The sequence below is a fragment of the Shewanella sp. SM74 genome (genome assembly GCF_025653725.1).
Taxonomy (GTDB): Bacteria; Pseudomonadota; Gammaproteobacteria; order Enterobacterales; family Shewanellaceae; genus Shewanella; species Shewanella oncorhynchi.
Map to the genome: position 1 here is coordinate 1 of NZ_JAKKRZ010000027.1, position 56,304 is coordinate 56,304.

Sequence of the window (56,304 nt, forward strand, 5' to 3'; positions counted from 1 at the left end):
AATCTGTGTGAACACTCAACAAACATTAAGTTAGTCGTATAGGTAAGGAGGTGATCCAGCCCCAGGTTCCCCTAGGGCTACCTTGTTACGACTTCACCCCAGTCATGAACCACAAAGTGGTGAGCGCCCCCCCGAAGGTTAAGCTACCCACTTCTTTTGCAGCCCACTCCCATGGTGTGACGGGCGGTGTGTACAAGGCCCGGGAACGTATTCACCGTGGCATTCTGATCCACGATTACTAGCGATTCCGACTTCATGGAGTCGAGTTGCAGACTCCAATCCGGACTACGACGAGCTTTGTGAGATTAGCTCCACCTCGCGGCTTTGCAACCCTCTGTACTCGCCATTGTAGCACGTGTGTAGCCCTACTCGTAAGGGCCATGATGACTTGACGTCGTCCCCACCTTCCTCCGGTTTATCACCGGCAGTCTCCCTAGAGTTCCCACCATTACGTGCTGGCAAATAAGGATAGGGGTTGCGCTCGTTGCGGGACTTAACCCAACATTTCACAACACGAGCTGACGACAGCCATGCAGCACCTGTCTCASRGTTCCCGAAGGCACTAAGCTATCTCTAGCGAATTCYSTGGATGTCAAGAGTAGGTAAGGTTCTTCGCGTTGCATCGAATTAAACCACATGCTCCACCGCTTGTGCGGGCCCCCGTCAATTCATTTGAGTTTTAACCTTGCGGCCGTACTCCCCAGGCGGTCTACTTAATGCGTTAGCTTGAGAGCCCAGTGTTCAAGACACCAAACTCCGAGTAGACATCGTTTACGGCGTGGACTACCAGGGTATCTAATCCTGTTTGCTCCCCACGCTTTCGTGCATGAGCGTCAGTCTTTGTCCAGGGGGCCGCCTTCGCCACCGGTATTCCTCCAGATCTCTACGCATTTCACCGCTACACCTGGAATTCTACCCCCCTCTACAAGACTCTAGTTCGCCAGTTCGAAATGCTATTCCTAGGTTGAGCCCAGGGCTTTCACATCTCGCTTAACAAACCGCCTGCGCACGCTTTACGCCCAGTAATTCCGATTAACGCTCGGACCCTCCGTATTACCGCGGCTGCTGGCACGGAGTTAGCCGGTCCTTCTTCTGTAGGTAACGTCACAGATATARCGTATTAARYTACACCCTTTCCTCCCTACTGAAAGTGCTTTACAACCCGAAGGCCTTCTTCACACACGCGGCATGGCTGCATCAGGGTTTCCCCCATTGTGCAATATTCCCCACTGCTGCCTCCCGTAGGAGTCTGGGCCGTGTCTCAGTCCCAGTGTGGCTGATCATCCTCTCAGAACAGCTAGGGATCGTCGCCTTGGTGAGCCATTACCTCACCAACTAGCTAATCCCACCTAGGTTCATCCAATCGCGGAAGGCCCGAAGGTCCCCTCCTTTCCCCCGTAGGGCGTATGCGGTATTAGCAGTCGTTTCCAACTGTTATCCCCCTCGACTGGGCAGATCCCTAGGCATTACTCACCCGTCCGCCGCTCGCCACCTCAGCTAAGAAGCATCGCGTTTCAACTCATACATTACTGTATGTACATATTACTATGAACACTCAGTCACGCTTCTCGTTGAGGAGAATGACTTGAAAACATTGATTTAAATTTTTGACTGCCAACCCGAAGATTAAGCAGTTTCGATTAACTCAACACCTGTGAGTGTCCACACAGATTTCTTGTTTTATCTTGTTAAAGAGCAACTCAATATTCGTAAGGGAACTTGAGTACCACACTGAGCGCCGAACGCTTCCAGTTGGCTAGGGCTGCGTATTCTACGCATTTCCCGTTTCGCGTCAAGGAGTTTTTGCAAACTTTCTCAACACTCATCAATCAGTAAACTCATCGATGAACTGTCACATCAGCATGCTTTCGCTGTCTGCCGTGTCAGTGGATGCGCATTATAGGCAGCAGAGAATTTTGTGCAACCCCTATTTTAAGGAAATTTGCAGTTAATTCTAATTATCTAATCTAGCCACACCATACCCACCACTTACCCCCAAAGTTATCCACAATTCAGTCAAGGCTTCGCCTCTGTTTCGCATTATGTAAAGCCAAAGCCATCAGATGATTTGTTGGTAGTTATGAAAATAGAAGACTTTCGTCTTTTAAAAAGAAGGTTAAACGGGGCTAAGTGCGAGATTGACCGACGGATCGGCTTAATTGGATTTTTAATGACGACAACGCGTGACCATTAGTAAGTAGCGAGTTTGTGATGTAAGAACTGAAGGCATGACTATGATAGGGTTCATTGGTGCATATATGCATATAGATGTAGAAATAAAACAAACCCACAAAAAAGCCAGCTTACGCTGGCTTTTTACATCAAGTTACCTTAACGGCAATCGATTACACGGCAGTCTGGAAGATCACTTCCGATGCTTTTTTTGTGTAAGACTCGATTTGATCGAAATTCAAGTAACGGTATGTGTCAGCTGCAGTTGCATCTAACTCTTTAGCGTATTCTTGATATTCTTCAGGTGACGGCAGACGACCTAACAGTGCAGCAACCGCAGCCAGTTCAGCAGAGGCTAAGTAAACGTTAGCACCTGTACCTAAACGGTTAGGGAAGTTACGGGTAGAAGTCGATACCACAGTTGAACCTTCAGCTACACGTGCTTGGTTACCCATACACAGTGAACAACCTGGGATCTCGATGCGCGCGCCTACACGACCAAAAATCGCGTAGTAGCCTTCTTCAGTCAGCTGATCTCTATCCATCTTAGTCGGTGGTGCAATCCACAGACGTGTTGGCAGGGTTTTAGCAAACTTGTCTAGCATCTTACCGGTTGCGCGGAAGTGACCGATGTTGGTCATACAAGAACCTACGAACACTTCGTCAATCTTAGTTTGCGCAACAGATGACAGTAAAACGGCATCATCAGGATCGTTTGGCGCACACAGGATTGGCTCTTTGATGTCATTTAAGTCGATTTCGATTACTGCAGCGTACTCAGCATCTTTATCAGCACTCATCAGCTCAGGATTGGCTAACCACTCTTGCATGCCTTTGATACGACGTTCAATCGTACGACGATCGCCATAACCTTCAGCGATCATCCACTTGAGCATGATGATGTTTGAGTTCAGGTATTCAATGATAGGTTCTTTGTCTAACTTGATGGTACAACCGGCAGCAGAGCGCTCAGCTGAAGCATCAGACAGTTCGAAAGCTTGTTCAACTTTCAGTGATTCTAAGCCTTCGATTTCCAGTACGCGACCAGAGAAGATGTTTACTTTACCTTTCTTCTCAACGGTCAGCATGCCCAGTTCAATGGCTTTTAATGGGATAGCATGAACCAGATCACGCAGTGTGATACCCGGTTGCATTTTGCCCTTGAAGCGCACTAATACGGATTCAGGCATGTCGAGTGGCATAACGCCAGTCGCAGCAGCAAACGCTACTAAGCCAGAACCCGCTGGGAATGAAATACCAATTGGGAAACGCGTATGTGAGTCACCACCCGTACCAACTGTATCTGGTAGCAGCATACGGTTTAACCATGAGTGGATAACACCATCACCTGGACGCAGTGATACACCGCCGCGGTTCATGATGAAATCTGGCAGAGTATGATGTGTGTTCACATCAACTGGCTTTGGATAAGCCGCAGTGTGACAGAATGACTGCATAGTCAAATCAGCACTGAAACCTAAACAAGCTAAATCTTTCAGCTCATCACGGGTCATAGGACCTGTCGTGTCTTGTGAACCAACAGACGTCATCTTAGGTTCGCAGTATTGACCAGGACGCACACCCGCTACGCCACAGGCTTTACCGACCATCTTCTGCGCAAGTGTATAACCTTTACCGGTATCAGCGACATCTTGAGAACGCACAAAGACGTCAGATAACCCTAAGCCTAATACGTCACGGGCTTTGTCAGTTAAACCACGACCGATGATCAATGGAATACGACCACCAGCACGAACTTCGTCTAACAAGACTTCCGTTTTTAAGCTGAATTCTGAAATCACTTCGTCGCTATCGTGACGCTTAACCACACCGGCGTATGGGTAGATGTCAATCACATCGCCCATTTCCATCTTGTTTACGTCAAGCTCGATTGGCAGTGCGCCCGCATCTTCCATAGTGTTGAAGAAAATCGGTGCAATTTTACCGCCAAGGCAGAAACCGCCAGCGCGCTTGTTAGGTACGAATGGAATATCATCGCCCATAAACCACAGTACTGAGTTAGTCGCAGATTTACGTGATGAACCCGTACCCACAACGTCACCCACATATACTAATGGATGACCTTGTGCTTTTAATGCTTCGATTTTTTTCACTGGGCCAACGGCGCCAGCAACATCAGGCTCGATACCATCACGGGCGTTTTTCAGCATAGCTAACGCGTGCAATGGGATATCAGGACGTGACCATGCATCTGGTGCAGGTGACAAGTCATCGGTGTTGGTTTCACCAGAAACTTTAAATACTGTCAGAGTGACTTTGTCGGCCAGTTTTGGACGGCTTAAATACCAATCTGCATTCGCCCACGCTTCAACCACTTGCTTAGCAAACTCATTGCCCGCTTCCATCTTCTCAACCACATCGTGGAAAGAATCAAACATCAGCAGAGTGTGAGATAGCGCTTTAACGGCTAAAGGTGCTAACGCTGGATTATCCAGCTGCGCGATCAGAGGTTCGATGTTGTAGCCGCCTTGCATTGTGCCTAATAACTCAGTAGCACGCTCAGCAGACAGAATCGGTGATTTTTCAGTGCCTTTGGCAACCGCATCTAAAAAAGCAGCTTTAACATAAGCAGCTTCATCAACACCTGGGGGAATTCGATTTTCAAGCAGGTCGAGAACGAAAGCCTCTTCACCTGCGGGTGGATTTTGAACTAACTTAACCAGTTCAGCCACTTGATGTGCATCTAATGGCTTAGGGACTACGCCCTCTGCAGCACGTTCTGCGACGTGTTTACGATATGCTTCTAGCACGGCAACATTCCTCTTTGTTTGGCGCTCTAACAACGAAACTGCACGTCTTCTTAATTGAAGCTGACAGTCCGACATGATCGACCCGTATTTCCGGCCTGCAGTATACTACAGCTTTGCAAAAGTATGAATCAGGTCACACTCGGCAAAAAGCGAAATAAGGACTAAATCCGGCGGCGAATGCCAACTTACGGGAAGATTAAAACAAGTGAAATTAGACAATAGTTTGAAAACAGACAAAAAACCATACACTACAAATAGTTAACAATGTTTCATTAATTTTAAATCGAACAAGCAATTTTCCGCGCCCCAGAGCAAATAGGTATAAATTTTTCTCATCTTGCTGCATTTTGGCTTTTAAGATGCAGTGCGAGAACTTACACTCAGGCTTAATTTACTGCATATCTCAGTTATTTCCTTAGTCCATCGGAGTACCAATGACATCCCTTAGCATTCAAGCCGTTATTTTTGATATGGATGGCGTTTTAATCGATTCAGAACCCCTATGGCAGCGAGTCGAGTATGAAGTGTTATCCGCACTCGGCGTGCCAGTGACGATAGAGACGATTCAACAAACCACGGGCTTACGCATCGATCAATGCGTCGATTATTGGTACCACAAGGCACCTTGGCCACACTATGATAATGCCAAGGTCAGCCAAACGATTGTTGATAAAGTTGCAAATGAAATTCTGGTTAGCGGCGAAGCTATGCTGGGCGTCCACGAAGCGATTGATCACTGCCAAGCGCTTGGCCTTAAAATCGGCTTAGCGACTTCATCCCCAAATACCATTATCCAAGCAGTATTAACGAAGTTAGATCTCAGTGAAAAGTTTATGGCGATAGAATCGGCTGAACACCTAATCTATGGCAAACCCCACCCAGAAGTTTATTTGAATTGCGCTAAGGCGTTAGATGTTGATCCCCGTTGTTGTCTTGCCATCGAAGATTCCTTTAACGGCTTAATTGCCGCCAGAGCAGCCAACATGCAAACGGTCGCGATCCCTGCGCCAGAACAAAGAGGCGATGCTAAGTGGATTATCGCCCATCATCAGGCCGAGAGTTTGTTGGCATTAACAACAATTTTGGCAAAATAACGTCACAACACACCGAGTTTCTGCAGGGCGGATAAGCTTAGTCTTTGCCCTACGGATAAATGACAGAATGGTGTATGCACCAGAAGGAATTCAATGTGAAGTACCTATCCTTAATACTGCCCATGGGTTTAATACTTATATCCACCTGTTTACCCGCTAGTGCAGGTGAGACCATGCACTGTAAACAACAAGTGATCAATACGGGCGATACTTTAACGACTGTGCAGGATAAATGCGGCTCGCCCAGTGATATTCGAGAATACAGTTTGCCCGCGACTTATCTCAACGCTAACGGAGACAGGGTGATCGATCCCAGCAAGTTGCCGACTGAGTATCAAGAATGGACCTATGACTTTGGACCAACACGCTTAATGCGCCGCCTGTATGCCACTGATAATAAAGTCACAAAAATTGAATCCTTAGGTTACGGACATTAATCGGCAGAATCCTAGATTATGGTCATCAATGAAAAAGCCAGACATTGTCTGGCTTTTTATTTCAATCTACTGAATATATTACCAAATTTTCACACGTTCATCTGGTGTTAAATACATTTTATCGCCTTCTTTCATATCGAAGGCCTTATAGAAGGCTTCCACGTTACGTGGCGTACCCATGGCACGATAATGGCTTGGTGAATGCGGATCTGTCAGCAAACGACGGCTCAGCTCTTCATCACGGTAATTACGGCGCCATACTTGCGACCAACCCACAAAGAAGCGTTGCTCACCCGTTAAACCATCGAGCACAGGTGCAGGTTTGCCGTTAAGGCTCATCAAATACGAACGTGCCGCTACGGTTAAACCACCTAAGTCGCCGATGTTTTCCCCTAAGGTCAAATCACCATTAACAAACTTGCCGGGCATTGCCTCATAACCTGAGTATTGGGCAGACAACTGCTTACCGCGCTTTTGGAACTCTTCTCTGTCTTTATCTGACCACCAATCACGCAGGTTGCCATCACCATCGTATTTAGCGCCTTGGTCATCAAAACCATGGCTAATTTCATGGCCGATCACGGCACCTATACCACCGTAGTTAACGGCATCATCGGCATCCATATTAAAGAATGGCGGTTGCAGAATCGCAGCAGGGAACACAATTTCGTTTTTCACTGGACTGTAATAAGCATTCACCGTTTGTGGTGTCATGCCCCATTCCGTACGATCAATTGGCTTGCCTAGCTTGTTAATCATGTCTTGATATTCAAACTGAGCGTAACGCATGTAGTTACCGACTAACTCGTCAGCCTTAATATCTAAACCTGAGTAATCTTTCCATTTATCTGGATAGCCAATTTTGTAGGTAAATTTAGCCAGTTTTTCTTGGGCGGCGACTTTGGTTTCTGGCGTCATCCACTCAAGTTCATTAATGCTGACTTCAAAACCTTTGATCAAGTTTTTGATCATAGTTTCCATGCGCGCTTTAGCTTCTGGCTTGAAGTATTGCTTAACATACTCTTCACCCACTAACTCACCAATCACTTGGTCAGCACCATCAACTGCTTTTTTCCAGCGTGGCTGCTGCTCTTCGATACCCATTAAGGTTTTGCTCTTAAAGGCGAAGTTCAAATCAACAAAGTTTTTACTCAGTAACTCGGCGTAGCTATCCACTAAGTGGAACGCAAGATAATCCTGCCAAGCCGATACAGGGAATGTCTCGAAACTGGCGCCGAGTTTTTCAAAATAAGAGGGCTGACGCACGATCACTTCAGTCACTTTATCGCCTAAGCCCGCACTCGCAGCAAAGGCATTAAAATCGAATTGACCGGTTAACTTTTGCAGTTCAGCACGATCTAACTTGTTGTATGCCTTGTTGGCATCACGGGATTCAACTCGGCTCCACTGACTTTTGGCGATCATCATTTCGATGTCAGCGACGTTTTTAGCCGCACGTTTAGCGTCCTTGTAACCCGCTTCAGTCAGTATATCTGTCACATACTTGGCCATGGCTTGGCGATTAGCGGCAAACTTAGGGTCATCTTTAAGGTAATAATCACGATCCGGTAGCGTGAGGCCTGACTGGCTTAAATACACCGCATACTGGGTTGAGTTTTTAGCGTCATTATTGACGTAAAAACCAAAAGGAATACCAGAACCCGTCGTCAGTAATTTGCCCATAACAGCGGGTAAGTCAGCGTGCGTTTTTGCGCCAGCGATATCGGCCAGCAATGGCTTAAGCGGAGTAACACCTAAGGTTTCAAGCAAATCGGTATTCATAAAGCTAGCATTGAAATCACCGATTTTCTGCTCATTCGAGCCTGCGGCAGGATTCTTTTTAGCGGCCGCTTCGTCGATAATTTTCTTCAATGCATCTTGGCTTTGGTCGTACAACACAGAAAACGCGCCATAATTAGATTTGTCAGCAGGAATAGGCGTATTTGCCAACCATTTTCCATTAACGCTGTAATAGAAATCATCTTGATGGCGAACTGAGGCATCAAAGTTTTGCAATTCAATGCCAGACACCGCGACGGCTTCAGTTTTAGGCTCAGTACTACAAGCCGCTAAACCTAAACTCAAGGCGATACTCAGTGCCAGTGTGCTTATCTTCTTCATTGTTTTCCCCAGCTTCCGTTGAGAGTTATTATTTTTCCCGCAAAACCTTAGCATCTTGACACGCCTCACAGTAGTAAGATTTTGTAAAAGGATATGACACTTTAGCGACACTCTTAGCTATTTCGGCAAGATAACTTCCATGGGATAACGCTTATAGGTTTTCCATCGACCAAAAAATAAGGGCACAACCTCAGTCATGCCCTTAAGTTCTTTACACAAATCTCAAACTAGAAGTTTTTACCCACAAATAAATAGAAGGACTTATCGCCAAGATCTGTGATCCCAAAACCAAGTGCCGCGGGTCCCATGGAAGTATCTGTACCGATATAAAGACTCGATGCATAAATCAGATCGGTCAGGGTGACGTCAGTACGCTCGTCCCAGACATTCCCCGCCTCTAAGCTCCAACCTAGGTATAGAGGATAATCTGTCATACCTAGCGCATCACGCCCGAGATCATATTGATAAATAAAGGCCCCAAACACTTTATGTGCGCCCATAATGGAGTCTTTATGGTAACCAGACAGGTTTAAGAATCCTCCCAGCTCGGATAAATGCAGCGTATTGACACCATCATTATTGTTGGTAGCAATCGATGCCTTACCAACAAAAGCGTGGTTACCGACACTCAAGGCACCTTTCCAGTCGGCCTCTATTTGCACGCTAAATTGGTTTTGATTATCGTCGATACTGTCATTGAAATCTTCATTACGCACGTAGACGTTTAAGGTTACGCGATTACCTGATGTTGGAAAGCTAATGCTATCTAAGCTATCGTAACCGAACCTAAAGTAAGCACCATAGGAACTAAAATCTAAGTCCTGCGTTAACCAAACATCATTGACTATCGACCCCTTCTCTGCGACTAAGCCTAACTCAATCATCCCTTGTAAGGTGTAGTTATAACCTATGCCTAATTCAATCGTATGGGTTTTCTTGTCGAAGGTTAAGATACGACTGTTATTATCGTATAAGTCCCAATCACGGGTATCGTATTGATAGCGGGCACGGCTAAAGAACTGTTGGTCCCTGTCTAAAGGCTGATAGAACTCAGTTGCAAACAACTTTTCAATGCCGAGTTTGACCTCATTACGCCACTCGCCACCATTAAAGGTCAAATCGGTCATGGTATAAGCCATGTCAAAACTGATGGCAGATTCTGAATTAAAGTCATCCTCCCAATTAAAGCCCAGTTGGAAATAATTCGGCCCCCAAGACTTAGCCTTAGTGGTGACTGTGAGTATGCGGCCATCCTCACCTTCTACAAATTCAGCATCGACACGCTCAAATTTATTGAGGGAGTAAATACGCTTTAACGCCTCATTAAGCTCGTCTTTAGATACAGCTTGCCCAGGTTTAATATCCAAGGTTTCCGTCAAGAGATTCAAACTCACCTTAGATTGGTTTTCAAATACGATTTCATTAATGGGATGACGTACATCCGCCATTAATAATTTACCTTTGGCTTTTTTAGCCTCGACGTAGGCAGCATATTCCTCAGGGCTCACGCTCATACTGCTCAACTTATAAAGCTGACCATTAGCGGCTTCTTTTCCAAGGGTTAATGCCAGCGGCATAATAGTGAAATCAGTGGTGCTGAGGGCGTCAATCGCGGGTCGGATCAATACATCTTTATCTGTCAGTAATTGTTTTTGTTTTTCAGTGCTGGCATTGGTCAAAAAATTAGAGAGCTGATCGAGCACTGCGATAGTACTGTCTAATTTATCTTTTTTGACCAGAGGCGAGCCAATATCGACGGCGATAATAATATCGGCTCCCATGGCCTTAACCACATCGACGGGCATGTTATTAGCAATACCACCATCGACCAATAACTTGCCTTCAATTTGTGCGGGCTGAAGTGCACCAGGTACAGTTGCAGACGCTTGCATGGCTTTAACCATACTGCCGTGACTAATCACCACAGGTAAGCTAGTTTCTAAGTCGGTTGCAACCGCTCGGTAGGGAATGGCTAAATCATCAAAATGACCAAATTGCTGTACCAGATCTGTCGACTGACGTAAAAGTTGTGACATAGTCTGTCCACGTAGCAGACCACTTGGCGCCCTCACTTGGCCTTCGTTATAGCCAATGTTTAATGGAATATTGTAACGGTCGCGTAACTGTTTATCCCTGTAACTCAAAATATTGCGCGGTATGGTGTCCGAGTAGCCACTGTCCCAGTTGACCCCCATCATGATAGTTTCCACTTCACTCGCACTGTAACCCAGTGAATACATGCCAGCGACATAGGCGCCTATACTGGTGCCCGCGATATAATCGACTGGGATGTTATGTTCTTCTAATATTTTAAGCACGCCCACGTGGGCGGCGCCTTTAGCACCACCACCACTGAGTACGACACCAATTTTAAGGCGCTCTGCAGCCAAAGACGGGGTAACACACAAACACAAAATAATAGAAGCGAGTAGTTGGCGCATCATGTGAGGCTACTTTTTATGGGATAAAAATCCGAGTTATATTAACAAACTTATCGATTTAACCGTCAGTCATATTTTATCTGGACCGACTAGTGATAAGTTTGTGTACTCTTTATACAAAAAGATGAAGTTTAATTGAATAAACCGCTAAACAAAATATCCATCACCACTGAAGACGATAACGTTTACATCTCAAGCTCACTGGCTTATATCGTGCAGACGATTACCCATCAGCGATACAAATATTAAGTATTCGCGAGCCAATAATAGACTATGTTTCTAGCTTAATGATCAATAGAGACGATTTTGTTATCTGTCTCTAAATAGCGCTCAAAATCATCAACGCACATAGGTTTAGCAAAATAATACCCTTGAATAATATAACAGCCACGGCTAAAGACTTGCTCTAACTGCTCAACCGTCTCAATCCCTTCAGCAACCACATTTAATTTAAGGTTACGGGCTAATTCAATAATACTACTCACAATCGCCTGATCTGCGGTATTAGTGGCGATATCAATCAAAAAGGAGCGATCAATTTTTAGAGTATTGACCTCAAAATTACGCAAATAAGCCAGTGAAGAATACCCAGTACCAAAGTCATCGATGGCAACCTCGATCCCCAAAGATTTCAATCGAGTCAGATGGTCTTTAGCGACATGCAACTCCTTCATCAATACGCCTTCGGTGATTTCTAATCCTAAAGATGCTGTTGGCATTTGGGTTTCTTGTAAAATTCTTTGGATATCTTCAATAAAATCTGGCTGCCTAAAATGCACCGCCGAAATATTAACCGACAACTTAAAGCCCGAGCCATAGCGGTTAGTCCAATTGGCGCCCTGCACACAGGCTTGTCTTAATACCCAGCGGTCAATATCAACAATTAAACCGCAGGCCTCAGCAACTTTAATGAAAATATCGGGGCGAATAAATCCGTCTTGCGGATGTTTCCAGCGAATTAATGCCTCCATTCCTATGAGCCTATCATTACGCAAAATATCAATTTGCGGCTGGTAATAAAGCTCGAACTCTTGCCGCTCTATAGCTTTGCGTAAATCGGCTTCAAGCCGTAAATGATAGAGGGCTTGAGCATTACGCTCCGAGGAATAATATTGAAAATTGCCTCGCCCTTCTTCTTTGGCATGGTACATAGCAAGATCGGCATTCTTGATAAAAGCCTCAGGCTGCACCGCATCGTCGGGCCAAATACTGATGCCTATACTGGTCGAAATATAAAATTCCCGACCATACAACTTAAAAGGCGCGACAATTTGCTCCAACAGGCGCTCGGCGACATGGTTAATATCGTCAATGCTGTTTGCATTGCGGAGTAAAATCACAAATTCATCGCCACCAAAACGACAGAGTAAATGCTCGCTGGAAATACAAGATTGCAGTCGACTTGATGCTTCGACCAGCAGTGCATCGCCCATGCTATGACCATAGGAATCATTAACATGCTTAAATCTATCGAGATCTAAAAACAGTAACGCCAGTTTCTCACCTGTTTGTTGCGCAGCTTGAATCGACTGTAATAGACGGCTAGAAAATAAGGAGCGATTTGGCAAACCAGTAAGCACATCGTAATTAGCCAAACGGCGTAAATCGGCTTCAGTACGTTTACGCTCCGTGATATCCGAGAATACCACCACATAGTGGGTTACTTTCCCGTTAATACTTTGCATCACCGACACGTTTAGCCACACAGGACAGAGTTGCTGATTGGAACGGATTAACTCCCGCTCTCCAGTCCAAGACTGACTATCACGGAGAAGTTGCTTAATCTCCGATGCTAACCCGTCATTCATCTGTACGAATTGTGCAAATGGTTGCCCGACTAAGTCGTCAGAATCTATACCAATAATTTGTTGCGCAGCGTAATTAGCAACGCGAATACCGCCTTCGACATCTAAAATCAACACACCTTCAGAGGTATTGCCAAACGCTTTCGCCAATAAATTAATTTCATCTTCTAGCTGGCGTTGCACAGTAATATCGCTATAAATACCCGCGACCCGTTCAATTTCATTTGAGTGCTTATTGCGAGCAACTGGCCGCCCTCTAACCCTCAGCCATCCCCAATTACCGTCCTTACGCTGATAGCGATATTCGGCCTCGAATCGGTCAATCTCACCCGCCATCATGTTATCCCACTGAGCGAGAGCTTTCTCCCTATCCTGCGGATGCACAGGCAAATCCTCTAAGCTCACCACAATCTCATTGGCATGCGTACCAAGAACCGAACCGCGATTATCAAGGTGAAATGCCTGAGTATTTTTATGCCACTCCCAGAGATCTGAGTCACTGCCGCGCAAAGACTGCCTTAACCTGTCCTCACTTTCCGTTAATGCCAGATTCATCTGCTTAAATGTATTGATCTGTCGTTGTCGATACCAAGCAAGACTTAAAGCAATAATAGAAAATAACAGCAGCAAAATACCTTTAAAACCTTGGGATAACCACCAATGCTGCTCAACATAAAAAGGGTAAGAGAACGGCTTATCTGACCATATCCCATTAACTTGACTCAAAATATCTAGCACATAGCCACCCGCAGCTAATCCTGCGAGGTTGATCTGAGATTCCCCCTGCAACAAGACATAATGGCTATCTTCATCCTGATAACGTAATCGGTATTTAAATTGGATTGGCGAATCATCGAGATAATCTAAGTTAGTGATTTGAAAACTCACCATATTCGCATCGGGTTTGATGGTCATCAGGTTACGCGGCAACAAGGATACTTCTGTCGTGTTGTTATAGTACACAGAGACAGATTCAAGCATCACATGGTCATCGGTTATACGATTGACCAGCCTATTGACATCGAGTCGCATCACACCTTCAGGTGTTCCTAAGTAAAAGCCTGTTTTTGGCGAATAAAAATAAGCGCCCTCGTTCATTTCATCGGAAATCAAACCATCGAGTTGATTAAACATGGCGATATTGCCCGTTTGAATATCCTGACGAATCAAAGAATCAGCACAACCCACAAGATTTGACTTAGGGGTCTTTTGAATAAAAAACACTGAACTACAATTTAATTGCCATTCGGAAGTCAGTGAAACTAACGATTCCGTCTGCTGCTGATATTCAAACAAACCTTTTTCATAGGAACCAAACCAGATAATTCCCGGGGACATTTCTTCAATATGGCTAATCGTTGGTTGTGCCGCAAAAGCATTAAATAAGTGCCGTTGATCATGAAACTCGTTTTGACTGTCTATGTAACCAAAGACTTTTTTACCGCCAACCCAAAGACGACCGTCAGAGCTGCGATAAATAGTGCGGATCACAGGCCGCTTGGGGCCATCAAATTCGTTCGATGACTTATCAATATCAAATGGCTGGGGCTCATAGAGTCCCATTTCCCAAAAATAGAGTCCCGTGGTAGTCGCAATCCAGACGCGTCCTTTCAGTTTGGGATCCCGATAAGTTTTATATATGAGCTTATTTTTAAAGTCATCCTGACCGTGAGTCCATTTAGAAAAACTGCTTCCTTGCAAGGTCTCTTTATCAATAACAAAAAGACCACTGGTTGTTGAGATCAGTAAATAATGGTCCTCAAACTCACTAATATCATAAATACTTTCGTGGGGATTAAACCCCTCAATCGGAATGTTAACCGCTTTTTTACTGCCCTTAGCAACAAAATCTACACTGGAAGAACCGAGCCAAACCCCTTCATCACTGGCATGTACAGACCAGGTCATGGCATCGCTCAGCTGATAGGGTTCATCTGCCGCATAAGTATCAAGAATGAAATCAGGCGGTGACGCTAACAATGCCAATCCATCACCAGAGCCTCCAACCCACATCAAGCCTGCATCATCAAACAACATGGCTTTCAGCGTTTCCATGTTGGCCTCAGCCTTCAACTCTTGCTGATAATTCTCAATCAACCGCGTCTCAGGCGACCATTTTAACAAGCCAATACGACTGGCAAACCACAAATACCCTTTAGCATCTTCAATGATCGCTGTGCTCCAATCGGGTAATTCTGGCACAGGTGTAATTTGATGAGCGATTTGATCTAATTGATAAACACCACGCCCTGTCGCAATCCAGATCCTATGTTGAGTATCCTCCAACATATCGAGAATACTGCCCATAGATTCGGTCCAAGGGTATTGAAATAGCCGTTCGCCCTTGTTGTCGAGGAGCTCTAGTTGCAACTGCCCCGCAACCAACATGTGTCCATTGGGCATAAGCAATAACTTGCGCCAAGGAAGGTCGCGATTAACAGCTAATTGAGTGATAAGGCGAAGTTCTGACTTTGAAGGGGAAAACTCATAGATCTGACCATTATCAATTAATAATCGCCATGTTTTGCTATTCTTGCGGGCTGCCGATATCAGCGCACCACCTGGAAACTGCGGGAATAGATAGGGAGAACCAAACGCGGTAAATTGATTTTGTACTATATCGTAAAGGTAAATCGCGGCATTGGTACTGACCAATAACTTGTCTCGGTCGATGTTCACCACTGTCGTTAAAAAGTCATCCGCAAGCCGTGATTCCGTGCCAATTTTATCAATGCGCCGCACCTTAGAATTACTGACCCGATACAAGCCCTGCTCAGTAGCTGCCCATACAAAACCGTAGTCATCTAAGGCTAAACCTCGGATGCTGGTGACAGCTAAACCGTCTCTATCGGTAAAAACACGCTGCACGAAGCCGCCCGCCCAAGCCGAATGGACGCTAATCAGTGAAAGGATGAAACATGTCAGAATTGTTCTAATTATTTTTGTTTGCATGTGACAACTTACCGCATACCATAGTTGTACTGTAGCAGCTCAATCCCTTCAATTCATCCGCTTGTTTACATAAAAGTTACAAAAAAATACAGGCAATAAAAAAGCGCTCAAGTGAGCGCTTTTTTAATCGACAGCTAAATTACTTTTTCTTTGCCTTTGGGTTTGGCAAATCAGTAATAGAACCTTCGTACATTTCAGCCGCTAAGCCTACTGATTCGTGCAGTGTTGGGTGAGCGTGAATGGTTAATGCTAAATCTTCAGCATCACAACCCATTTCAATCGCTAGACCGATTTCGCCCAACAACTCGCCGCCGTTAACACCCACAATAGCACCACCGATCACGCGGTGAGTATCTTTGTCGAAAATCAGCTTAGTCATACCTTCAGAGCAATCTGATGCAATCGCACGGCCACTTGCAGCCCATGGGAAAGTCGCAGTTTCATAAGCAATACCTTGCTCTTTCGCTTCTTTCTCAGTCAAACCTACCCAGGCCACTTCAGGGTCTGTGTAAGCGATTGATGGGATGACTTTTGGATCGAAGTAATGCTTCATGCCCGCGATCACTTCGGCCGCTACGTGGCCTTCGTGCACGCCTTTGTGAGCCAACATTGGTTGACCAACGATGTCACCGATTGCGTAGATGTGCGGTACGTTAGTACGTAATTGCTTGTCTACGTTGATGAAACCACGCTCATCAATCTTAACACCGGCTTTGTCGGCGTCGATCAGCTTACCATTTGGCGTACGGCCGATGGCGACTAATACCGCATCGTAACGTACTGGTTCAGCTGGCGCGCTCTTACCTTCCATAGAAACATAGATACCGTCTTCACGGGCTTCAACCGCTGTGACTTTAGTTTCGAGGATCAGGTTGAATTTCTTCTTGATTTGCTTAGTGAATACGCGAACCACATCTTTATCAGCCGCAGGGATCACTTGGTCGAACATTTCAACCACGTCGATTTCACTGCCTAAAGATGAATACACAGTACCCATTTCTAAACCGATAATACCGCCGCCCATCACTAACAACTTGCCAGGAACTTCTTTCAGTTCTAATGCGTCGGTCGAATCCCAAATACGTGGATCTTCATGGGGAATAAATGGCAGTTTGATTGGGCGAGAACCGGCAGCGATGATCGCTTGCTCGAACTGAACGACAGTCACAGTGCCGTCTTCAGCAGTGACTTCCAGTGTGTTAGGGCCAGTGAATTTACCGAAACCGTTAACCACGTTCACTTTACGCATCTTGGACATACCGCCCAAGCCGCCAGTCAATTGGCTGATCACTTTTTCTTTAAAGCCACGTAACTTATCTAAATCGATAGTTGGCTCACCGAACACCACACCATGGGCGGCAACAGCTTTGGCTTCTTCGATAACTTTAGCGACGTGTAACAGTGCTTTAGATGGGATACAACCCACGTTCAGACACACACCACCTAAAGTGCTAAAACGTTCAACGATAACGGTTTGTAGACCTAAGTCCGCCGCACGGAAAGCCGCAGAATAACCTGCTGGGCCTGCTCCTAATACCACTACCTGAGTTTTGATTTCGTTACTCATGTTTTCCTCTAATTCTCATTCAATCCGTTGGAGGAGACCAATCCTACCAACCGAAAATGCGCTAGCGCGTAAGGTGGGCGCATTTTAACCTGTGTTTGATACTGATCACAATAAACAAAAGGCTGCTCAAGATGAGCAGCCTTATATGCTTACAGAATCAAAGTACGAATATCGGACAGAATTCCTGACAGCGTCACACTAAAGCGTGCAGCCATTGCACCATCGATCACCCGGTGATCGTAAGATAGCGACAGTGGCAACATCAATTTAGGCTCGAACTCTTTACCATTCCACTTAGGCTTAATTTCAGATTTAGACACACCTAAAATCGCCACATCTGGGTAGTTCACGATAGGCGTAAACGCCGTACCGCCAATGCCACCTAAACTTGAAATGGTGAAACAGCTACCCTGCATATCAGCGGATTTAAGCTTGCCATCACGGGCGCGGATAGAAATATCGGCTAATTCGCGAGATAACTCGATAATGCCTTTTTTATCCACATCACGCACCACAGGCACAACCAAACCGTTTGGCGTATCAACCGCCACACCGATATGGAAATACTTCTTCTGGATCAGTGATTCGCCATCAGAGCTTAAGCTCGAGTTGAACACTGGGAACTGTTGCAGGGTTTTCGCCACGGCTTTCATCATAAAGACCAGCGGAGTGATCTTATAATCGGCTTTTTTCTTCGCCGCCGCATCGTTTTGCTGCTTACGGAACTCTTCCATCTCAGTGATATCAGCCTCATCGAACTGAGTCACGTGGGGAATGGTTACCCAGTTGCGGTGCAGGTTTGGACCAGAGATCTTCTGAATACGGCTTAATGGAATTTCTTCCACTTCACCAAACTTGCTGAAGTCCACTTTAGGCGCAGCAATCACTTGCAGACCGCCGCCATTGCCTGAACCAACAGAAGTTGCCGCAGTCGCTTTCGGACGCGACAGTTCGTATTTCACATACGCCTGTACGTCTTCTTTCATGATGCGACCTTTACGGCCAGAACCTGTCACTTGGGTCAAGTCGACACCAAACTCACGGGCTAAACGACGTACCGCAGGAGACGCATGTACCGCACCAGTAGACACAGGTGTACCTGCGCTTGGGTGATGGGGTACTGGTGGACGGCTTGCAGGTGTTGGGGCTGCAACGGGTGCAGCGCTCACTGGAGCTGGAACAGCAGCTTGAGCTACCGCTGCTGGAGCTGCACCCGCACTTACTGTTGCAACAGAAGTCGTCTCAATCGTCGCAATGACGCTACCTTGAGAAACCTTGTCACCCACTTTAACAGTCAAAGACAGCAGTTTACCGGCAAATGGCGCTGGCACTTCCATGGTGGCTTTGTCAGTTTCAAGGGTGATCAAACCTTGGTCGGCAGTGATTTCATCACCGACAGACACGAGCACTTCAATCACATCGACATTGCTGGCATCGCCAATATCCGGCACTTGAATTTCTTTTACCGCAACCACACTTGCCGCTGGTGCAGCTGGTGCTGCGGCGACTGGCGCTACCGTAGTGGCAGGAGCCGCTTGGGCAGCAACGGTTGGCGCTGCTGCAGGTGCAGCGCCGCCCACTTCAAGCATGATAACTAAAGAGCCTTGCGACACTTTATCGCCAACCGCAACTTTAACGTCTTTAACCACACCCGCGAAAGGTGATGGCACGTCCATCGTCGCTTTGTCTGTTTCTAGGGTAATTAAACCGCTATCAACTTCAATCTTGTCACCGACAGCAACCAAGACTTCGATAACCGATACATCAGTGTCGCCACCGATATCAGGTACAGTGACTTCAACCACTTTGGTTGCGCCCGTCGCAGGAGCAGCAGCCACAGGGGCTGGAGCCGCTTGAACCGGTGCAGATGCTGGTGCCGCCTGAGCGGGTGCTGCAACTGGAGCCGGAGCGGCAGCTGCCGCGCCCGCCGCTTGCATCATAGCAATCAAAGTACCTTCAGATACTTTATCGCCCACAGCCACTTTCAATTCGGCTAAAACACCGGCGAAAGGCGCTGGAATATCCATAGTCGCCTTGTCGCTTTCGACGGTAAGAATCGATTCTTCTGCCGCTAGGGTATCACCCACAGCTACACAAATTTCGATCACTTGCACTTCATCGCCGCCGATATCAGGAACAAAAACTTCTTTTAATTCAGCCATTTTTATTGCCTCTTACGCGTACTGTGGATTGATCTTGTCAGCGTCGATACCATATTCTTTAATGGCTTTTGCTAACACATCGACAGGCAGCTCTTTGCGATCAACCAGTGATTTCAGTGCCGCAATAACGATGAACTTAGCATCCACTTCGAAGTGGTGACGCAGATTCTCGCGGCTGTCTGAACGACCGAAACCGTCAGTACCTAACACTTTGTAATCGGTAGGAATATAAGCACGTAACTGTTCGCCGTAAATCTTCATATAGTCAGTCGCGACGATTGCAGGTGCATCACTTGAAATCACTTGGCTGATATAGGCTTGTTTTGGCGTTTCGGTTGGGTGCAGCATGTTCCAACGTTCAGCAGCTTGACCATCGCGAGTCAATTCGTTAAAGCTGGTCACACTGAATACGTCGGCAGTAATACCAAAGTCTTTCGCCAGTGCTTGCGCCGCTTTACGGGTTTGTTCAAGGATAGTGCCACAGCTCATTAACTGAACTTTGCCTTTACCTGAACCCGCAACCGTTTCTAACTTGTAGATACCTTTCACTATGCCCACTTCCGCACCTTCTGGCATGGCTGGTTGCTCATAGTTTTCGTTCATTGTGGTCAAGTAGTAGAAGATATCTTCTTGATTCTCGCCGTACATACGACGGATACCATCTTGTACCACAACGGCAATTTCGTAGCCGTAGGTTGGATCGTAAGTAATACAGTTAGGGATAGTGTTCGCCAATACGTGGCTGTGACCATCTTGATGCTGTAAACCTTCGCCGTTAAGCGTTGTACGGCCTGAAGTACCGCCCACTAAGAAGCCACGAGCACGCATGTCACCCGCAGCCCAAGCCATGTCGCCAATACGTTGGAAACCGAACATTGAGTAGTAGATGTAGAACGGAATCATAGGTGTATCGTTGACTGAGTAGCTCGTCGCTGCTGATACCCATGAAGACATAGCGCCGAGTTCGTTAATCCCTTCTTGCAATACTTGGCCGGTTTTATCTTCACGGTAGTAAGCAACTTGGTCAGAATCCTGCGGAATATATTTTTGGCCTTCGTGAGCATAAATACCCACTTGACGGAACAAACCTTCCATGCCGAAAGTACGGGCTTCGTCAGGAATAATTGGCACAATGTTTTTGCCAATTTTCTTGTCTTTCAGCAATGCTGTCAGCACGCGAACGAATGCCATAGTCGATGAAATTTCACGGCCGTTTGAGCCCTGTAAAATCGAATCGAAAATCTTCAGTGACGGCACTTCCATCTCTTCGGTGAACTTTTGACGACGTTGTGGCACGCTACCATGCAGCGCTTCACGACGGCTCATCATGTACTTCACTTCTTCAGAATCTGGACCTGGGTGATAGAAAGGCAGATCTTCTAACTGGTCATCTGGGATCGGAATATTGAAGCGATCGCGGAAATAACGGATAGACTCGATACCCATTTTCTTCACGTTGTGAGCGATGTTTTTACCTTCACCCGCATCACCTAAGCCGTAACCTTTTACTGTCTTAGCTAAAATCACCGTTGGGCGACCTTTGGTTTTTTGTGCATGATCTAAGGCAGCGTACACTTTCACTGGATCATGACCGCCACGGTTTAAGCGCCAAATGTCATCATCTGACATGTTAGCCACCATTTCGGCCGTTTCAGGATACTTACCAAAGAAGTGTTCGCGTGTATAAGCGCCACCTTTGGCTTTACAGTTTTGGTATTCACCGTCAACGGTTTCTTCCATTAACTGCAGTAACTTACCACTTGTATCACGGGCTAATAATGGATCCCAGTAACGACCCCAAATCACTTTAACCACTTCCCAGCCTGCGCCGCGGAATTCGCCTTCAAGTTCTTGGATGATCTTACCGTTACCACGTACAGGGCCATCAAGACGCTGTAAGTTACAGTTAACGATGAAGACTAAGTTATCTAATTCTTCACGGGCCGCTAAACCAATCGCACCTAAGGCTTCTGGCTCGTCACACTCACCGTCACCTAAGAAACAGTAAACGGTTTGTGCTGAACAATCTTTCAGACCACGGTCAGTCAGATATTTCAGGAAACGCGCCTGATAAATCGCTTGGATAGGACCTAAGCCCATAGAAACGGTTGGGAATTGCCAGTAATCCGGCATCAGTTTTGGATGTGGGTATGAAGACAGACCCTTGCCATCCACTTCTTGACGGAAGTTAGCCAGTTGGTCTTCGCTTAAACGACCTTCTAAGAATGAACGCGCATAAATACCAGGGGCGATATGGCCTTGGAAATACACTAAATCGCCACCGTCTTTTTCATTGGGTGCGCGGAAGAAGTGGTTAAAACATACGTCATAAATAGTCGCGCTTGAGGCGAAGCTTGAAATATGGCCGCCTAATTCTAAATCTTTCTTAGAACCACGAAGCACCATAGCTAAAGCGTTCCAACGGATGATGGCGCGAATGCGACGTTCCATCTCTTGGTTGCCAGGCATGTGCGGCTCTTGACCCGCAGGGATAGTGTTCAGGTAAGCCGTTGTGGCGTTATAAGGCAAGTGAGTGCCATTACGACGCGCTTTATCGATCAGCTTTTCTAATAAAAAATGCGCGCGCTCTGGGCCTTCCTGTTCCAACACGGCTTGCAGGGCATCAACCCATTCCTGAGTCTCTAACGGATCTACGTCTTGTAGCATATCTTCAGACATGACACTGTCCTTCTCTATATACATGATAATGAATGGTGTTTGCGGCATATTCCGATTTAGCTGGCAGCTAAATCACAGAACTTAAGCGCCACTCTTTAAACGGCGCAAGCTTCGCTGCAACCGGCTATCTTCTTCCCGCACAGATAACATCACCTCTTCGATGTAACTTAAGTGTTCATTCGAGGCTTCTCTGGCGGCGTCGGGATCACGACGAACGATGGCAGCGAGCAAGGCCCGTCTGTGATCGTTAGCCATAGTAGAAGCTTCTTCGCGGCGGCTTAAAAGCTCCAGGTTTTGCGCCACATTTTGATGCAGCACAGGGGTTAAACTAAGAACGAGGTGTAACATAGCCACGTTATGTGACGCTTCCGCCACAGCACGATAAAAACGCACAATCGCAGCAGCTTTTTGTTCGATATCGGTGGCGGCTTCCACCTCGAGGATCATACGCTTGATATTTTGCATATCGGCGTCGGTACCACGCAGGGCCGCAAAATAGGCCATCATGCCTTCGGTGGCATGGCGGAACTCCAGTAAGTCGTACTGACTCTCTGGATCTGAATTCATCAGTTCAACAATAGGATCGGCAAGGGTCTGCCAGAGTTGTTCTTTGACATAAGTACCACCGCCTTGGCGGCGCATTAACAGTCCTTTTGCCTCAAGCTTTTGAATAGCTTCACGCAAAGAAGGTCGAGACACTTCAAACTGGATCGCCAGTTCGCGTTCAGGCGGTAACTTCTGACCGGGCTGTAAACTACCCTCTAAGATCATTTGCTCTAATTGCGCCATGATCACGTCAGAAATTTTTGGCTGATTAATTTTACTATAGGCCATCAGGCGCTCAGCTCCGTTGTAAATTGGTCTTACCAATTTTTTTGAGTGAGCGCACTTTATCAAATCAGCGTTTTGATGTCCAGATTGAAGATCACTCCTTAAAAGCGATCTCGATCAAAAGCACCCACGAAGAGAGAGCATAGCGGAAAAAAATGTTTATGGGGTCAGACCATTTGACAAAAGCACGGGCTTCGCCCTACTAGGCGCTACAAAAAGCGCAGCGGATAGATGCTAGGCTCTAGATTCTAGACTAGAAGGAGCACTGCGACGCCCTAGCAGCGAAGCGTTCTCGATTCTCGCTGCGAAGCGTCCTTCTTTTAACTCACCAATCCAAAAATGGTCAGTAATGAAAGTACTGCAACAATAAGTGTAAAGTTACGTTTACTGAGTACTAATAATGCTAAAGTTGATTGTACACATATAGGTGCACTTGCGACCTCAGGTAAAGGTTGTGCCGCTAATACCGTTTCAGCAACGACAGTGCGAGCGCTCGCATTTAAGGTCAATCCATTACGGCGCCACGCCGCTAAACCTTCACTAAATTGACCACTTAAAGCATAACCAAAGGCGAAAATCCGGCTCGGTAACCAATCCAGTATCGTAATCACTTCGTTGACTAAGGGTAGCTCTAGAGATTTACGGGCATTCTCTTCGGCATAAAAACGTACCGTGCAATACAGTACAGCACCGACTGGACCTAAAAAAATGAAAAACAACGCCACGGCACCATAATAACGATAGTTAATCCAAGCAACACTTTGACCCACTTTGGCACCTAGGTCTTTCTCGGATACAGCATCTAAACACTCGCTACAATCGAGTTCGGCGGCATAATGGTAACAAGCTTGGACGTCTGAGCGGCAAGCCGCTTGCATATATTTTTTGAAAATATCACGCTGTTTCTGATGGTTAAAACAAACCACGGCCACAACAATCCATAGGGCTAAACTTAATAAGCCCCAAAACATTCCCGCCACTAACCAAGATAAAACATATACCAACAAGGCTGGTAGCACTAACGCCAACGCCATCATCACGCTTGTCAGTGACGCTTTATCACCAAAAAATGTTGTCTGATAGGATTGCAGTAAACGATCAAATTGCCATGATGAAGGAAGAAATTTAAGTCGCTCCACTAAAATGGCGACCAAGAGTGAAAATAATGCCATGGGCTGTACCTCTATAATTTGTCCATAAATAGTCTAGGTTTATATGGAATACGTCTAAAATCCAAAAAGTTAAGTGATTAACTAAGAGCGCAACGCCTGAGTATATTCCTTTAACTTGCCTAAATATCCTTCCCAATCAAAACTTTGCCCTGGGTCCGTTTTCCGCATTGGCGCAATATCACAATGACCCACAATCCGTTCAATACTCAGCAATGGATATTCTACCAGTAGGGCTTGTGTTAACTCGATAAGTGACTGATATTGCTCAGGAGTGTAAGGCTCAGTATCTGTGCCTTCCAGTTCAATACCAATGGAAAAATCATTACAATTCTCTCTCTCACCATAACGAGACACCCCAGCATGCCAAGCCCTGTCATTACAGCTTACATATTGGACACGCTCGCCATTGCGGCGGATCAAAAAGTGCGCCGACACTTGCAACCCCTGCAACGGTGCAAAGCTGGAATCGACATTAGTATCTAAACACCCTTGAAATAATTGATCAATGTAAGGTAATCCAAAGCAGCCTGCGGGCAGACTAATATTGTGGATCACTAACAAACTCACTTCATTCAAGGGACGTTGATTAAAATGTGGCGACTCACAACGCCTCGCACTATCACACCAACCCGAATCAAACCGCATGATGAGCTTATCCTCTATGCCACATATACCGCCTTACTCTAACAGTATTCCTCCAAGCAAAGAAGAAACCCTGCGCACGGAACTTACTGACTGAGCTATCTTTTAACATTGAGATCATGGAGCAAACCATCCACTCTCAATTTAAATAAGGCCGCAGCTTACTCCTTTTGCTCAATCTTCCAACCTGTTCCGTGAGACCTAAGGCCGTGGTAATCTTAACCTAAAATGCAAGTAGGCCGTAATGCAAGGACTCCGCTTATGTTAGAAAACGATATCCGCCAATCAGTAAAATCAGCCCTCAGTGAAGACTTAGGTGGCACCGAAATCAACGATCAAACCAAAGCCATCGCTTATGGCGACATCACAGCAATGTTGATCCCCGCCGATAAGTACGCTGAAGCCACTTTAATCACCCGTGAAGAAGGCGTTTTTTGTGGTAAAGCATGGGCAGAGCAGGTTTTTAACCAACTCGGTGGTGAAGTCGCACTGCATTGGCATGTGGATGATGGCGATCTAGTGTTACCCAACCAGCTATTATGTGAATTATCAGGTCCTGCGCGCGCTATTCTCACTGGCGAACGCACGGCAATGAACTTTATCCAAACACTTTCTGGTGTTGCCACCTTAACCAAACATTATGTCGATAAACTGGCGGGGACTCACACTCGCTTGTTAGATACTCGCAAGACAATTCCAGGCCTACGCACGGCACAAAAATATGCCGTCACCTGCGGCGGCGGAAAAAACCACCGTATTGGCTTATATGATGCTTTTTTGATTAAAGAAAACCACATTATGGCCTGTGGCGGTATTCGCCAAGCCGTAGATACCGCCCGCAGCTTGTATCCGAATAAACCCGTTGAAGTCGAAGTGGAGTCACTCGAAGAGCTCGCCTTAGCGCTCGACTCTGGCACAGATATCATAATGTTAGATAACTTCGACATCACTAAGATGGTCGAAGCCGTGGAAATGAACAATCAATATAAAGCTAAAGGCGCCGGCGCCAAGCTCGAAGTCTCTGGTAATGTCACCTTAGATACCTTAGCCGAATTCGCCAAAACAGGGGTGGACTATATCTCAGTTGGCGCACTCACTAAGCATGTTCGCGCCTTAGATTTATCACTCAGATTAAAAGCTTAAAACCGCTAGATGTTAGCTGGTAGTGGAATGTTCTCGCAAAGTACCGTAAGCACATTCCACTCATAAAATATTAAGGCGAAGTGCATTTTTTTGTAGGGCTCCAGCAAACAAAATGACGAAATTACGTCTGTACTATCATACTCAGCATTCACCCTTACGAAGCACCCAACGAGCCACCATTTCATGTCACCAATTTGACGACATAGAGAGACACGCCAGCTAAACTGATATTGTCAAAAAGTTGTTATAACCTAATATGTCGATAAGTTAGCCTTTTATACAAAAACAACACTTTATTAGTACTTTATACTTAATTTTTGTTTCCTTTTACCTAACTTTGTACTAACTTTTACCAAGGCGAGATGGCCGTTTGGTCAGCCTCACCTAAGGTCAGCACTGGGATTCTTTTTAAAATTGCCTAGTTCACGTTTTTGAGAGGCATATTTTTGAAAACGTTAGCCTAAGGTGCGGTTGCCGAAACAATTTATTCAAACAAGCGCGAATTGAGTAAAGCTGGCTTGGATAAATCAGCATGAGTCATTACACATGGGTCATTCAAGATCATCGGTGTACTGTTAATGTTACATAGATCATATAAATGATTTTATTGACATAAATGAGTAATAAAGTTTGATGAGATAACACAATTTATAGAGTAAAACAGCGGTTAGGTTAAACACTCTATTCAACCACAGTAAGTCACTAAATAGTTAGCTGGAGAGAAAAATGAAGGCCATGAATTTAAACAAAGCATTAAATAAAAAAGCTCAGGGTTTTACTCTGATCGAACTGATGATCGTTGTCGCCATTATCGGTATTTTGGCTGCAATTGCACTTCCTGCGTATAAGGAATATGTCACTAAAGGTAAACTTAACTCATGTGTTGCAGAAGCCGCCGCTGATACAAAAGCTCGTGTTGCAGCCATTATCGCAGAAACAACTGTACCGACATACGTAGCAGGAGCTTGTAGTGCTGTTCCTACAGGATTACCAACGACTCCAGCAACTCTCACAGCTGCAACAACTATCGACTTCGTAGCTAAAGATGCTGCAGGTAAAGCTACTTGCACATATTCAACTGCGACTTGTGTAGCTGTTCCATAAAAATTTAAAACTGAATAAAACTACAAGATACCTCACTCTTGTAGTTTTACTTTTATTATTGATTTTTTTAAATTCTACTTCTATTTGTTAACGAATTACATTAGTAACTTCGGATGATTTTTAATGCCAACATCAGGTCTTCATTTAGGTTTATCCACTCTCTTTATCCGTAAAGGTCTGTTAAATGAAGAGCAGATGGCGAACGCCATCACAAAATCCCGTCAAAATAAGCAAGCGTTAGTCAGCACCTTAGTGCAAAGTAAACTGGTTTCAGCACGTGCCATTGCTGAGATGTGCTATGAGGAATACGGCACGCCACTACTCGATCTCAATGAATTTGATCTTGCCTCGATTCCTGAGGATTTCCTCAATAAAAAACTGATTGAAAAGCACCGCTGCTTACCGCTATTTAAACGGGGAAATCGCCTCTATATCGGCACATCCGACCCGACCAATATTGCCGCCCTCGAAGATTTCCAATTTAGTGCAGGCCTCCACGCCGAAGCCATTCTGGTTGAAGAAGATAAACTTGCTAAAGCGCTAGAAAAAATCCTCGAAGAAGACATCAGCGGCCTAGATTTAGGCTGCATGGATGAAGCTGCACTGGCGAGCATTGAAATTACCGACACTGACAGACGTAATGAAGAGTCCGCAGGCGAGGCCAGCGATGATGCACCTATTGTTATCTATATCAATAAAATTCTAACCGATGCCATTCGTAAAGGAGCCTCGGATTTACACTTTGAACCCTATGAAAAGCGCTACCGCATTCGTTTTCGCATCGACGGTATTTTACACGAAGTCTCTGAGCCCCCTATAAGCCTTGCAGGTCGTTTATCTGCGCGCCTAAAAGTAATGTCGAAACTTGATATCGCCGAACGCCGCGTGCCGCAAGACGGTCGAATCAAGATGAAACTTTCCCGCACTAAGTCCATCGACTTTCGGGTCAGCACTCTACCGACCTTATGGGGCGAAAAAATTGTAATGCGGATCTTGGATTCTTCCTCCGCACAATTGGGCATTGAAAAGCTCGGCTACGAACCCGACCAAGAAAAACTTTACCTTGAGATGTTAGCAAAACCCCAAGGGATGATTTTAGTGACCGGCCCAACAGGCTCAGGTAAAACAGTCTCCCTCTATACAGGATTAAATATTCTCAATACCGAAGAGCGCAATATTTCTACCGCCGAAGATCCGGTAGAAATAAACCTTGAGGGTGTAAACCAAGTTCACATAAACTTAAAAGCCGGTCTCACTTTCGCCTCTGCTTTACGCTCATTCCTGCGCCAAGACCCAGATGTGGTGATGGTGGGCGAAATTCGCGATCTTGAAACCGCCGAAATTGCCATTAAAGCGGCACAAACGGGTCATTTAGTGTTATCGACCTTGCACACTAATTCGGCAGCCGAAACCTTGACTCGTTTAATCAATATGGGCGTACCTGGTTATAACATCGCCAGCTCAGTTAACCTGATTATTGCCCAGCGTTTGGCACGTCGACTTTGCCCCGAATGTAAGCAAGCTGAAATCATCCCTGAGCATGAACTATTACGTTTAGGTTTTGCCCAAGCACAAATTACACAAGGTTTTACCACCTTTAAACCTGTGGGCTGCGAGCATTGCTCCGGCGGCTACAAAGGCCGGGTTGGTATTTACGAAGTGATGAAGATGTCCGATGAAATAGCGCGTACTATCATGGAAGGCGGTAACTCCTTACAAATCGCCTCCCAAGCTAAAGCGCAAGGGATGCGTGATTTACGGCAATCAGGATTATTGAAAGTGATGCATGGCGTCACCAGCATTGCAGAAGTCAATCGTGTAACCAGTTTTTAAGAGTAGAGCACTGCAAAGAGCGCCCTGCTTTTACAACCAAACAGAGATTATTTATGGCTACGGCAACAACAGTAAGAAAGTCTCACGGCAAAAAAAACGAGCAAAAAAGCCAGCCCAAAATCTATACCTTCGAATGGAAAGGCGTAAATCGCGACGGCAAAAAAACGGCAGGAGAGCTTAGAGGTGCAACCGCAGCCGAAATCCGTAGTCAGCTTAAATCCCAAGGAGTAAACCCTAAGAGCGTTCGTAAGCAGTCCTCTCCGCTATTTAAGTTAGGTGAAGCCAATATCACCCCTATGGATATAGCAATGATGACCCGTCAAGTCGCGACTATGTTGGCGGCAGGCGTTCCTTTGGTAACGACATTTGAACTACTAGGCCGTGGCCATGAAAAAGCTAAAATGCGGGAATTACTGGGTACTATTTTAACCGACATTCAATCGGGTATTCCCTTATCCGATGCCATGCGCCCCCATAGACGTTACTTCGACGAACTTTATGTAGACTTAGTCGCCGCAGGTGAGCACTCAGGTTCACTCGATTTGGTTTTCGATCGCGTCGCAACCTACAGAGAAAAAACGGAAGCGCTCAAATCAAAAATTAAGAAAGCCATGTTCTATCCTGCAGCGGTCGTCATAGTCGCGCTTTTAGTCACGACATTGTTATTACTCTTTGTCGTACCTCAATTCGAGGAAATTTTTAAGGGCTTTGGTGCAGAACTACCCGCCTTTACGCAACTGGTACTGCATATTTCCCGCGGCTTACAATCCTCTTGGTACATCTTTTTAGCCGCTATTGTTGGCGGCGTATTTTTGTTTGTACGAGCACATCGAAACTCGCAAATGGTGCGAGATAGAGTCGATGAAGCCGTGCTAAAAATCCCTGCCATTGGACCGATTTTACACAAAGGTGCCATGGCTCGTTTCGCCCGCACCTTAGCTACCACATTTGCTGCAGGTGTGCCGTTAATTGATGGCTTAGAATCCGCCGCTGGCGCATCGGGTAATGCCGTTTATCGCAAAGCCATATTGAATATTCGCCAAGAGGTCATGGCGGGAATGCAGATGAATGTCGCGATGCAAACCACAGGGCTTTTTCCCGATATGCTAGTGCAGATGGTGATGATAGGCGAAGAATCCGGCTCGCTGGATAACATGCTCAACAAAGTCTCAACCATCTATGAAATGCAGGTTGACGATGCGGTTGATGGTTTATCAAGCCTAATTGAACCTATTATGATGGTAGTCATAGGTACTGTGGTCGGCGGGTTAATTGTCGCTATGTATCTTCCTATCTTCCAAATGGGTAAAATCGTCAGTTAATTCATTCGATTCAAATAAAATAAGAAAACTAAATGTCAGAATTTATCTCTCTTTTGGGCCACTCTTTTGATCAGAGTCCTTGGCTCTTTATTACGCTAAGCTTTATTTTTGCCGCTACCATAGGTAGTTTTTTAAATGTGGTGATCCACAGATTTCCTGTAATGATGAAACGGGAATGGCAGCAAGAATGCAATCAGTATTTGCAGGAATACCACGCTGAGATAGTCACACAAATCGGTATTGATAAACTCAATAAACCTATAGATAGCTTCCCCGAAAAATATAATCTTGTGGTGCCGGGCTCTGCTTGCCCTAAGTGCAAAACGGCGATTAAACCTTGGCATAATTTACCTGTATTCGGCTGGTTAATGCTCAAGGGAAAATGCGCCGCCTGTCACGCCCCTATTTCAGCCCGCTACCCCATAATTGAATTCATCACAGGGCTACTTGTTGCGACTTTAGCGTGGCACTTTGGTCCAAGCTGGCAATTTGTCTTTGCGAGCATACTGACATTTGTACTTGTCGCACTTACTGGTATCGATCTTGATGAGATGCTGCTCCCCGACCAAATGACGTTACCGTTACTTTGGCTCGGCTTGATCATCAATCTAAATCATACCTTTGCGAGCCCAACCGATGCCATTATCGGTGCGGCAGCAGGCTATTTAAGCTTGTGGTCCATTTTTTGGCTATTTAAGATCCTCACTGGCAAGGAAGGCATGGGCTATGGGGACTTTAAACTACTCGCCGTTTTCGGTGCTTGGCTCGGCTGGCAAATGCTGCCGCTAGTAATTTTACTTTCATCATTAGTGGGAGCAGCGATTGGTATTACTATGATTATTATGAAACGTCTCAAGCAAAATAACCCAATTCCGTTTGGACCTTATCTCGCAGCGGCAGGTTGGATCGCATTAATAGTAGGAAATAGTATAACTGAGTTTTATATATTAAATTTTTTATAGTGGAATTGTAAAACTTATGAGGCCAACACTCCCTAACATCTATGCAACAATACTTATATCTTTAATTCCATTTATTGGGATAAAAATATTTAACTTCCCAACATCATACTACTCTACAATAGATACGTTTAGCTTATCGTTATTAATATTTATCACACTAAAATTATCACTTTACATTTCAAAGCTTGTCTACGTAGTTATAGCAACAACAATAACCTTTATGATTTTGACATTCTATAGTATTTCTATTGAATTTTTTAAATTCTATGACACTTACATTTCATATGACGGTCTCGCACTTTTTAACGACCTAATTAGTGCAGCAAGAAACTTCACTTTAAAAAAACCTCTTATTTACATTTCACTTATCACACTCTCCACATTCTTTCTTTCTTGCTTAGTGCAAAAAATTAAATTCAAAAAAAATAATTCACTAGTAATTATCTTTGCTATATTTACTTTCATTTTATTAACTAGCATTCATAATGATAGATATTTTTTTCAAAAAATGGCTTCCGTATACTCAGGGCAATCAGCTACGGTTATCGAATCATTTGAAAACCCATTAATGACAATGTTCAGAAGCACACCTATAATAAGTAGGCTAGTAGAAGAACAATCAGACATTAATGCTACGTTGTATAATGATTTATTGTCAAAAAAAATGATGGATAACTCCCTAGATAAACTACCTGAAGAATACTCTCTTGAAAAATATAAAGATATAATTCCTGAATACCCAGGTTATAAACAGTTAGTTGACTATAATCAGCCATTACTTGCAATCCCCCAAAAAAAACTTAAACCCAACAATAAAAACATCATATTGATTGTTATGGAAAGCTTTCGAATGTATGAAAGAGGAAAGAATATTGGTGAAATAGAATTAACGCCAAATATAAATAATATTGCTAAAGAATCGTTAGATCTAACTAACTTTTACTCAACAAATAGAACTACAGTAAAATCAGAGCTTGCCATACTATGTGGTCTTCCTGAAATTTCAAAAATATCACCATTCTCGATTACCGCCGGAAGTCTTCGCGGAAATTGCGCACCTAAGATATTATTAGAAAATGGATATGAGACCATTTGGTTTCATGGTCATAGCAAAAAATTTTTTAATAGAGAAAATTTCCACCCATCTTTGGGATTTTCACGATTATACTCTAAAGAAAGTTTTGTTGAAGATGGTTATGATGAAAAAAATGATATTGGCTGGGGCGTCCCTGATAGAATTCTATTTAAAAAAGCCATAGATTCTCTAAAAGAAATTAAAAAGCCATTCTTTGCAGAGATATTAACATTATCAAACCATCAACCTTTCAACTGGAATTTTGAAAACGACTCCATGTTTTCTTCTTCAACATCTTATTCAGGAGATGACATTTACAAAAACTACTTAAAAGGAATTAACTATTCTGATTATTCCTTAGGAAATTTTTTCCGTGACTTTAAAAAAAGCGAACTATTTAACAACACAATACTTATAATAACAGGAGACCACGGAGTTCCATTTTATGACAATGACAACATTGATGAAAGACTGAAATCAGAAATATTATATAAAGTCCCACTACTAATATATAGTAAAGACTTAAAACATAAAGTTGACACCAATATCTATAGCCACTTAGACATTGCACCTACAATATTATCTTTATTGAACATTAGAGAGCCAAACTCTTTTTTGGGAAGAGCTATAATGGGTATAGATAAAACAACAGTTCCTCGTCCAATCTTCTTAATGAACAAAGACTCTTATGGATTTAAATTTTATAAACTATCATGCTTAGAAAACTACCAAAAATGTAATGAGACTGAATATATGAATAAAGTAATGGAGCAGTCAAAAAGTTTATTTCATTACTTAAATATATCACAAAATGCAGGATACCCTTTATTTCCAGAAAACTCTTTTAACAAAAATCATAAAAAAATCAAATAACTTTATCAAAAAATAATGAAAAATAAAATGTCAAAGTTTGTTGTTGGTCTTACAGGCGGCATCGGTAGCGGTAAAACGACTGTTGCCAATTTATTCGCCGCAGAAGGCATTACCTTAGTCGACGCCGATATCGTTGCCCGCGACGTTGTCGCTCTGGGTTCAAAAGGGCTTGAGGCCATCGTTAGCCATTTTGGCATTGAGATGTTAACGCCTGAAGGTGAACTCGATCGCGCCAAACTGCGGCAACGGATATTTAGCCACCCTGAAGAACGTGAATGGTTAAACCAGCTATTGCACCCCATGATCCGCCAAGAAATGCTAGCGCAGGTAGAAAAAGCAACCTCAGCCTATGTAATTATGGTCGTGCCCTTGCTATTTGAGAACGGGTTAGATAGGTTAGTCAATCGGACTTTAGTGGTGGATATTTCGCCTGAGTTGCAAATCAGCCGCACCATAAAAAGGGACAATGTTGATGTATCTCAAGTAAATAACATCATTAACAGCCAATTGAGCCGCAGCGAAAAACTCGCCCGAGCCGACGACATTATTGATAATCAGGGAGAGATATCAACCTTAAAACGAGATGTGCTAGCATTGCACCAACGCTATTTACAACTATCTGGTACTCATAACGCCCATGACTGAATTAGTTTACGAACAGCCCCTAAACGAGAAAATTCGCAGCTACTTGCGGCTCGAATACCTCGATAAACAGCTGCAAAGTAACCTAAGCAATGACCACCAACATAGATGTTTTTATCCGCTGTTTTCCCTCTGTGAATTGTCTGAACGCTGCGATTATCGCAATGAAGTATTAAAAGATATTGAGCGGCACTTGCTGCAACTGAACAAATGGCAAGAATTAGATCACGTCGACCACCAGCAAATCAATATCTATATCAACGCCCTCACCCAAGCCCGCGAACCGTTACAAAAGCCTGAACGCTTCGGCAGCCAATTAAAACAAGACAAATTTATTTCCGCACTTCGACAACGCTTCGGCATGCCAGGTGCTTGCTGTAACTTCGACCTACCGCAACTGCATTATTGGCTATCTAAACCTTGGGAAGAAAAACAGCACGATTATCGCTCTTGGATAGCACATTTTGAACCTTTACTTACCCCGATCACGTTACTACTTCAACTGACTCGTAGCACGTCCCATTATGACAATGCCATTGCCCATGCAGGCTTTTATCAGGGCGACAGTGCCCAAGCACTTGCTTTGGTAAGGGTTAAAGTCGATGCTTCCCACGGGTGTTATCCTACGATTAGCGGCCATAAAAACCGTTTCGCTATCCATTTTGTGCAGTTTGAACAACAACGCCACTCCGACCGTTCAATTGATTTCTTACTGGCTACCTGTGCATGAAGCCTTTACACTAATGGCCTGAAAGACATTAGTATTGGCGGCCGCTTTATCGCCGTTAACCAAGAGAACAATTATGCCATTGACCGTTAACTGCCCTATTTGCAAAGCCCCTGTCGAGTGGGTGCCACAATCTGCATTTAAACCTTTTTGCAGCGAGCGCTGTAAGTTGATCGACCTCGGCGATTGGGCGTCAGAAAAACACGTCATCCCAGTCAAAGCCGAGTTTGATCCAGAAGCATTTGATGAATTTGATCTCGATGAAGGCGATTTTTTTAAAGAGTAATTTTGGGTTTACACACGAATCACTCAGCTCAAGCCTTTAATGCACCTACTTTTACCCACTCATTAATCGATAAATATTATGACTAAACGCATCCATGTTGCCGTCGGCATTATTACTAACTCGGCCGGTGAAATTCTGTTGGCAAAACGCCCAGATCATTTACATCAAGGTGGGAAATGGGAATTTCCTGGCGGTAAAGTTGAGACAGGCGAAACTGTCACTCAGGCATTGATCCGTGAACTCAAAGAGGAAGTCGCGCTCAATGTCACTGATAGTCAGCCATTTATGGCGTTGAGTTTCGATTATCCCGATAAACAAGTGCTACTCGATATCCATTCAGTCACCGAATTTAACGGCACAGCTCAAGGCCTTGAAGGTCAGCTTATCGCTTGGGTCACTAAAACCGACTTAACCAATTACGACTTCCCAGAAGCTAATAAGCCTATTCTTGAAAAAATTCTGGCTCAGTAATCCAGCAATTTACCTTATCCTCTCAATGTGTTCTATCCCCGAATCGCGATTCGGGGATGTGCTGTTTCAATGCCTTAACTCCAGAAACTATGCAATTATGTGATCGTTAAGCTTATAGATATTAGCAATGCGTGATCTTGCTTGCAGCAAATCAATTAATCGCTTTAATCGTATCCAGAATAATGTTTGAATCGAATTTCATTCTTTCTCTTCGATTTCGAGGGCGCATCATGCACAATAACGTTAAGGCATTCCTAGCCACTACCGCCTTATTTTTTAGTTGTCAGGTACTAGCCAATGGTGGCTGTGGATTTGAAGAACAACAACAGGGTTTAATTGCGACCTGCAGTGAGGAGAAACAAGAAGTGATTTTAACTGGCATAGTAGAAGCACAACATTTAGTCACAGATCTCAATGAGTTTGCTGAAGGGTATAAAACCTATCAAGTCGATACCACTGCAATCACCCCGCTTAAAAGCATCACTGAACCTACAGAAATTGTAGTGATCATTGGTACTTGGTGCCCAGATTGTCACCGGGAAACGCCGCGCTTTATCCGTATTATGGAAGAAGTCACTAATCCCAATATTAAAGTGACCTATATTGGTGTCGACCGAACGAAAAAAGATCCCGAAGGCTTAGCCGCAAAATACGACTTTACCCGCATTCCAACCTTTATTGTACTGCAGCAAGGTAAAGAAGTTGGCCGCATCGTAGAACGCCCAACGGTTTCCTTAGAAAAAGATCTCGCCGATTTATTGAAATAATCGACACAGTACAAAAACTAAAGGCCGCATCGCGGCCTTTAGTTTTTATCATGTTTTAATAAAATATTAGCTGACTTCGTCAATAATCCGCTGAGCTAACATCACTAAAACACCTTCACGTAATGCGCCGCCAGATAAGGCTAAATGCTCGATCCCCAGCAACTCAAACAAAGCCAATAGAATAGCGACACCCGCAGCAAAAGTCGGTGCTCGCTCACTGCAAAGCCCTGCAATCCCCATTAAGCTAATATCTTCTTGAGCGAGGATCTCAGCCTTCAACTGAGTAAGCACATCGAGTGTGATAGTTTCAGATAACCCTCGGTGAAGTAGCACTTCTACCACGGACTGTACAGCGCCGGAGGCACCAACGACACAATGCCAACCTAGATCACGTAGGGTTTGTCTATGCTCTGCTAATGCGATTAGCACTTGCTGCTTAGCATCATCGAAATCTAACTGCTGCAGTGGCAAACTGCTGAAAAATTGGCGATTATAAGTCACACTACCAAAGGGCAAACTGGTTTTGAACAGCACTTGATGCCCATCACCAATGATGAACTCTGTACTCGCCCCACCGATATCAATAACCAAGCGACGGCCTTGACCACAAGTGGTCGCCACCATACCTTGATAGATAAGCTCTGCTTCACGCATTCCAGAGATAATTTCGATCGGATGACCTAAGAGTGGCAATGCACGCTGATTAAACTCATCAGCATTGCTAATACTGCGAAGAGTTGCAGTTGCAATCACAGCAACATGGTTTGCTTCAATCTTATGTTGCACCAACATCTGGGCAAACATACTCAAACAGTCGAGGCCGCGCTGCATGACATCGGGGCTTAATTTGCCATCGTTGCCTATGCCTTCGGCGAGCCTCACCTTGCGTTTATATTTCGCAATAATATGCGGCTGACCACCACGCGTTTTGGCGATCAGCATATTAAAACTATTTGAGCCTAATGTTATAGCGGCATAAGCGGGTATTGGCATTTACGAATGTCTACGTGTCCTATCATGACGAGGAGGGCGAGCACCACTGCGTTGAGCACCAGGACGGCTTGCCCCTGAACGATCACGCAAGTTTCGAGTGCCGCTAGGGTGTTTACGGTGGATCTTCGCTGGCGTAGGAATATCGGCCAGTAAAGCTTCACTGTCGTAGTTACTTACTGGAATCGAATGATTGATGTAGCTTTCGATTGCAGGCAAGTTCAATGCGTACTCTTCACAGGCAAAGCTTATCGACATGCCTTTGTTACCCGCACGACCCGTACGACCGATTCGGTGAACATAGTCTTCGCAATCATCAGGTAAATCATAGTTATACACGTGTGAAACGTCAGAAATATGTAAACCACGAGCCGCAACATCAGTAGCAACCAATATATCTAGCTGGCCACTGGTAAATTGCTCAAGGATACGAATACGCTTTTTCTGTGGCACATCACCCGTTAATAAACCCACACGATGTCCGTCACCTTCAAGCCAAGACCAAAGCGTTTCACAACTGTGCTTAGTGTTGGAGAAAACGATGGCTTTTTCTGGCCAATCTTCTTCAATCAAGGTCAACAGCAAACGCATCTTCTCTTCTTGGGAAGGATAGAAGATTTCTTCTTTGATGTTTTTGGAGGTTTTTTCTTCGGGGGCGATTTCGACTTTAACGGGCTCATTCATATGATCATAAGCCAGCTCTTGTACTTTCATGGACAAGGTTGCCGAAAATAACATATTAAGACGTTGATTTGCCTCAGGCATACGTCTAAATAAGAAGCGAATATCTTTAATAAAACCAAGATCAAACATACGATCGGCTTCATCAAGTACCACAGCCTGAATTGAATTCAAGCCAATAATACCTTGGCGAACGTAGTCGATAATTCGACCCGTTGTACCAATCAAGATATCAACACCTTGATCTAATACTTTACGCTGCACATCATAACTTTCACCGCCATAAACAATACCCACCTTTAAGTGTGTGTGCTTAGCGAGTAAAATCGCATCTTTGGCAATCTGAATCGCCAGTTCGCGAGTAGGGGCCATAATGATGGCGCGGGGCTGATTAATCAGTCGACCTTCAGGTATGGGAGTCGATAATAAATGATTAAACGTGGCGACCAAAAAGGCCATTGTCTTACCAGTGCCCGTTTGTGCTTGGCCTGCGATATCTTTTGATTGGAGTAATACAGGCAGTGATAACGCCTGAATCGGCGTACAAAATTCGAAGCCGTTCTCGGCAAGGGCCTGTTTAACCTCAGGATGTAGAGGTAGGTCGGCAAACCTTTGGGTAGATAGATGTGTTTCGCTCATAGCGCAAGCTTACCTGTTGAGGTTGCAATAAGATACTCGATCGTTTGAAATAGCCACATTGTAAAAAGGTAACTTGAAAAGCTATTTTTCAGCCCCAATATACATGGTAAGCCATTAACAAACCAGCAATGGCACCCAAACTGGAGAACATCATGAGCGATAAAATTATATACCTGAGTGACGACAGCTTCGAAAACGACGTATTAAAGTCTGATTTGCCAGTATTGGTAGACTTCTGGGCCGAGTGGTGTGGTCCTTGTAAAATGATCGCTCCAATTTTAGACGATGTGTCTGAAGAATATGCAGGTCGCTTGACTATCGCTAAATTAAACGTTGACCAAAACAATGTTTCTCCAGCGAAATATGGCGTTCGTGGCATCCCAACTTTACTGCTATTCAAGAACGGCGAATTAGCCGCGACTAAAGTTGGCGCACTCTCAAAAACGCAATTGAAAGAGTTTATTGACGCTCAAATCTAATTTGACGTCGTAATGAGTGACCTCCGGCACAAGCTATAAATTAATTGTGCCGGAATTTCCCTAAATTTCTGGACGCCCCGCTTTGTTAGTGCTACTTTAATAACCAGATTCTTTCTAATAACCTCTTCTCGCTCGTCAATCACTATCCTGAATTACATCCTTACTGATTGATCGCGGTAAGCTTTGTCGCGTAACACAAGACCCCCAAAATGAACTTAACTGAATTAAAAGACACGCCGATTTCTGACCTAGTCTCGCTAGCTGAAAATATGAAGCTCGAAAATATGGCCCGCGCTCGCAAGCAGGACATTATTTTCTCAATCCTTAAAGCCCACGCAAAAAGTGGAGAAGACATTTTCGGTGGTGGGGTATTAGAAATACTCCAAGACGGTTTCGGCTTCTTACGCAGCTCAGACGGTTCTTATTTAGCTGGTCCAGATGACATCTATGTCTCACCAAGCCAAATTCGCCGCTTCAACATGCGAACGGGTGATACCATTTTTGGTAAAATTCGCCCACCAAAAGAAGGCGAGCGTTATTTTGCTCTATTGAAAGTCAACGAAGTTAACTTCGATAAACCAGAAAACTCCCGTAATAAAATCCTCTTTGAAAACTTGACCCCACTCCACGCAGAAGAACGTATGCGTATGGAGCGCGGCAATGGCTCAACTGAAGATATTACCGCGCGTATTCTGGATTTATGCTCACCGATTGGTAAAGGTCAACGTGGTTTGATCGTTGCACCACCAAAAGCCGGTAAAACGCTATTACTTCAAGGTATTGCTCAAAGCATCAGCTACAACAACCCAGAAGTGGTGTTGATGGTATTGCTGATCGACGAACGCCCAGAAGAAGTAACAGAGATGCAGCGCCTCGTTAAAGGCGAAGTTATCGCATCAACCTTCGATGAACCAGCCAGCCGTCACGTTCAAGTTGCCGAAATGGTGATTGAAAAAGCAAAACGTTTGGTTGAGCACAAGAAAGACGTCGTTATCTTACTCGATTCGATTACCCGTTTAGCCCGTGCTTATAACACTGTTATCCCATCATCGGGCAAAGTGTTAACTGGTGGTGTAGATGCCAACGCCCTGCACCGTCCAAAACGCTTCTTCGGTGCGGCACGTAACATCGAACACGGCGGCAGCTTGACCATTATCGCCACAGCCTTGGTTGATACGGGTTCTAAGATGGACGAAGTGATCTACGAAGAATTTAAAGGTACAGGTAACCAAGAGCTACATTTGTCACGTAAAGCGGCAGAAAAGCGTGTGTTCCCAGCCATTGACTTCAACCGCAGCGGTACGCGTCGTGAAGAAAAACTCACGACTCAAGAAGAACTGCAAAAAATGTGGATCCTGCGTAAGATCCTCAATCCTATGGATGAAGTCAGCGCAATGGAATTCTTAATCGATAAATTGGCGATGACCAAGACTAACGAAGAGTTCTTTACCGCCATGAAACGCACTAAGTCTTAAATCTCAGTGAGTCTCTAAACTAAAAGCCGCATTATGCGGCTTTTTTGTTATCTAAGATTTTTTCACTGCTAATATTTTACTCAAGTTTTTACTCAAAGCCTGTGTTCGCTGCCGGAGCATTTCCCGCAGTAAGAGCACGACAGGCGTAACATGTTCACGTCCTGGGCACACTAAGTACAAATCGACGGGCTCCCCCTGATACTCAGGCAACAAACGTACTAATCGCCCTGAGATTAAGTCATCGGCCAGATCTAGACTCGACTTAAATACCAACCCTTTACCAGCCACAGCCCAACGGCGGGCAATCTCGGCATCATTAGCACTACGATTGCCCGTGACACGCACTTTGAATTCTTGACCATCACGCCTAAATAGCCATTGATCGTGGGTGCGATCATCTAACTTATAAAACAAGCAATTATGCTCAACTAATTGCTCTAACGAATCAAGCACACCAAACTTGGCGAGATATTCAGGTGAGGCGCACAAGACACGATCAACACTACAGATAGGGAAAGCCACTTGGTTAGAATCCTGCGGTTTTCCATAGCGCACGGCGACATCAATTTTATCGTGGTAAAAACTGCTGATATTGTCGCCAAGGTGCAAGCGCACTTGCAGTTGAGGAAAATCGAGCAAAAAATCGTCGAGCCAAGGCACAAACAAATTACGACCAAAGTCTGAAGAAACCGACAGGCTTAAAGTGCCAGATATTTTACCTTTATCACTGGCGATAGCCTGTTCGCCAAGCGCTAAATCGCTTAGCGCACGTCGGCAATGAATAAGATAACGTTCACCTTGCACAGTCAAACGTAAGCTGCGTGTCGTGCGGATAAATAAACTAGTATCGAGCTGTTTCTCAAGCCGTTTTATTGCTGCACTGGCAGAAGCAGCCGAGATATCCATCTCGGCTGCTGCGGCAGATATATTGCCGCAATCAGCGACTCGCACGAACAAAGCTAAATCATTAATTAGCATGATTATCAAAAATCCTTTGAAAAAATTACAAACTTTATCCTGTTTATCTCTTAGCTAATATTCCACACAATGGCTACACGATACAAGTACACTCAAACAAGTAAACTCCAGCAAGTACACCCAGAGGAATAAACATGAAAGCCATTGGTTACCAGACAGCAGGTGCAATCACATCGCCCAATGCATTAGAAAACATCACGCTAGCCGAGCCAACTGCGACAGGTTTTGACCTTTTAGTGGAAATCAAAGCCATTTCTGTCAATCCGGTTGATACAAAAATCCGTGCATCTAGCTCAGCGCCTGCAGGCGAATACAAAATTATCGGCTGGGATGCGGTCGGTGTCGTCAAAGCCATTGGTGAGAAAGTCAGTCTTTTCAACGTTGGCGATGAAGTGTGGTATGCGGGCGATATCAGTCGCAGCGGAAGTTATGCAGAATATCAATTGGTTGATGAGCGAATTGTCGGCCATAAACCTAAAAGTTTAACCTATACCCAAGCCGCGGCATTACCTTTAACGGGGATTACGGCATGGGAGATTTTATTCGACCGTTTAGCTTTACCCCAAGATGGTTCGGCAACTGACGCCCGTATTTTAATTATCGGTGCGGCCGGCGGTGTGGGTTCAATCATCACTCAGCTTGCAGTAAAACTCACAGGTGCAGAAGTAATAGGCACTGCATCTCGTCCAGAATCCGCCGCTTGGGTGCATAAGCTTGGTGCCGATGCTGTTATCGACCACACCAAGCCACTTTCACAGGAACTTGCCAATATTGGCATTACTAATGTGACCCATGTGATTAGCTTAACCCAAACCGATCAGCATTTTGATGAAATAGTACAAGTGCTTAAGCCACAAGGAAAACTAGCATTAATCGATGATCCTAAGGGGCCATTAGATGTGATGAAACTTAAGCGTAAAAGCTTATCCTTACACTGGGAACTGATGTTTACCCGCAGCCTATATCAGACCGAGGATATGATTGCGCAACATCATTTACTCAACCGCTTAAGCGCTCTTATCGATACAGGCGAGTTACAGAGCACGTTCGGTGAGCACTACGGCACCATTAATGCCCAAAACTTGATCAAAGCTCACGCTCAGATAGAGTCTGGCAAAGCGATCGGTAAAATTGTTTTAGAAGGTTTTAACCAATGAAAATAGCAGTATTTGCCCAAATCATAGCGAATCAAGGCCAAAGCGATACGCTATTTAAGATACTCAAGCAACTCGTGACAGACACTCATACCGAAGCTGGCTGCATCGAATACAAACTGCATCACTCATTAGATGATGAAAATATCTTCTGGATGTACGAAATTTGGCAATCCCAAGCAGCACTGGATGAACATATGGCGAGTACGCACTTTCAAGCATTCGTCGCTCAAACCGCAGACATAATCAATCGAGCTGACATTCACAAAAGCTACGCCTGCTAATCAACAAAAAAGCGCCAAACACGTTGGCGCTTTTCATCATTTATCACTCATCAAATCAAAGTCATGGCCATCTTACGGCGTAAATACGCAATTTGCTGCATGTGTGGCAAATCCTTAGGACAGTTGTCTTGGCAGCCGAGTAAAGTCATGCAGCCAAACACGCCATCCTGATTGCCAATCACATGGTAAAAATCCTCCGCAGTGCGCGCATCACGGCTATCCATCTCGAAACGGGCTATTTTCATCATGCCCACAGCGCCGACAAAAGTTTCACGCATTTGTTTAGTCGCACAGGCAGAAACACACACGCCACATTCAACGCAGCGCTCTAGCTCATATAAACGCGCAGCTTCATCTGGGTCCATAGGATCTTCAAGCCGATGCACGCTTATATCATTGGCCTTAGGGTGTAACCACAGCTTTAAGCGTTCGGCCAGTTCCCGCATAAACTTACCAGTGTTAACCGAGAGATCACCAATCAACTCAAAACCTGGCAGCGGCATTAAGGTGATTTCGCCCTTAGGATATTTGGCCGTTAAGGTGCGGCAAGCTAGCGTCGGGAAACCGTTGATCACCATAGCGCAGCTACCACAGATACCAGCACGACAAACAAAGTCGAACTGCAATGAAGTGTCTTGTTCTTCCCTGAGTTTATTAAGGGCGATAAATACCGTCATCCCCGGCGTTTCGGTGAGATGATAACGCACCATTTTCGGCTTATCGTTTGGGTCCTGCGGATCATAACGAAAGATATTAAAGGTTAACTGGCGACCTTGGCTCATTATGATTTTTCTCCTAACGCATTGGCAGATGGACTTTTTAAAGTATCACTTAAACGTTCATTATTGGGTTGTAAACTCTCGGGTAATTCAAAGGGCATAAGAGCCCGCTGCCTTTGATAACGGTCAGCATCATCACCTAGCTCAGCTAAAATCTCGGCAATTTGCTGTTCACGCTTTTCGGTATCAGGATGCACTATGGCGTTGTTGATGCCATAACCACGATAACCCGGCGGGAGTTCCATCTTCATCACATCGAGTGCTTCGTAGTTAAGCACAGGTTCGAGTGCATCGGGATCCGGCCAGCTGGCCAAGGTGCGATTCAGCCAGTCTCGATCATTTCGCTGCGGATAATCCTCGCGAGCATGGGCACCACGACTCTCTGTTCGCGCCGCTGCGCCGCAGGCTACGGTTAGCGCCACTTTTAGCATACGCTTGACCCGCAGGGCTTCAACTAACTCAGGATTGGCGTGACGCTTTTTACACTTAAGTCCGAGTTTACGCGAACGCTCGAGCAACACTTTTAGCTCGGCAACCGCTTTTTCAAGCTCGGGGCCATTACGGAAAATCCCCACATAATCCATCATGATGCGCTGCATTTCGCGCTTGAGCTCAAAGGCGCTCTCGTGACCATCACCCTCGACCAGCACATCGATTTCACTCTGCACCTGCTGCATAAACTGTTCAGCAAGCTGAGTGTCGATCTCAAGGCTATTGTTCTCACAAAAATCGGCGACATATTTACCAATAATCATGCCGCCAACCACGGTTTCGGCCAACGAATTACCGCCTAAACGGTTAAAGCCGTGCATGTCCCAACAGGCCGCCTCACCTACGCTAAATAAGCCTTTAAGCTGCGGACTTTCACCTGTGGCATTAGTCCGAATACCACCCATAGAATAATGCTGAGTTGGGCGTACAGGGATCCAATCTTTAGCGGGATCGATGCCAAGGAAATTCTCACAAATTTCCTGTACTTCCCTAAGATTCGTTTCAATATGCTTGCGACCTAAAAGGGTAATATCTAGCCACAAATGCGGGCCATAAGGGCTATCGACGCCCTTACCTTTACGTATATGTTCGGTCATGCGACGCGATACGACATCCCGCGATGCCAACTCCTTTTTATCGGGCTCATAGTCAGGCATAAAGCGGTAACCGTCTTTATCGCGCAATAAGCCGCCATCACCACGACACCCTTCCGTTGTTAAAATGCCCACGGGAACAATGGCAGTGGGATGGAATTGTACCGCCTCCATATTGCCAAGCCTTGCCACGCCAGTTTCCAATGCCAACGCTTGGCCAATACCTTCGCAGATAATCGCATTGGTCGACACTTCATAAATTCGGCCATAACCACCAGTGGCTATCGTAGTGGACTTAGCCACATAGGCTCTAAGTTCACCCGTAATCAAACAACGAGCAATCACGCCATGGCAACGCTTCCCATTGTGAATAAGTGCCAAGGCTTCGATACGTTCATGGACGGGAATATCCATGGAAATCGCTTTGTTATCCATAGCGTATAACAGCGAATGACCTGTACCGTCGGCGGTATAACAAGTGCGCCATTTTTTAGTCCCGCCAAAATCACGGGCGTTGATAAGACCATGGGCTTCTTGGGCCTCATGTAGCGTGACTTTTTGCGCATTGACTATCACTTCTCTCGGGCCAGCAGTCACCCGAGACCAAGGCACGCCCCAATTGGCCAGCTCACGTACTGCCTTAGGTGCACAATGGGCAAACATCCGTGCGACATCTTGATCGCAGCCCCAGTCGGAACCTTTTACCGTATCTTGAAAATGCACATCCTCATCATCGCCCATTCCCTTAACGGCATTGCCTAAACTCGCCTGCATACCCCCTTGAGCAGCAGCAGAGTGGGAACGTTTTGCAGGAATGAGTGACAGAACTAAAGTGTCAAGCCCACGCTCTTTCGAAGCGATAGCGACCCTTAAGCCCGCGAGCCCAGCTCCTACCACCAATGAATCGGTATAAATCAGTTTCACGCCTGCTCCTTAATAGGGTCTATTGTTTTGTGCTGTTTTTTTTATGTTCGACATTCTATTCACTGATTAACTTAATCATTGATTAAAAGCGGAATTAACTCGCGTAGGGTAAAAATGCCAAAAGTGAGGCGACACCAACAGTGACAAATAGCACACTCACTATGGTCTTGATCTTACGTAATCGACTGCGGTTGTTGAGATCCCGCGCCGCGCCCCATTTCAAAGCCACACGGTAAATGCCAATTGCTGCATGTAACTCCACAGTGAGCAGTAAAGGCAGATACACCATCCAGACACCTTGATTCCAAATACGATCGGCGCTTCCCTGAGGGCCAATGGTTTCGGGAGCCGAGCCAATAAGCCACAAATGCACAGGCAACAGCAGTAGAATCACTACACCGGTAATGGCTTGCCAGCGCCACAAGCGAGTATCGCTGTGGTTGATCACTTGCATTTGTTGGCGTAGAGCCCTTTGCTGACGCAGACTCATGGGTAATTTTTGCAATGCCACTAACACGTGCACTAACGCCAAAATGGCAATACCAATGGCAATACAAGTCACTACCCAAGGATAACCGTGTCCATCAGCGGACAGAAAACTCAGCTCCATAGTGCGAGCAACCCAACTCATGGCATCCGCACCCAATAAAATCGATGACACTAACACTAAGTGGGTCCACAAAAAGACTGCGAGTATTACCCCTGACAAACTCTGGCTTAAATCCAGCCAAGCACTCCATTTTTTAATATTTAATTTGATCGCCATCCTATCGCCTCACGCCGTTGACCTTATCGAGCCAATCTCATTAAGTCTTATCGCAAACTAATATCGCTCACACATCCACACGAAAACGTGAGCCAGATCAATTGAGTGCTGAATAATTAACCTAATGCTTAATAATAGCAGTGAAACAAAATCCTGCTGCTGGCTTAAAGCCTACTCAGGTACGAAGGGCTGCACAGGAATACCGAGCTCGCTACCGATAAATAGATATGAAACAAGGCTCGCAGTACCAAGGCATAGCAAATAAATAATCAGCACCTTAGCGAATTTTCGCAGACCTGAACGCTGAGTGGTTATGCCCCACTTTACCGCCACGCGATAGAGACCAATCATGGCGTGTACCACTACAGCAGGAAGTAACAGCGCATACAGCAACCAAGCATTATCGTGATAAACCCGCTCAGCCGATAAATGCGGGCCAATTTCGGGATTCAAAATCATAGTGAAGAGATGAACAGGAACGAGGAAAAATAAGATAAAGCCGGTGATCAGTTGCCAAAACCACGCATGGGTATCCTTATGCTTGATATTCCCCATGTGCGAACGCAGGGCTCGCCATTGCCCTAGCTGCGCCGGAAAACGCCGTAGCGCCACCGCGGCATGTACTATCACCACCAATAGCATAAACACTGAAAACACTTTAGTGACTATAGGAAAACCATGTCCTGTGCTGCTAAACATTCCACCTTCAAGCAACTGAACGACCCGATAAAAAGCCTCTTTACCCAGCAAAATACTCGATTCAAAATGCATGTGTAATAGTAAAAAGCTGCCAAGCATAATCCCTGTCGCACTCTGCAGCCTATCTGCCTTAGCCGACCAAGGATGACCTAGCGGTGTACTCACCCTATTGTGAACTCGAGTTATGCTTGTCATCTTGAATTAACCTATGTCGTTTATCGTTGGCACCTCTTGGCAAACTACACCATAGCAGCAACTCAAATCAGGCTTCAGTGTCACAGATTTAAAGCGTGAGCCAACTCACCTGACGGAGTTAAACTCTTAGAAGATGATCACAAAAAACGTATCAAAACCAAACAAAGGTAAAACCAATTAACCAATATTTTTCATAGTGTTATATCAAATAATAAAACTGACAATTCGTTTTTTAACACCAATCCATACCCGCCAGCTAACGCCTTGTCTGTATAGACAAAAGCGTAATACCAGGATAGCCAGTCGTCGAACCTAAACCCTAGTGGTAACCAAACGACCTTACCTAAAGCGCTTTAAATTCCCGCTACATCCTGCATTTTGGGATAGTTTGGGTATACAATACCGCGATATTTTGAACCCTTAGTTTATGAACACTCAGTCACAGGATGCCCCCATGCCTTGGATCCAACTCCGTATAAACACCAATAGCGATGACGCTGAAACCATCAGCGACTTGCTCATGGAAGAAGGTTCAGTCTCTATCACCTTCGAAGACGGTAAAGATACCCCTATTTTTGAACCTAAACTGGGCGAAACCCCACTGTGGCGCGATACCGTTGTCGTTGCCTTATTCGATGCAGAAACCGATCTGACACCGACCATCGCCATGTTGAAAACCTTGCCTTTCCTCGGTGAGAACTTCAGCCATAAAGTCGAACAAATTGAAGATAAAGACTGGGTACGCGAATGGATGGATAACTTCCACCCAATCCAATTCGGCACACGCTTATGGATCTGCCCAAGCTGGCGCGAAATCCCTGATCCAACCGCGGTTAATGTGATCTTAGATCCGGGTCTTGCCTTCGGTACTGGCACTCACCCTACGACAGCACTGTGTTTAGAGTGGCTAGACAGCTTAGATTTAAGCGATGAAGAAGTGATCGATTTTGGCTGTGGTTCAGGCATCTTAGCCGTAGCAGCACTGAAACTGGGCGCGAAAAAAGTCACAGGTATCGATATCGACTATCAAGCCATCGACGCCTCGCGTGCCAACGCCGAGCGCAATGATGTCGCTGACAAGCTAGCCTTGTACTTGCCAGAAGACCAACCCGCAGATCTCAAAGCCGACGTACTGGTCGCTAACATTCTTGCAGGCCCTCTGCGAGAATTAGCGCCTTTGATCGCAGAACGCGTAAAAACCGGTGGCAAACTTGCCCTTTCCGGTCTCCTCAAAGAACAAGCCCAAGAAATCTCTGACTTTTATAGCCAATGGTTCGATATGGACGCAGCGGCTCACAAAGAAGATTGGAGCCGCTTGACAGGTAAGCGTAAATAGCGCTAAAGGGTGGCGCAACATGCGCCACCGCTGGCTTCCAACAATTTAGTCTCTGACTTCTCGTCAATTAAAAGTCAAGAAAAAAAATTACCTCTAGGTCATTTATTGACCTTTTCACGGCCAACAAAAAGGGCTACTATAGCGCCCCTTTGAAGAGCTAAGGTGAAACATAAAATGCAGATTGGACCCTATCAACTGAACAATCAGCTGATCGTGGCACCAATGGCAGGTGTCACCGATCAAGCCTTCCGCAATCTTTGTCTTCGTTATGGTGCAGCCTTAGCGGTTTCCGAGATGCTTTCATCCAATCCCGAGGTTTGGGATACAGATAAAAGCCGCCAGCGCATGACGCATTCTGGCGAGGAAGGCATCCGCTCAGTGCAAATTGCAGGGGCTGATCCTGATTTAATGGCGCAAGCTGCCTTGTTCAATGTCGAACAAGGTGCTCACATCATTGATATCAACATGGGTTGCCCGGCGAAAAAAGTGAATAAAAAGCTGGCAGGCTCGGCGCTAATGCAAAATCCACCGCTGGTAAAAGAGATTTTACAAGCCGTGGTCGCCGCAGTGAACGTGCCTGTCACGTTAAAGATTCGCACCGGCTGGGAGCCAGAGCACAAGAATGGTGTTCAAATCGCCCAGATTGCAGAGGATTGTGGCATAGCCTCGCTCGCCGTTCACGGCCGCACGAGACAATGTATGTACAGAGGCGACGCTGAGTACGACACTATCAAAGCAATTAAACAGAATGTCTCGATTCCTGTTGTCGCCAATGGGGACATCGACAGTCCGGAGAAAGCCCGCTTTGTGCTGGAATACACCGGTGCCGATGCCTTGATGATAGGACGGGGTGCTCAAGGACGGCCTTGGATTTTCAGAGAAATCCAGCACTACTTGGAAACGGGTAATAAGCTAGCGCCCATTGAGGTTGCCGAACAGCGTCAAGTGATGCTGGAACACCTCACCAAACTGTATGACTTATATGGTGAATACAAGGGTATCCGCTTCGCCAGAAAACATATGGGATGGTACCTAGACCAAGAAGCTCAGCGCCAATTTAGGGCTGACTTTAATCGGCTGGAAACCGCTGCAGAACAGTATTCCCTCGTGGAATGTTATTTTGATGAATTAGTACAGAATTAATAAAGAGCAGAATAGAATGTTTGATCAGACAACTAACACAGAAGTTCACCAGCTTACCGTTGGCAAAATCGAAACCGCAAACGGCACTATCAAGCCCCAGTTATTACGTGACGCCGTCAAGCGTGCCGTAACTAACTTCTTCGCACAGTTGGACGGTCAGGAAGCACAAGAAGTTTATGAAATGGTGCTAAGCGAAGTTGAAGCGCCCCTGCTTGACATCATCATGCAACACACTCGTGGCAACCAAACCCGCGCAGCAAACATGCTAGGTATCAACCGTGGTACTCTGCGTAAAAAATTGAAAAAATACGGCATGAATTAATCCGCAAGGATTAAGCTGTTGTATTGAAAAAGAAAAGGCCTGAAGAGATTCAGGCTTTTTTGCTTTCTGATACACCATTTTCTAATGTAAACCTTTCTAATGCGCGCCCTTCTTATGCACATAGTTACACAGTTACCATCATGCTTGGTTTGCCACGCCTCTCACGCCAACTAAGACATCATTCACCAATACAATGCACTTAGCTGCTCTAGCGACCAAAATTAATAAATAATCCATACAGCCCATAGCACAACCTTGACACGAGCCATCGGGTTTTAAGTTATAATGCATTTAAAAATCAGTCTGTTAATTCTAAAACTTTTTAGCCGTAGGTTTTACATTGTCATTGAATCACTCTGAACAAGATATCAAACACAGTTGGTTTGGCCGTTTCTTTATTGGCAAAGCTGATGCGGTAAAACTCACCACGAGTGGTATTAGCATTAATCGCACTAAAGGCGGCTTTTTTGCTCACTCTCGCAGCGCTAACAAAGTAGCAGCTGACGAATGTTTTACCTGGCAACAGCTCGATTCCCCACCATTTTTTACCTTAAGTCCACTAGGTTATCTACTCGGTTTCACGGTATTAGGCAAAGCCTATCAACTGCCGTTTCTCAGCTATTTTGCACAACATCAATTTAGCTATCAAATCGCACAGTATTGGGCAAATGCCAATGGGCCGCGCGTTGCTGAGTTAATGGCGAAAGTGGATAAGACACTGACACACACTTATTTACGTGAATCACGGGTGGAAATGATACAAGCCAGAGTCGCGCGCGAATATCAGCGTTGGTTCCCTTGGTGTGAAAACCTGCCATTAGCGAGAAATCTACACACAGGGTTAGCGAGGCTTAAGCAAATCAACCGATGGACTCGCGCCGATATAAAGCAACTGCGTGAAGATTATATTCAGTCGCAGCTCATTAAATTTGCTGACTATTTTGAGCATGTAGAATCTAATCCCTTAACCGAAAAACAGCGCCGAGCTTGTATTATCGATGATAACAATAACTTGTTATTGGCAGGCGCAGGCACGGGAAAGACCAGTGTGATGGTTGGTCGAGCAGGATATTTACTTAAGAGTGGTCAAGCAAAAGCCGATGAAATATTGCTATTAGCCTATGGCCGTAAAGCGGCTGACGAGATGGATGAGCGGATTAAAAGCAGGCTTGGTACGGATGATATCAAGGCGAGCACCTTCCACAGTTTAGGCTCAAAAATTATCGCCGACGTTGAGCGCGCGAAACCGAGTTTGTCCCCTTTAGCGGAGGATGACAAAGCCAAAGAGCTGTGGGTGCACAATACCCTTGAGACTTTGATTGAAAATGAGGCTTACCGTAAACAGCTTTTCGAGTACTTCAGTCGTTTCTATTATGTTGAAAAAAGCCCATTCGAGTTCGATATGGAAGGCGAGTATTTTCAATACTTGAATGATAACGATATTCGCAGTCTTAAAGGTGAGCGAGTCAAAAGCTTTGGTGAGCTCTACATTGCCAACTGGCTATTTAGCAATGGCATCGAATATGTCTATGAAGCTAAGTATAAGCATGATGTGCGCAGTATTGATTTTCGTCAGTATCAACCCGATTTCTATCTGCCTGAATACCAAATTTATCTTGAATACTATGGTATTGATGAACACCAGCATACCGCTCCTTATATCGATAACCAGAAGTACTTGGAATCGATGGCATGGAAACGCCAGCTACATCAACAGCATGGCACTAAATGTGTTGAGCTATTTTATTACCAACATAAAAAAGGGTTGTTAATCAGTAAGCTTGAGCAAGCTTTACAGGTCTTTAAAGTACAATATGCGCCCTTACCCGATGAAGCCATACTAGCAACCCTACATGAACTTGGCCGCGTGACCGAATTGGCAAAAATGTTTAGTCAGCTGATAGGGCTGTATAAAGCGGCTTGCCTTGATGAACATGGGCTTGAGGGTGTATTTGCTCGCGCCGCCGATGCTCAGCAGACCCGCAAGGCATTCGAACTGCTTGAGCCTATACTCACGCGCTATGAGCAGCATTTAGCAATAAATGGCGACATTGATTTTGAGGACATGATAGGCAAAGCGTTGACGTATTTACAACGCGGGCAATTTATTAGCCCGTGGCGTTTTATTATGGTGGATGAGTTCCAAGATATTTCAGAACCACGTGCCCGCTTAGTGCGTGCCTTGAGGGATTCCTGTGCCCCCCATTCTAAAGCGCTGGCGTCTTTATTTTGTGTCGGGGATGACTGGCAGGCAATTTATCGTTTTAGCGGTGCAGATGTGAGTTTAACCACGCAATTTAGCCAATATTTTGGCCCAACAGCCCAAAGCTACTTGGATCTGACTTTTAGGTTTAACAGTAGTATTGGGCAAGTCGCCACTCAGTTTGTTACCCAGAATCCCACGCAATTGAGGAAGGACATTCGCTCCCTCATGCAGGTAGCCTACCCTGCAGTCTCAATATTACGCCGCGGAGAAAACGAGCAGTCAAGCCTAAATGAACCAAGCCCAAATGCACTGGAACAAGCATTAACGGCCATTAGTGCAAGGATAAGCGCTAGAAGTGACAAACTTAACAGCGTAGCAAGCGTCTATTTACTGGCACGTTTTTGGTTTCAGTTACCCGATAACATCCAAGTTAACCAACTTAAAGCTAAATATCCCAACTTGAAGATTGAGTGCCAATCTTTTCATGCTTCGAAAGGGAAAGAAGCCGATTATGTGGTGATCATGGGGATGAAAACGGGAATGCATGGCTTCCCTTCAATGAAAATCACTCCTCCGATACTAGATGCATTTTTACCAAAAACGGAAGCGTTTGAATTTGCAGAAGAACGTCGACTGTTTTATGTCGCGTTAACGCGGGCAAAACACCGCGCCTATGTGATTGCCGATATGACAGACGTGAGCCCATTCGTCACCGAACTGCTTACAAAAGGCTACGCAATTGAACAAGATGAGTTCAGCACCTCTTTAGTACAAAGGTTATTTGAAGACATAAAATGCGTGCGTTGTAGCACGGGAACGCTTAAGCCTAGAACGGGAAAATTTAAATCGTTTTATTCCTGCTCACATTTTCCCCTTTGCGATCACAAGGAAGAAGGTTGTGAGCTCTGTGCTAGCCCAATGACCCGCACACGCTTTGCTGGCTTTAAGGTATGTTTGAATGAGAACTGTGGTCATATAGCACCACTTTGTAGCCTCTGTGGTGGCGATATGCTGTTAAAGGATGGTCGATTTGGCCCCTTTTGGGCTTGTCGCAATTACCGCGGGCAAAACCTACCCAGCTGCATGAATATTCTAAACAAGGCCAAGTTGTCGCTCCCAAGCGAGCGACCCCAAAAGCATGTGAGCTAGATGCAAGAATGCTCAACAAAAGCCTATAACAATGAGTCGCAACTCATTTTTATAGGCAAGGGATTTAGAGTAAAAAGAAGAAATAAACAACGAGGAAAAAGGAGCTGAGTGCGCCAATAACCACTGGGTAAATAAGATAAGCATCTTGCGCTCTGGCAGCACGAATAAAACATAAATGAGCCAGAAAATAATTATAGATAAAAATCATAATTGAAATCATAACACCATGGCTAAAGCGTAATGTATTCATATTGAGTGCAACAATAATAAGCAATAGCCAATTCAGCAGAATAAGATACAGAAAGACCTTCTGTAATTTATCCGAGCCGTTTCGATGAAAAGATGCAGCCATTGCATATCCTATATTTTCGCCCGTAGTCTAATTGCATCAATCAAGTTCTGGACTTCAGCTTTATCACGATAAATCCAGCGAGCGCCTAAGAACTTCAATCGACCTTTAATCGTGTGTTCTCGAGTTACCTCACATAAGACTCGTGTTTGCTCAAGTTCAATATAGAATCTCCTCCCTACTGGCAGTGGTTCATTGCACAAAATCCCAACACCGCCAATGCTAATATCTTTTATATTTGCAGTTCCAATCGGCGTAATAACAAACCAGCGAGTTGTTGATAAATTTACTGTCAGGCCATCGCATGCAAATGCGAGTGGCGCTCTTTTATTTCTTCTCAGGCTAAATCTTTGATGAGTTCGACGATTATCAAATTCAATAATCTGATACTCAGGGGTCGCTTCAACTTCATCCTCAGAATGTACAAACTCTTCATACAGATTCATAGTCATCCCTAACAAATGAGAGCGGGTATTAACACTAGCGAGTGTTTGCTTGGCGCTTAATTTCGTTGATTGTAACGCCACTTGGGACTGTATCGATCGAAGCGCCAATCATGCCTCTTAATAACTGTTCAGCAGAGGAGGTTAAAATAAGCGCCTCAATCCGGCGATTAGCTGCCGCAGCAGTATCCGAAGTGATGTAAGGAACCTGATCAGCCATACCCGTCACCTGAATAACCTGATCGCGTTTAACACCGCCACGCTCAAGCACTCTTCGTGCTAATAGTGCTCTTTCACTCGATAATTCCCAATTAGTAAATAAACTGCCCGCATAAGGCGTTGAATCCGTATGACCCGAAATGACCATGCTGTTGGTGACATTTTTTAAAATAGGCCCTAAAGATAAAAGTAATTCTTCAAAATAGGGCTGCATCTGTGCACTGCCCCGCGTAAACATAAATTGATTCACATTATCGTGAATTAAGATGCGTATGCCTTGAGGCACAATTGTCACGGCAATATTTTCAGCCATGCTCGAGCTTTGCACGACTCGATTCAATTCTCTGGCGAGCACAGTTAATTGCGCCTGAGTATCAAATTGCCCAGGGATGAGTGCACCTTCCTCTAATCCTTCTGACTCCGAACCTCTAGGCATAGAATTGGAAGGTATGATTGGAGGAGCAATAGACATATTTCCTTCTAAATCAATAATCGAAGATGACTGACTTAGCTCAAATGGATTCATTGGGCCAGTGGGATTCATATCTCCACGTAAATACTGCACTATCATGGTTCGCTCTTTTTGATCTGCGATTTGCATGATCCACAGCACCATAAAGAGCGCCATCATAGCAAGCGTGAAATCGGCAAAAGCGACTTTCCACGCACCACCATGCCCATGATTACGCTTTCCTCGCTTTCGCCGCTTGATAATAATCGGCTCATTTTTATGGAGCATTAGCTTCTCTGCCCTTCCATCCAACGTTCTAATTCTATAAATGAAGGACGATTTTCACTTTGTATTTGTTTCCGTCCCGCATCAATAGCCATCATTGGTGGTTTACCTTTTGAAAAGGTCACTAAAATAGCGGCTATGCACCGAAGCTGTGCCGATTTACGATCAACCAGATGTTCTAATGCCTTTGACATTGGGTCGAAGAAACAATAACACGCGAAAATACCAATAAATGTACCGACTAATGCAGCGGCAACTTTGACACCAATCATAGTAATTGGGCCATCAATATTAGACATAGTAATGATAATACCGAGTACAGCAGCTAAAATACCAAAGCCAGGCATAGCCTCACCCACTTTACTAAAAGCTTCCGATGGTCGTAATCTGTCCTCTTCTATACGATGAATCTCTTCTTCTAGGATATGCTCTAAATCATGGGGAGATATTTTCCCAATAGACTGCACTCGTAAGTTATCAATTAAAAACTGTAAAACATTTGGGTGATTGAGCACGGCTGGGTACATTAGAAAAATAGAACTTTGCTGAGGATTTTCTAAATGCTCATCGAGTACTTTTAAGCCTTGGGATTGGATCTGAGCCATTAAAGTGCCCATCAAAGGAAATAACTGAGGATATAATTCAGGATCTTCTTTACCCTTATTAAATAATTCTTTTAACTGCTCAAGCATTTCTTTTAATACTGATTGCGGGTTAGCAATAATGAGCGCTCCAACTCCGGCGCCCATAATGATTAAAATTTCAGCAGGCTGCCACAATGCAGACAAAGCCCCACCCGCCCAAACATACCCACCAAACACAGAAGCTAAAATGATTAACAGCCCAACTAGTTTACTCATTACGATCTTCTCACTTTTAAACTTTAGCGCTGCAATATTGTTTTTAACTGTGAAATAGCTGATTTATGCAGCTGGCAAATACGCGTTTCAGTCAATCCCAATGCCATAGCTATCCAGGGCAAGATCACGAACATTTTTCAACCAAACCAAGCTAGTAGTTGACCCAATCGCCAGCTTATGATCAGATACTGCCTTTTGCAAAAGGGCAATTCCGTGAACCTGAACGTATTTTCTGAACACTTTTCCAGCATCGAAGACACTCGCCAGTCCGCCAAAGTCACTTACCCACTGTTTGATGTGCTGTTTCTCACGCTATGCGCTGTGATTGCTGGCTGTCAGGGCTGGGAAGATATTGAAGATTT

At 45.0% G+C, this 56,304-nt stretch carries 43 protein-coding genes and 1 rRNA gene; 22 read left to right on the plus strand and 22 right to left on the minus strand.

The window, feature by feature from the left end; translation table 11 throughout:
- Positions 1-43: 43 nt before the first annotated feature.
- Positions 44-1,544 (minus strand): 16S ribosomal RNA (locus tag L5M49_RS20280).
- 801 nt (positions 1,545-2,345) lie between these two features.
- The gene (gene acnB / locus L5M49_RS20285; RefSeq protein ID WP_173247838.1) at positions 2,346-4,943 is read right to left on the minus strand and encodes a bifunctional aconitate hydratase 2/2-methylisocitrate dehydratase; all 2,598 of its coding nucleotides are present in this window, start codon (positions 4,941-4,943) and stop codon (positions 2,346-2,348) included.
- Between the two features lie 434 nt (positions 4,944-5,377).
- Between acnB and hxpB the strand changes: the two genes are divergently transcribed.
- Positions 5,378-6,037: a hexitol phosphatase HxpB gene (hxpB, locus tag L5M49_RS20290; RefSeq protein ID WP_173247840.1), complete on the plus strand. Its 660-nt coding sequence runs from the start codon at positions 5,378-5,380 to the stop codon at positions 6,035-6,037.
- A 173-nt stretch (positions 6,038-6,210) separates the two neighbouring features.
- Entirely contained in the window at positions 6,211-6,474 is a 264-nt protein-coding gene (locus L5M49_RS20295) for a DUF2845 domain-containing protein (protein WP_263266732.1), read from the plus strand.
- Positions 6,475-6,552: 78 nt separating this feature from the next.
- Here the strand turns inward: L5M49_RS20295 and L5M49_RS20300 are convergent, their stop codons facing one another.
- From L5M49_RS20300 to ampD, 9 genes are all read right to left on the minus strand, one after another.
- Complete coding sequence (locus L5M49_RS20300) at positions 6,553-8,595, minus strand: M13 family metallopeptidase (RefSeq protein WP_263266733.1); 2,043 nt, start codon at positions 8,593-8,595, stop codon at positions 6,553-6,555.
- 227 nt (positions 8,596-8,822) lie between these two features.
- Complete coding sequence (locus tag L5M49_RS20305) at positions 8,823-11,039, minus strand: patatin-like phospholipase family protein (protein WP_263142910.1); 2,217 nt, start codon at positions 11,037-11,039, stop codon at positions 8,823-8,825.
- A gap of 281 nt (positions 11,040-11,320) precedes the next feature.
- Positions 11,321-15,793 carry an EAL domain-containing protein gene (locus tag L5M49_RS20310; RefSeq protein WP_263266734.1) on the minus strand — a complete coding sequence of 1,491 codons (4,473 nt, stop codon included), beginning with the start codon at positions 15,791-15,793 and terminating at the stop codon, positions 11,321-11,323.
- A 139-nt stretch (positions 15,794-15,932) separates the two neighbouring features.
- A complete protein-coding gene (gene lpdA / locus L5M49_RS20315) occupies positions 15,933-17,360 on the minus strand; it encodes a dihydrolipoyl dehydrogenase (protein WP_198781247.1) in 1,428 nt (475 codons plus the stop codon).
- 149 nt (positions 17,361-17,509) lie between these two features.
- Positions 17,510-19,522 carry a dihydrolipoyllysine-residue acetyltransferase gene (gene aceF, locus L5M49_RS20320; RefSeq protein ID WP_263266735.1) on the minus strand — a complete coding sequence of 671 codons (2,013 nt, stop codon included), beginning with the start codon at positions 19,520-19,522 and terminating at the stop codon, positions 17,510-17,512.
- A 12-nt stretch (positions 19,523-19,534) separates the two neighbouring features.
- A complete protein-coding gene (gene aceE, locus L5M49_RS20325) occupies positions 19,535-22,201 on the minus strand; it encodes a pyruvate dehydrogenase (acetyl-transferring), homodimeric type (RefSeq protein WP_105250400.1) in 2,667 nt (888 codons plus the stop codon).
- An 81-nt stretch (positions 22,202-22,282) separates the two neighbouring features.
- The gene (gene pdhR / locus L5M49_RS20330) at positions 22,283-23,035 is read right to left on the minus strand and encodes a pyruvate dehydrogenase complex transcriptional repressor PdhR (RefSeq protein WP_105250401.1); all 753 of its coding nucleotides are present in this window, start codon (positions 23,033-23,035) and stop codon (positions 22,283-22,285) included.
- A 317-nt stretch (positions 23,036-23,352) separates the two neighbouring features.
- Positions 23,353-24,204: a beta-lactamase regulator AmpE gene (ampE, locus tag L5M49_RS20335; RefSeq protein WP_263236996.1), complete on the minus strand. Its 852-nt coding sequence runs from the start codon at positions 24,202-24,204 to the stop codon at positions 23,353-23,355.
- Between the two features lie 81 nt (positions 24,205-24,285).
- Positions 24,286-24,849, minus strand: a complete 564-nt coding sequence (gene ampD, locus L5M49_RS20340; protein WP_263266736.1) for a 1,6-anhydro-N-acetylmuramyl-L-alanine amidase AmpD — start codon at positions 24,847-24,849, stop codon at positions 24,286-24,288.
- A 258-nt stretch (positions 24,850-25,107) separates the two neighbouring features.
- Here ampD and nadC point away from each other — a divergent pair, with 258 nt between their 5' ends.
- From nadC to L5M49_RS20395, 11 genes are all read left to right on the plus strand, one after another.
- A complete protein-coding gene (gene nadC / locus L5M49_RS20345; RefSeq protein ID WP_105250404.1) occupies positions 25,108-25,989 on the plus strand; it encodes a carboxylating nicotinate-nucleotide diphosphorylase in 882 nt (293 codons plus the stop codon).
- A 726-nt stretch (positions 25,990-26,715) separates the two neighbouring features.
- Complete coding sequence (locus L5M49_RS20350; protein WP_263266737.1) at positions 26,716-27,093, plus strand: prepilin-type N-terminal cleavage/methylation domain-containing protein; 378 nt, start codon at positions 26,716-26,718, stop codon at positions 27,091-27,093.
- Between the two features lie 123 nt (positions 27,094-27,216).
- On the plus strand, positions 27,217-28,926 hold the full coding sequence (gene pilB / locus L5M49_RS20355) for a type IV-A pilus assembly ATPase PilB (protein ID WP_263266738.1): 1,710 nt from the start codon (positions 27,217-27,219) through the stop codon (positions 28,924-28,926).
- A 53-nt stretch (positions 28,927-28,979) separates the two neighbouring features.
- Complete coding sequence (locus L5M49_RS20360; RefSeq protein WP_263266739.1) at positions 28,980-30,248, plus strand: type II secretion system F family protein; 1,269 nt, start codon at positions 28,980-28,982, stop codon at positions 30,246-30,248.
- A 32-nt stretch (positions 30,249-30,280) separates the two neighbouring features.
- On the plus strand, positions 30,281-31,210 hold the full coding sequence (locus L5M49_RS20365; protein WP_263266740.1) for a prepilin peptidase: 930 nt from the start codon (positions 30,281-30,283) through the stop codon (positions 31,208-31,210).
- 16 nt (positions 31,211-31,226) lie between these two features.
- Positions 31,227-33,158: an LTA synthase family protein gene (locus L5M49_RS20370; protein ID WP_263266741.1), complete on the plus strand. Its 1,932-nt coding sequence runs from the start codon at positions 31,227-31,229 to the stop codon at positions 33,156-33,158.
- 27 nt (positions 33,159-33,185) lie between these two features.
- Complete coding sequence (coaE, locus tag L5M49_RS20375; protein ID WP_263266742.1) at positions 33,186-33,803, plus strand: dephospho-CoA kinase; 618 nt, start codon at positions 33,186-33,188, stop codon at positions 33,801-33,803.
- The gene (gene zapD / locus L5M49_RS20380; protein ID WP_198573099.1) at positions 33,796-34,530 is read left to right on the plus strand and encodes a cell division protein ZapD; all 735 of its coding nucleotides are present in this window, start codon (positions 33,796-33,798) and stop codon (positions 34,528-34,530) included. Before coaE ends, zapD begins: the two co-directional genes overlap by 8 nt.
- Before the next feature lie 73 nt (positions 34,531-34,603).
- Positions 34,604-34,813: a DNA gyrase inhibitor YacG gene (gene yacG, locus L5M49_RS20385; RefSeq protein ID WP_006083355.1), complete on the plus strand. Its 210-nt coding sequence runs from the start codon at positions 34,604-34,606 to the stop codon at positions 34,811-34,813.
- Positions 34,814-34,891: 78 nt separating this feature from the next.
- Positions 34,892-35,284, plus strand: coding sequence for an 8-oxo-dGTP diphosphatase MutT (gene mutT, locus L5M49_RS20390; protein WP_131523409.1), 393 nt, complete (start codon positions 34,892-34,894; stop codon positions 35,282-35,284).
- A 230-nt stretch (positions 35,285-35,514) separates the two neighbouring features.
- The gene (locus L5M49_RS20395) at positions 35,515-36,051 is read left to right on the plus strand and encodes a thioredoxin family protein (RefSeq protein WP_106649212.1); all 537 of its coding nucleotides are present in this window, start codon (positions 35,515-35,517) and stop codon (positions 36,049-36,051) included.
- Positions 36,052-36,117: 66 nt separating this feature from the next.
- Here L5M49_RS20395 and L5M49_RS20400 read toward each other — a convergent pair whose 3' ends face one another.
- Together L5M49_RS20400 and rhlB are read right to left on the minus strand one after the other, a co-directional pair.
- Positions 36,118-37,044 (minus strand): exopolyphosphatase, encoded by a 927-nt coding sequence (locus L5M49_RS20400; RefSeq protein WP_263266743.1) that lies wholly within the window; start codon positions 37,042-37,044, stop codon positions 36,118-36,120.
- Positions 37,045-38,361: an ATP-dependent RNA helicase RhlB gene (rhlB, locus tag L5M49_RS20405; RefSeq protein ID WP_063884693.1), complete on the minus strand. Its 1,317-nt coding sequence runs from the start codon at positions 38,359-38,361 to the stop codon at positions 37,045-37,047.
- A gap of 152 nt (positions 38,362-38,513) precedes the next feature.
- Between rhlB and trxA the strand changes: the two genes are divergently transcribed.
- Both trxA and rho read left to right on the plus strand, forming a co-directional pair.
- Positions 38,514-38,840: a thioredoxin TrxA gene (trxA, locus tag L5M49_RS20410; protein ID WP_105250415.1), complete on the plus strand. Its 327-nt coding sequence runs from the start codon at positions 38,514-38,516 to the stop codon at positions 38,838-38,840.
- A 209-nt stretch (positions 38,841-39,049) separates the two neighbouring features.
- Positions 39,050-40,315 (plus strand): transcription termination factor Rho, encoded by a 1,266-nt coding sequence (rho, locus tag L5M49_RS20415; protein ID WP_011787892.1) that lies wholly within the window; start codon positions 39,050-39,052, stop codon positions 40,313-40,315.
- Positions 40,316-40,366: 51 nt separating this feature from the next.
- On the opposite strand, the gene L5M49_RS20420 is transcribed toward rho, so the two are convergent.
- The gene (locus L5M49_RS20420) at positions 40,367-41,293 is read right to left on the minus strand and encodes a LysR family transcriptional regulator (RefSeq protein WP_173496206.1); all 927 of its coding nucleotides are present in this window, start codon (positions 41,291-41,293) and stop codon (positions 40,367-40,369) included.
- A gap of 134 nt (positions 41,294-41,427) precedes the next feature.
- Between L5M49_RS20420 and L5M49_RS20425 the strand changes: the two genes are divergently transcribed.
- Together L5M49_RS20425 and L5M49_RS20430 are read left to right on the plus strand one after the other, a co-directional pair.
- Complete coding sequence (locus L5M49_RS20425; RefSeq protein ID WP_263266744.1) at positions 41,428-42,450, plus strand: zinc-binding alcohol dehydrogenase family protein; 1,023 nt, start codon at positions 41,428-41,430, stop codon at positions 42,448-42,450.
- Positions 42,447-42,731 (plus strand): putative quinol monooxygenase, encoded by a 285-nt coding sequence (locus tag L5M49_RS20430; RefSeq protein WP_263266745.1) that lies wholly within the window; start codon positions 42,447-42,449, stop codon positions 42,729-42,731. Before L5M49_RS20425 ends, L5M49_RS20430 begins: the two co-directional genes overlap by 4 nt.
- Before the next feature lie 50 nt (positions 42,732-42,781).
- Here the strand turns inward: L5M49_RS20430 and L5M49_RS20435 are convergent, their stop codons facing one another.
- The 4 genes from L5M49_RS20435 to L5M49_RS20450 all read right to left on the minus strand — a co-directional run bounded on the left by L5M49_RS20435 (position 42,782) and on the right by L5M49_RS20450 (position 47,179).
- Entirely contained in the window at positions 42,782-43,513 is a 732-nt protein-coding gene (locus L5M49_RS20435; protein WP_263179321.1) for a fumarate reductase iron-sulfur subunit, read from the minus strand.
- Positions 43,513-45,519, minus strand: a complete 2,007-nt coding sequence (locus L5M49_RS20440) for a fumarate reductase flavoprotein subunit (RefSeq protein ID WP_263266746.1) — start codon at positions 45,517-45,519, stop codon at positions 43,513-43,515. The genes L5M49_RS20435 and L5M49_RS20440 overlap by 1 nt, the downstream gene beginning before the upstream one ends.
- A 94-nt stretch (positions 45,520-45,613) precedes the next feature.
- Positions 45,614-46,285: a fumarate reductase cytochrome b subunit gene (locus L5M49_RS20445; RefSeq protein WP_173247897.1), complete on the minus strand. Its 672-nt coding sequence runs from the start codon at positions 46,283-46,285 to the stop codon at positions 45,614-45,616.
- A 171-nt stretch (positions 46,286-46,456) separates the two neighbouring features.
- Complete coding sequence (locus tag L5M49_RS20450) at positions 46,457-47,179, minus strand: fumarate reductase cytochrome b subunit (RefSeq protein WP_263198006.1); 723 nt, start codon at positions 47,177-47,179, stop codon at positions 46,457-46,459.
- A 454-nt stretch (positions 47,180-47,633) separates the two neighbouring features.
- On the opposite strand from L5M49_RS20450, the gene prmA reads away from it, so the two are divergent.
- The 4 genes from prmA (at position 47,634) to L5M49_RS20470 (ending at position 53,335) form a co-directional block, all read left to right on the plus strand.
- Positions 47,634-48,515: a 50S ribosomal protein L11 methyltransferase gene (prmA, locus tag L5M49_RS20455; protein WP_105250427.1), complete on the plus strand. Its 882-nt coding sequence runs from the start codon at positions 47,634-47,636 to the stop codon at positions 48,513-48,515.
- 174 nt (positions 48,516-48,689) lie between these two features.
- Positions 48,690-49,658: a tRNA dihydrouridine synthase DusB gene (gene dusB, locus L5M49_RS20460; RefSeq protein ID WP_106649201.1), complete on the plus strand. Its 969-nt coding sequence runs from the start codon at positions 48,690-48,692 to the stop codon at positions 49,656-49,658.
- A 16-nt stretch (positions 49,659-49,674) separates the two neighbouring features.
- A complete protein-coding gene (fis, locus tag L5M49_RS20465; protein WP_006083371.1) occupies positions 49,675-49,980 on the plus strand; it encodes a DNA-binding transcriptional regulator Fis in 306 nt (101 codons plus the stop codon).
- A 340-nt stretch (positions 49,981-50,320) separates the two neighbouring features.
- Positions 50,321-53,335: a UvrD-helicase domain-containing protein gene (locus L5M49_RS20470; protein WP_263266747.1), complete on the plus strand. Its 3,015-nt coding sequence runs from the start codon at positions 50,321-50,323 to the stop codon at positions 53,333-53,335.
- A 64-nt stretch (positions 53,336-53,399) separates the two neighbouring features.
- Here the strand turns inward: L5M49_RS20470 and L5M49_RS20475 are convergent, their stop codons facing one another.
- From L5M49_RS20475 to motA, 4 genes are read right to left on the minus strand one after another with little or no spacing between them, the layout of a single operon-like run.
- Entirely contained in the window at positions 53,400-53,687 is a 288-nt protein-coding gene (locus L5M49_RS20475; RefSeq protein WP_113940804.1) for a hypothetical protein, read from the minus strand.
- 8 nt (positions 53,688-53,695) lie between these two features.
- Positions 53,696-54,130, minus strand: a complete 435-nt coding sequence (locus L5M49_RS20480; protein WP_113940805.1) for a pilus assembly protein PilZ — start codon at positions 54,128-54,130, stop codon at positions 53,696-53,698.
- A 34-nt stretch (positions 54,131-54,164) separates the two neighbouring features.
- Positions 54,165-55,085 (minus strand): flagellar motor protein MotB, encoded by a 921-nt coding sequence (locus L5M49_RS20485; protein WP_263266748.1) that lies wholly within the window; start codon positions 55,083-55,085, stop codon positions 54,165-54,167.
- Positions 55,085-55,942, minus strand: coding sequence for a flagellar motor stator protein MotA (gene motA, locus L5M49_RS20490; RefSeq protein WP_263208964.1), 858 nt, complete (start codon positions 55,940-55,942; stop codon positions 55,085-55,087). Before motA ends, L5M49_RS20485 begins: the two co-directional genes overlap by 1 nt.
- Before the next feature lie 177 nt (positions 55,943-56,119).
- Between motA and L5M49_RS20495 the strand changes: the two genes are divergently transcribed.
- Positions 56,120-56,304: transposase family protein (locus L5M49_RS20495; RefSeq protein WP_411569100.1), on the plus strand; the 185-nt coding region annotated here is incomplete at its 3' end.

Coding starts and splice junctions, on each gene's coding strand:
- hxpB (WP_173247840.1), top strand. CDS start 5,378: ATGACATCCCTTAGCATTCAAGCCGTTATTTTTGATATGGATGGCGTT.
- L5M49_RS20295 (WP_263266732.1), top strand. CDS start 6,211: ATGCACTGTAAACAACAAGTGATCAATACGGGCGATACTTTAACGACT.
- L5M49_RS20300 (WP_263266733.1), bottom strand. CDS start 8,595: ATGAAGAAGATAAGCACACTGGCACTGAGTATCGCCTTGAGTTTAGGT.
- L5M49_RS20305 (WP_263142910.1), bottom strand. CDS start 11,039: ATGATGCGCCAACTACTCGCTTCTATTATTTTGTGTTTGTGTGTTACC.
- L5M49_RS20310 (WP_263266734.1), bottom strand. CDS start 15,793: ATGCAAACAAAAATAATTAGAACAATTCTGACATGTTTCATCCTTTCA.
- lpdA (WP_198781247.1), bottom strand. CDS start 17,360: ATGAGTAACGAAATCAAAACTCAGGTAGTGGTATTAGGAGCAGGCCCA.
- aceF (WP_263266735.1), bottom strand. CDS start 19,522: ATGGCTGAATTAAAAGAAGTTTTTGTTCCTGATATCGGCGGCGATGAA.
- aceE (WP_105250400.1), bottom strand. CDS start 22,201: ATGTCTGAAGATATGCTACAAGACGTAGATCCGTTAGAGACTCAGGAA.
- pdhR (WP_105250401.1), bottom strand. CDS start 23,035: ATGGCCTATAGTAAAATTAATCAGCCAAAAATTTCTGACGTGATCATG.
- ampE (WP_263236996.1), bottom strand. CDS start 24,204: ATGGCATTATTTTCACTCTTGGTCGCCATTTTAGTGGAGCGACTTAAA.
- ampD (WP_263266736.1), bottom strand. CDS start 24,849: ATGCGGTTTGATTCGGGTTGGTGTGATAGTGCGAGGCGTTGTGAGTCG.
- nadC (WP_105250404.1), top strand. CDS start 25,108: ATGTTAGAAAACGATATCCGCCAATCAGTAAAATCAGCCCTCAGTGAA.
- L5M49_RS20350 (WP_263266737.1), top strand. CDS start 26,716: ATGAAGGCCATGAATTTAAACAAAGCATTAAATAAAAAAGCTCAGGGT.
- pilB (WP_263266738.1), top strand. CDS start 27,217: ATGCCAACATCAGGTCTTCATTTAGGTTTATCCACTCTCTTTATCCGT.
- L5M49_RS20360 (WP_263266739.1), top strand. CDS start 28,980: ATGGCTACGGCAACAACAGTAAGAAAGTCTCACGGCAAAAAAAACGAG.
- L5M49_RS20365 (WP_263266740.1), top strand. CDS start 30,281: ATGTCAGAATTTATCTCTCTTTTGGGCCACTCTTTTGATCAGAGTCCT.
- L5M49_RS20370 (WP_263266741.1), top strand. CDS start 31,227: ATGAGGCCAACACTCCCTAACATCTATGCAACAATACTTATATCTTTA.
- coaE (WP_263266742.1), top strand. CDS start 33,186: ATGTCAAAGTTTGTTGTTGGTCTTACAGGCGGCATCGGTAGCGGTAAA.
- zapD (WP_198573099.1), top strand. CDS start 33,796: ATGACTGAATTAGTTTACGAACAGCCCCTAAACGAGAAAATTCGCAGC.
- yacG (WP_006083355.1), top strand. CDS start 34,604: ATGCCATTGACCGTTAACTGCCCTATTTGCAAAGCCCCTGTCGAGTGG.
- mutT (WP_131523409.1), top strand. CDS start 34,892: ATGACTAAACGCATCCATGTTGCCGTCGGCATTATTACTAACTCGGCC.
- L5M49_RS20395 (WP_106649212.1), top strand. CDS start 35,515: ATGCACAATAACGTTAAGGCATTCCTAGCCACTACCGCCTTATTTTTT.
- L5M49_RS20400 (WP_263266743.1), bottom strand. CDS start 37,044: ATGCCAATACCCGCTTATGCCGCTATAACATTAGGCTCAAATAGTTTT.
- rhlB (WP_063884693.1), bottom strand. CDS start 38,361: ATGAGCGAAACACATCTATCTACCCAAAGGTTTGCCGACCTACCTCTA.
- trxA (WP_105250415.1), top strand. CDS start 38,514: ATGAGCGATAAAATTATATACCTGAGTGACGACAGCTTCGAAAACGAC.
- rho (WP_011787892.1), top strand. CDS start 39,050: ATGAACTTAACTGAATTAAAAGACACGCCGATTTCTGACCTAGTCTCG.
- L5M49_RS20420 (WP_173496206.1), bottom strand. CDS start 41,293: ATGCTAATTAATGATTTAGCTTTGTTCGTGCGAGTCGCTGATTGCGGC.
- L5M49_RS20425 (WP_263266744.1), top strand. CDS start 41,428: ATGAAAGCCATTGGTTACCAGACAGCAGGTGCAATCACATCGCCCAAT.
- L5M49_RS20430 (WP_263266745.1), top strand. CDS start 42,447: ATGAAAATAGCAGTATTTGCCCAAATCATAGCGAATCAAGGCCAAAGC.
- L5M49_RS20435 (WP_263179321.1), bottom strand. CDS start 43,513: ATGAGCCAAGGTCGCCAGTTAACCTTTAATATCTTTCGTTATGATCCG.
- L5M49_RS20445 (WP_173247897.1), bottom strand. CDS start 46,285: ATGGCGATCAAATTAAATATTAAAAAATGGAGTGCTTGGCTGGATTTA.
- L5M49_RS20450 (WP_263198006.1), bottom strand. CDS start 47,179: ATGACAAGCATAACTCGAGTTCACAATAGGGTGAGTACACCGCTAGGT.
- prmA (WP_105250427.1), top strand. CDS start 47,634: ATGCCTTGGATCCAACTCCGTATAAACACCAATAGCGATGACGCTGAA.
- dusB (WP_106649201.1), top strand. CDS start 48,690: ATGCAGATTGGACCCTATCAACTGAACAATCAGCTGATCGTGGCACCA.
- fis (WP_006083371.1), top strand. CDS start 49,675: ATGTTTGATCAGACAACTAACACAGAAGTTCACCAGCTTACCGTTGGC.
- L5M49_RS20475 (WP_113940804.1), bottom strand. CDS start 53,687: ATGGCTGCATCTTTTCATCGAAACGGCTCGGATAAATTACAGAAGGTC.
- L5M49_RS20480 (WP_113940805.1), bottom strand. CDS start 54,130: ATGAATCTGTATGAAGAGTTTGTACATTCTGAGGATGAAGTTGAAGCG.
- L5M49_RS20485 (WP_263266748.1), bottom strand. CDS start 55,085: ATGCTCCATAAAAATGAGCCGATTATTATCAAGCGGCGAAAGCGAGGA.
- motA (WP_263208964.1), bottom strand. CDS start 55,942: ATGAGTAAACTAGTTGGGCTGTTAATCATTTTAGCTTCTGTGTTTGGT.